General features: G+C 56.2%; 46 protein-coding genes and 1 tRNA gene. 31 read left to right on the top strand and 16 right to left on the bottom strand.

Annotated features, from left to right (window positions below):
• Window positions 1-373: 373 nt before the first annotated feature.
• From AMR42_RS01040 to AMR42_RS01030, 3 genes are all read right to left on the bottom strand, one after another.
• Entirely contained in the window at window positions 374-712 is a 339-nt protein-coding gene (locus tag AMR42_RS01040) for a cation:proton antiporter subunit C (RefSeq protein WP_099531613.1), read from the bottom strand.
• Window positions 713-1,261: 549 nt separating this feature from the next.
• On the bottom strand, window positions 1,262-2,611 hold the full coding sequence (locus AMR42_RS01035) for an ABC transporter substrate-binding protein (protein WP_234406438.1): 1,350 nt from the start codon (window positions 2,609-2,611) through the stop codon (window positions 1,262-1,264).
• A gap of 644 nt (window positions 2,612-3,255) precedes the next feature.
• Window positions 3,256-3,345 (bottom strand) — tRNA-Ser (locus tag AMR42_RS01030).
• Between the two features lie 102 nt (window positions 3,346-3,447).
• Between AMR42_RS01030 and AMR42_RS20120 the strand changes: the two genes are divergently transcribed.
• From AMR42_RS20120 to AMR42_RS01020, 3 genes are all read left to right on the top strand, one after another.
• Complete coding sequence (locus AMR42_RS20120) at window positions 3,448-3,618, top strand: hypothetical protein (protein ID WP_158234308.1); 171 nt, start codon at window positions 3,448-3,450, stop codon at window positions 3,616-3,618.
• Between the two features lie 162 nt (window positions 3,619-3,780).
• On the top strand, window positions 3,781-4,299 hold the full coding sequence (locus AMR42_RS01025) for an NYN domain-containing protein (protein WP_099531612.1): 519 nt from the start codon (window positions 3,781-3,783) through the stop codon (window positions 4,297-4,299).
• Between the two features lie 281 nt (window positions 4,300-4,580).
• On the top strand, window positions 4,581-6,212 hold the full coding sequence (locus AMR42_RS01020) for a 2-isopropylmalate synthase (RefSeq protein ID WP_099531611.1): 1,632 nt from the start codon (window positions 4,581-4,583) through the stop codon (window positions 6,210-6,212).
• A 278-nt stretch (window positions 6,213-6,490) separates the two neighbouring features.
• Here AMR42_RS01020 and AMR42_RS01015 read toward each other — a convergent pair whose 3' ends face one another.
• Window positions 6,491-6,766 (bottom strand): MoaD/ThiS family protein, encoded by a 276-nt coding sequence (locus tag AMR42_RS01015; RefSeq protein ID WP_099531610.1) that lies wholly within the window; start codon window positions 6,764-6,766, stop codon window positions 6,491-6,493.
• A gap of 360 nt (window positions 6,767-7,126) precedes the next feature.
• Window positions 7,127-8,479, bottom strand: a complete 1,353-nt coding sequence (gene thrC / locus AMR42_RS01005) for a threonine synthase (protein ID WP_099531608.1) — start codon at window positions 8,477-8,479, stop codon at window positions 7,127-7,129.
• 241 nt (window positions 8,480-8,720) lie between these two features.
• Here thrC and AMR42_RS01000 point away from each other — a divergent pair, with 241 nt between their 5' ends.
• Window positions 8,721-10,796, top strand: coding sequence for an alpha/beta hydrolase (locus tag AMR42_RS01000; RefSeq protein WP_099531607.1), 2,076 nt, complete (start codon window positions 8,721-8,723; stop codon window positions 10,794-10,796).
• 95 nt (window positions 10,797-10,891) lie between these two features.
• Here the strand turns inward: AMR42_RS01000 and btpA are convergent, their stop codons facing one another.
• Window positions 10,892-11,734 carry a photosystem I biogenesis protein BtpA gene (gene btpA, locus AMR42_RS00995; RefSeq protein ID WP_099531668.1) on the bottom strand — a complete coding sequence of 281 codons (843 nt, stop codon included), beginning with the start codon at window positions 11,732-11,734 and terminating at the stop codon, window positions 10,892-10,894.
• A 548-nt stretch (window positions 11,735-12,282) separates the two neighbouring features.
• Here btpA and AMR42_RS00990 point away from each other — a divergent pair.
• A complete protein-coding gene (locus AMR42_RS00990; protein ID WP_099531606.1) occupies window positions 12,283-13,896 on the top strand; it encodes an NB-ARC domain-containing protein in 1,614 nt (537 codons plus the stop codon).
• A 196-nt stretch (window positions 13,897-14,092) separates the two neighbouring features.
• Here the strand turns inward: AMR42_RS00990 and AMR42_RS00985 are convergent, their stop codons facing one another.
• Complete coding sequence (locus AMR42_RS00985; protein WP_199858044.1) at window positions 14,093-14,566, bottom strand: ferredoxin; 474 nt, start codon at window positions 14,564-14,566, stop codon at window positions 14,093-14,095.
• A 114-nt stretch (window positions 14,567-14,680) separates the two neighbouring features.
• Here AMR42_RS00985 and AMR42_RS00980 point away from each other — a divergent pair, with 114 nt between their 5' ends.
• The 5 genes from AMR42_RS00980 (at window position 14,681) to gmd (ending at window position 19,470) form a co-directional block, all read left to right on the top strand.
• The gene (locus tag AMR42_RS00980) at window positions 14,681-15,616 is read left to right on the top strand and encodes an ABC transporter permease (RefSeq protein ID WP_099531605.1); all 936 of its coding nucleotides are present in this window, start codon (window positions 14,681-14,683) and stop codon (window positions 15,614-15,616) included.
• Window positions 15,617-15,697: 81 nt separating this feature from the next.
• Window positions 15,698-16,300, top strand: coding sequence for a peroxiredoxin (locus AMR42_RS00975; protein ID WP_099531604.1), 603 nt, complete (start codon window positions 15,698-15,700; stop codon window positions 16,298-16,300).
• Between the two features lie 100 nt (window positions 16,301-16,400).
• Complete coding sequence (locus AMR42_RS00970; protein ID WP_099531603.1) at window positions 16,401-17,351, top strand: hypothetical protein; 951 nt, start codon at window positions 16,401-16,403, stop codon at window positions 17,349-17,351.
• 123 nt (window positions 17,352-17,474) lie between these two features.
• Window positions 17,475-18,179: a sugar transferase gene (locus tag AMR42_RS00965; RefSeq protein WP_099531602.1), complete on the top strand. Its 705-nt coding sequence runs from the start codon at window positions 17,475-17,477 to the stop codon at window positions 18,177-18,179.
• Window positions 18,180-18,381: 202 nt separating this feature from the next.
• Window positions 18,382-19,470, top strand: coding sequence for a GDP-mannose 4,6-dehydratase (gene gmd, locus AMR42_RS00960; protein WP_099531601.1), 1,089 nt, complete (start codon window positions 18,382-18,384; stop codon window positions 19,468-19,470).
• A 152-nt stretch (window positions 19,471-19,622) separates the two neighbouring features.
• Here gmd and AMR42_RS00955 read toward each other — a convergent pair whose 3' ends face one another.
• Both AMR42_RS00955 and AMR42_RS00950 read right to left on the bottom strand, forming a co-directional pair.
• Entirely contained in the window at window positions 19,623-21,404 is a 1,782-nt protein-coding gene (locus tag AMR42_RS00955; RefSeq protein ID WP_099531600.1) for an ABC transporter substrate-binding protein, read from the bottom strand.
• A gap of 81 nt (window positions 21,405-21,485) precedes the next feature.
• A complete protein-coding gene (locus AMR42_RS00950) occupies window positions 21,486-22,562 on the bottom strand; it encodes a PIN/TRAM domain-containing protein (RefSeq protein WP_099531666.1) in 1,077 nt (358 codons plus the stop codon).
• On the opposite strand from AMR42_RS00950, the gene AMR42_RS20115 reads away from it, so the two are divergent.
• The 3 genes from AMR42_RS20115 (at window position 22,552) to AMR42_RS00940 (ending at window position 24,858) form a co-directional block, all read left to right on the top strand.
• On the top strand, window positions 22,552-22,719 hold the full coding sequence (locus AMR42_RS20115; protein ID WP_158234307.1) for a hypothetical protein: 168 nt from the start codon (window positions 22,552-22,554) through the stop codon (window positions 22,717-22,719). The two genes, AMR42_RS00950 and AMR42_RS20115, sit on opposite strands and share 11 nt — an antisense overlap.
• 268 nt (window positions 22,720-22,987) lie before the next feature.
• A complete protein-coding gene (gene hemW, locus AMR42_RS00945) occupies window positions 22,988-24,235 on the top strand; it encodes a radical SAM family heme chaperone HemW (protein WP_099531599.1) in 1,248 nt (415 codons plus the stop codon).
• Window positions 24,236-24,303: 68 nt separating this feature from the next.
• Complete coding sequence (locus AMR42_RS00940) at window positions 24,304-24,858, top strand: Uma2 family endonuclease (RefSeq protein WP_099531598.1); 555 nt, start codon at window positions 24,304-24,306, stop codon at window positions 24,856-24,858.
• Between the two features lie 90 nt (window positions 24,859-24,948).
• Here the strand turns inward: AMR42_RS00940 and AMR42_RS00935 are convergent, their stop codons facing one another.
• Window positions 24,949-26,310 carry a 1-acyl-sn-glycerol-3-phosphate acyltransferase gene (locus AMR42_RS00935; protein WP_099531597.1) on the bottom strand — a complete coding sequence of 454 codons (1,362 nt, stop codon included), beginning with the start codon at window positions 26,308-26,310 and terminating at the stop codon, window positions 24,949-24,951.
• A 215-nt stretch (window positions 26,311-26,525) separates the two neighbouring features.
• Here AMR42_RS00935 and AMR42_RS21465 point away from each other — a divergent pair, with 215 nt between their 5' ends.
• The 8 genes from AMR42_RS21465 to AMR42_RS00890 all read left to right on the top strand — a co-directional run bounded on the left by AMR42_RS21465 (window position 26,526) and on the right by AMR42_RS00890 (window position 39,978).
• On the top strand, window positions 26,526-28,349 hold the full coding sequence (locus tag AMR42_RS21465) for a DUF512 domain-containing protein (RefSeq protein ID WP_304441449.1): 1,824 nt from the start codon (window positions 26,526-26,528) through the stop codon (window positions 28,347-28,349).
• A gap of 346 nt (window positions 28,350-28,695) precedes the next feature.
• Window positions 28,696-30,726: a TolC family protein gene (locus AMR42_RS00920; RefSeq protein ID WP_099531596.1), complete on the top strand. Its 2,031-nt coding sequence runs from the start codon at window positions 28,696-28,698 to the stop codon at window positions 30,724-30,726.
• A 429-nt stretch (window positions 30,727-31,155) separates the two neighbouring features.
• Window positions 31,156-31,452 carry a 2Fe-2S iron-sulfur cluster-binding protein gene (locus AMR42_RS00915; protein ID WP_099531595.1) on the top strand — a complete coding sequence of 99 codons (297 nt, stop codon included), beginning with the start codon at window positions 31,156-31,158 and terminating at the stop codon, window positions 31,450-31,452.
• A gap of 442 nt (window positions 31,453-31,894) precedes the next feature.
• Window positions 31,895-34,096: a PhoX family phosphatase gene (locus AMR42_RS00910; RefSeq protein ID WP_099531594.1), complete on the top strand. Its 2,202-nt coding sequence runs from the start codon at window positions 31,895-31,897 to the stop codon at window positions 34,094-34,096.
• A 302-nt stretch (window positions 34,097-34,398) separates the two neighbouring features.
• Window positions 34,399-36,009: an iron uptake porin gene (locus AMR42_RS00905; protein ID WP_099531593.1), complete on the top strand. Its 1,611-nt coding sequence runs from the start codon at window positions 34,399-34,401 to the stop codon at window positions 36,007-36,009.
• Between the two features lie 620 nt (window positions 36,010-36,629).
• Entirely contained in the window at window positions 36,630-38,000 is a 1,371-nt protein-coding gene (gene clpX / locus AMR42_RS00900; protein WP_099531592.1) for an ATP-dependent protease ATP-binding subunit ClpX, read from the top strand.
• Window positions 38,001-38,143: 143 nt separating this feature from the next.
• Window positions 38,144-38,998, top strand: coding sequence for an alpha/beta fold hydrolase (locus AMR42_RS00895; RefSeq protein ID WP_099531591.1), 855 nt, complete (start codon window positions 38,144-38,146; stop codon window positions 38,996-38,998).
• 191 nt (window positions 38,999-39,189) lie between these two features.
• Window positions 39,190-39,978, top strand: coding sequence for a glycoside hydrolase family protein (locus tag AMR42_RS00890; RefSeq protein ID WP_099531664.1), 789 nt, complete (start codon window positions 39,190-39,192; stop codon window positions 39,976-39,978).
• Window positions 39,979-40,032: 54 nt separating this feature from the next.
• On the opposite strand, the gene AMR42_RS00885 is transcribed toward AMR42_RS00890, so the two are convergent.
• Complete coding sequence (locus AMR42_RS00885) at window positions 40,033-41,001, bottom strand: DUF3598 family protein (RefSeq protein WP_234406436.1); 969 nt, start codon at window positions 40,999-41,001, stop codon at window positions 40,033-40,035.
• On the opposite strand from AMR42_RS00885, the gene pyk reads away from it, so the two are divergent.
• Together pyk and clpP are read left to right on the top strand one after the other, a co-directional pair.
• On the top strand, window positions 40,958-42,721 hold the full coding sequence (gene pyk, locus AMR42_RS00880; RefSeq protein ID WP_099531590.1) for a pyruvate kinase: 1,764 nt from the start codon (window positions 40,958-40,960) through the stop codon (window positions 42,719-42,721). The genes AMR42_RS00885 and pyk overlap by 44 nt on opposite strands.
• Window positions 42,722-43,774: 1,053 nt before the next feature.
• Window positions 43,775-44,383, top strand: coding sequence for an ATP-dependent Clp endopeptidase proteolytic subunit ClpP (clpP, locus tag AMR42_RS00875; RefSeq protein ID WP_099531589.1), 609 nt, complete (start codon window positions 43,775-43,777; stop codon window positions 44,381-44,383).
• A 245-nt stretch (window positions 44,384-44,628) separates the two neighbouring features.
• On the opposite strand, the gene AMR42_RS00870 is transcribed toward clpP, so the two are convergent.
• Window positions 44,629-45,759 carry a metallophosphoesterase gene (locus AMR42_RS00870; RefSeq protein ID WP_099531588.1) on the bottom strand — a complete coding sequence of 377 codons (1,131 nt, stop codon included), beginning with the start codon at window positions 45,757-45,759 and terminating at the stop codon, window positions 44,629-44,631.
• 325 nt (window positions 45,760-46,084) lie between these two features.
• Between AMR42_RS00870 and AMR42_RS00865 the strand changes: the two genes are divergently transcribed.
• Window positions 46,085-46,264: a photosystem II assembly protein Psb34 gene (locus tag AMR42_RS00865; protein WP_099531587.1), complete on the top strand. Its 180-nt coding sequence runs from the start codon at window positions 46,085-46,087 to the stop codon at window positions 46,262-46,264.
• A gap of 579 nt (window positions 46,265-46,843) precedes the next feature.
• Here the strand turns inward: AMR42_RS00865 and AMR42_RS00860 are convergent.
• Window positions 46,844-47,359, bottom strand: a complete 516-nt coding sequence (locus AMR42_RS00860; protein ID WP_099531586.1) for a hypothetical protein — start codon at window positions 47,357-47,359, stop codon at window positions 46,844-46,846.
• A 306-nt stretch (window positions 47,360-47,665) separates the two neighbouring features.
• Here AMR42_RS00860 and hetZ point away from each other — a divergent pair, with 306 nt between their 5' ends.
• The 5 genes from hetZ to AMR42_RS00835 all read left to right on the top strand — a co-directional run bounded on the left by hetZ (window position 47,666) and on the right by AMR42_RS00835 (window position 51,583).
• The gene (gene hetZ, locus AMR42_RS00855; protein ID WP_099531585.1) at window positions 47,666-48,844 is read left to right on the top strand and encodes a heterocyst differentiation protein HetZ; all 1,179 of its coding nucleotides are present in this window, start codon (window positions 47,666-47,668) and stop codon (window positions 48,842-48,844) included.
• Window positions 48,837-49,955 carry a hypothetical protein gene (locus tag AMR42_RS00850; RefSeq protein ID WP_099531584.1) on the top strand — a complete coding sequence of 373 codons (1,119 nt, stop codon included), beginning with the start codon at window positions 48,837-48,839 and terminating at the stop codon, window positions 49,953-49,955. The genes hetZ and AMR42_RS00850 overlap by 8 nt, the downstream gene beginning before the upstream one ends.
• 319 nt (window positions 49,956-50,274) lie before the next feature.
• Window positions 50,275-50,511, top strand: a complete 237-nt coding sequence (locus tag AMR42_RS00845; protein WP_099531583.1) for a NifU family protein — start codon at window positions 50,275-50,277, stop codon at window positions 50,509-50,511.
• A gap of 209 nt (window positions 50,512-50,720) precedes the next feature.
• A complete protein-coding gene (locus AMR42_RS00840; RefSeq protein ID WP_099531582.1) occupies window positions 50,721-51,086 on the top strand; it encodes an IS630 transposase-related protein in 366 nt (121 codons plus the stop codon).
• Between the two features lie 62 nt (window positions 51,087-51,148).
• Window positions 51,149-51,583 carry a transposase gene (locus tag AMR42_RS00835; RefSeq protein ID WP_234406431.1) on the top strand — a complete coding sequence of 145 codons (435 nt, stop codon included), beginning with the start codon at window positions 51,149-51,151 and terminating at the stop codon, window positions 51,581-51,583.
• A gap of 628 nt (window positions 51,584-52,211) precedes the next feature.
• Here AMR42_RS00835 and AMR42_RS00830 read toward each other — a convergent pair.
• The 3 genes from AMR42_RS00830 to hemF all read right to left on the bottom strand — a co-directional run bounded on the left by AMR42_RS00830 (window position 52,212) and on the right by hemF (window position 54,703).
• A complete protein-coding gene (locus AMR42_RS00830; RefSeq protein WP_099531580.1) occupies window positions 52,212-52,436 on the bottom strand; it encodes a DUF4327 family protein in 225 nt (74 codons plus the stop codon).
• Between the two features lie 584 nt (window positions 52,437-53,020).
• Window positions 53,021-53,380, bottom strand: coding sequence for an STAS domain-containing protein (locus AMR42_RS00825; RefSeq protein WP_099531579.1), 360 nt, complete (start codon window positions 53,378-53,380; stop codon window positions 53,021-53,023).
• 306 nt (window positions 53,381-53,686) lie between these two features.
• On the bottom strand, window positions 53,687-54,703 hold the full coding sequence (hemF, locus tag AMR42_RS00820; protein ID WP_234406460.1) for an oxygen-dependent coproporphyrinogen oxidase: 1,017 nt from the start codon (window positions 54,701-54,703) through the stop codon (window positions 53,687-53,689).
• A 921-nt stretch (window positions 54,704-55,624) separates the two neighbouring features.
• Between hemF and AMR42_RS00810 the strand changes: the two genes are divergently transcribed.
• Both AMR42_RS00810 and AMR42_RS00805 read left to right on the top strand, forming a co-directional pair.
• The gene (locus AMR42_RS00810) at window positions 55,625-56,704 is read left to right on the top strand and encodes an Mrp/NBP35 family ATP-binding protein (protein ID WP_099531576.1); all 1,080 of its coding nucleotides are present in this window, start codon (window positions 55,625-55,627) and stop codon (window positions 56,702-56,704) included.
• A 101-nt stretch (window positions 56,705-56,805) separates the two neighbouring features.
• Window positions 56,806-57,671: FtsW/RodA/SpoVE family cell cycle protein (locus AMR42_RS00805; protein WP_199858043.1), on the top strand; the 866-nt coding region annotated here is incomplete at its 3' end.

The raw sequence follows: 57,671 nt of genomic DNA, 5'->3' as shown, positions 1-57,671 counted from the left end.
AAGGGGCTATTAGCGACTCAATCTAGGGGAGGATTAGCTCAGTGCGCGATCGCGCCACCTGAACCATCGTTGAGCCATTGAAGATGCTGAGAATTGACGGAGTTTGGGCGAGCAACGCCGCTCAACTCAGCAAGCATTTGTGGGGTGATGGATGGCCAACGGGATAGTTGACCAAGGGGTGAATTCAGACTTAACCCAAAGTTAATTGGAACTTAAACCTGAACCCGTAGGCGACCCAATTAAGAACCACGAAACCAGGATCAATTCAGATGAGTTACTTGAAACTAATTTCAACGCAATTAACTGAAAATTAGTTGCTAGTTGATCTGGATAAATCCCTGATTGAGGATCGATTTAAAAACCAGTAAGCGGCCTATTGCTGATTGTTTTTTTCAATTTCAGCTGTTTCCAAGGTTGGGTTATCCCGCGCTAGCTTCATCACGCCCACCAGCATCAGTGCTTGGATGGAAAAGCCAATTACGATCGCCGTCAAAATCACCGCTTGGGGCACTGGATCTGCATAGGTCACATCACGGGGAGGTGATTGCAAAATGGGTGTAAATAGACCCGATCGCGCCGCTATAAGCACATAGTAGGCAATGACACCTGTGCTCATGACATCCATTGAGACAATTTTCATGACTAGATTTTTCTTTAAAACCATCCCGAAAAATCCTAATAAAATAGTGGCAAAAATAAATCCTTCTAACATGGCTCATTACTCTATGGTGAAGGTCATTTGAATCAGCAATTCTGAAAGCAAACCAATGCAATGAAAGATGACTTAGGACAGATTGAACAGATTGATTAGAGCAAGTTGCATAGATTGCTAAGACAGAACAATCCGATCATATTCTGACGGAATGCCTGGGCAAAGAAGTTGGAAATGTCCAGGGCGATGAAAAACGGCTTGGGCCTACTTAGCCCATTCAAATTAAATAGGGTGTTGTTGTAACCAGATGATCTGATTACTCTTTTTTAGTACTGACTTAACGACTATACTATGGAGCGCTTGAGGATTGATCGCCTTGGTCAATTAGAGACTGACATAAAAACTTAATTGTTTGATTGAATTTTCCTATTTGAATCTGGATCAATGGGTGCTGTTTGGAAAGGGGCCGGGACAGGAAGCACGCCACCGCAATCAATAGGGCGATCGAGTGGCCCATTGCAGCCTGCTCGATCGCCCCAGTGGCACTGAGTGCCGAATATTATGAAGTTTGTTGAAGCTTAATTGGGTTCGACGAGATTTGATCGCCCCCTATTGCAGCTTCACCTTGCCCTTAATCGAAATCTTGCCGTCACTCTCCACATTCCAAACGTCGTAGTTCCCCACCACGTCGCCGTTTTCGTCAATGTCCACGTTGCCGCTTGTGCCCTGGTAGTTAATCTTCTTGCCCGCCTTCAGCAACTCCAGCCCCTTGCAGACATCGGTAACCGCTTCCCCGTCGCCGCTAGACACTTCCCGAATCTTGCTTTGGATCCCTGTGCCTGTGTTTTCGCCGGCCGCCTGGGCTGCCAAGGCCATCAACATCACCGCATCCCAGGTTTGGGGCACAAAAGCGGCGGGGGCCTTGTTCAGCTTTCGTTGCACCAACTCCGTCAGGGCCGTGAGGCTTTCACCGTCGGCTCCGGGCACTGTCCCGATCGCCCCGGCCACAATCGGTTTCCCATCGGATCCCATCCCCACCTGTTTCGCCAGGTCGTCCGTTTTCATGCCGTCCGTCAGCATGATTTGCACCCCCTTGCTCAGGCCCTGCTCATAGGCCGCCTTCAACAACAGGGCCCCGCTTTCCACATAAAGAATTGCCGCCACCGCGTCGGGTTTTTGGCTGAAGGCCGCGTTCACTTCCGATTCAAAGGTGGCCGCCTTGGGGTCATAGCGGGTGGGTTTGGCTTCGTTCACCACCGTGCCGCCCAGTTTTTTGAACGCAGCGATGAATTTTTGCTCAAAGCCCACGCCGTAATCGTTATTAATCACGATCGTGGCAACCCGCTTGTGGCCCCGCTCAAAGGCCAGCTTGGCCAGTGCTTCGGCCTGGTAGGTGTCCGGCGGGGCTGTTCGGGCCCAAAATCCTTGAAATTCGCCTTTTTTCGCCCGTTCCGTGAAGACGGGGCTGGTGCTGCCGGGCGAAATCATCATCACCTTGTTGCGCACGGCCACATCCACCGCCGCGCCGGAAACACTGCTGGCAAAGGAGCCAACCACCCCGGCCACCTTGTCCACTTCCACCAGCTTGGTCATCCCTTCCACGCCCACGGTCGGATCCGTTTGGTCATCGGCCAGCACCAGGCTCACGGGTTTGCCGTTCACGCCCCCGCAGGCGTTAATGGTTTCCACGGCCAGGGGCAAAACCTCTGACATGGGTTGCCCGATCGACTGTAAATCGCCTGTGGTGGGCAACAGGGCCCCCAACTTCAGCCCATCGGCAGGCGCAGCGGCTTCCGGGCTGCCTCCGGCGGGGGATGCGTTGGGCTGTCCGGCACAGGCTCCGAGCAAACTGGTCAAGGCTGCCACGGCCATCAGGGCGGGCCAGGCGCGACGCGGCTGTCTGGCTCGCGAGGTCAATTGTGGTTTCATGGGGTCGTGATGCTCGGGCATCGCAGTCATGGTCATTCACTCCTCAAGAATTGGAAAACCCAATGCGGCCTAGTCTTAGCCCGTTCTGGCTCGATCGAGCAAATCGATCGCCCAGGAGTCTCGGCCCTGAGTTTGCTCCTGGGTTGATCAAGTTAATTGATCAGATTAGTTGATCGAATGAGTTGATCAAATCAGGGGCCGGTCTGAAGCCCAGGCGGATTTAATCTCTCAATCTAATATTCCGGCTCGATCTCTGAAACTGATCCCTAGAATTCATCTCTAGAACTCATCTCCGCAATCCATGAGTGTTCCATGCGCTCATGCATCTCAATGATTGCCCCTGAGGGATGTCTGAAAAGTATCTTTGGAGACTGGCAAAGCACCCATAGTCGTGGATGCCAGGCATTTCAGCCCTTTAGCTCCGTCGATCGACCACGGATTAATTTTGGCTGTTTAGATTTGGCTGTTCAGATTTGGCTGTTTGGAGATCCGCTCAGGCTGATGGATCTTTAAGAATATTTTTTTAAGAATATTTTTTTAAAAATATCTGCGAGTGATGACTATCCCGATCGCGCTTGAACAGTCATTGGCAGCTATTTGCCATTCTATTGATAATGGCTCGGCCTTGATGGTTCGGCCTTGAACCCAGACCCTAGCTCAAAGCCTGTTCAGAACGGAGAGAGAGGGATTCGAACCCTCGGAGAGTCTAAACGACCCTCAACAGATTAGCAATCTGCCGCTTTCGACCACTCAGCCATCTCTCCAGAAGGCGCTGTGTTGACAACGCGAGCTACATAGTAGCAGAGTTTTTTTGATTCTGTGAAGGGTTTTGGGAACAGTTTCGATTTTTTTGTTTTCAGGGAGCCATGACCAGCCGCGATCGTGGTGAGTCAGTTTCGGGGGGCGGTGTTCTCAGCGGTGGCCGCAAAGGATTGCTTGTGGGGGCGATCGGGCGATTCGGCCCCTCGGCGGTTTGTGTAAAAGTTAAGGAATATGTAAAAGTTAAGGAATATTATGAAGTGCTAGGCTCAAATTAGGCAGCTCACGGCGCGATCGCTCCCGCTGTATCGGGGTCTCAAGCATCAGCCAACCCTAACCCTCAGCCAGCCCCTTCGTTAGACCAAGCTGCCATACGCTAGCGTCTAAATCCCTAAACACTTCTCAAAACATCTGAATCAACCAGCTAGGCTTCCTTCTCTATGACAATTAATACCGCCCGTCTATCCATTTTTGTGGATGGCAACAATATGTTTTATGCCCAGCAAAAGAATGGCTGGTTTTTCGATCCTCGGCGGGTTCTTGAATATTTCACCGAACCAGCTAATGTGCAATTGATTAATGCCTTTTGGTATACGGGGCTGAAGGATCCTCAGGATCAACGGGGATTTCGGGATGCATTGATTAATCTGGGCTATACGGTTCGCACCAAATTGCTGAAGGAATATTACGACGACAAGTCTGAGCGCTATTCCCAAAAGGCGAACCTGGACATTGAAATCGTAATTGATATGTTCAACACCGTGGATCAATATGATGCAGTGGTGTTGTTCAGTGGGGATGGGGACTTTGAGCGGGCGATCGAGCTGTTGCGCTCCAAAAACACCCATATCACCGTGGTTTCCACCGAAGGGATGATTGCCCGGGAACTGCGCAATGCGACCGATCGCTACATTGACCTCAACGACATCCGCCGCAAAATCGAAAAGTCGGATTATTAACCAATGACTATTCATCGGGACTTCAGCGATCGCTGACTGTGGGCGCACAGCGGTGCACCCCTACCCGATTGAATTGTCCAAATATTTGATGGGCATACTCGGGATGCCCATCCCATCAACCGATCACAATCCCGATCGCCCCTTGCGCGATCGGCAACCAAAATCGTTAGAATAAGCCCCATGGGCGCAACCTAAATTTAGCGTTGCGCTTTTGCATTTTTGGTTGTCCCTTATGAATAGTTGTCCGCATTGGTCGCGGCCGATTCCTCGGAGGTAATTTCATGACCGCTCAGTCTGCTGGCCCGGTAATTAATCCCGATCGCGTTTTGATTTTTGACACCACCCTGCGTGATGGCGAACAGTCGCCCGGCGCATCGCTGAACGTCGAAGAAAAGCTAACGATCGCCCGCCAGCTAGCTCGACTGCAAGTGGACATCATCGAAGCCGGTTTTCCCTTCTCCAGCCCCGGGGACTTCGATGCCGTGCAACGGATTGCCGCCGAAGTGGGAACCCCCAACGGCCCGACCATTTGCGGCTTGGCCCGCGCCCGCAAGGAAGACATTCAAACAGCGGCCGCAGCTCTGAAGGAAGCATCGAAGTGGCGGATCCACACCTTCATTGCCACGTCCGATATCCACATGAAGTACAAGCTCAAAAAAGAGCGGCCGGAAGTGGTGGCGATCGCTGAAGAAATGGTGGCCTACGCCAAGAGCTTCACTAACGATGTGGAATTTTCGCCGGAGGATGCGGGTCGCAGCGATCCGGAATTCCTTTATGAAGTGCTGGAACGGGCGATCGCCGCTGGGGCCACCACGGTGAACATTCCCGACACCGTGGGCTACACCACCCCTGACGAGTTCGGCGCGCTGATTCGCGGCATCAAGGAAAATGTGCCGAACATTGATCAGGCAGTGATTTCCGTCCATGGTCACAACGACTTGGGCTTGGCGGTGGCCAACTTCCTGGCGGCAGTCCAAAACGGCGCACGCCAATTGGAATGCACCCTGAACGGCATCGGTGAACGGGCGGGCAATGCCTCCCTGGAAGAATTGGTGATGGCGCTGCACGTGCGGCGATCATTCTATAACCCATTCTTTGGTCGCGCTCCGGAGTCGGAAGAACCCTTGACCGGCGTGAACCTGAAGGAGATCTACCGCACCTCGCGCATGGTCTCGCAACTGACGGGCATGATCGTTCAGCCGAACAAGGCGATCGTCGGGGCCAACGCCTTCTCGCACCAGTCGGGTATTCACCAAGACGGGATGCTCAAAAACAAGCTGACCTACGAAATCATTGATGCCCAAACGATCGGGCGGACGGAAAATCAAATTGTCCTCGGCAAGCTGTCGGGTCGCAATGCCTTCGCCACGCGCCTGAAGGAGTTGGGCTTTGAGCTGACCGAAACGGAATTGAACAAGGCCTTTGTGCGGTTCAAGGACGTGGCGGACAAGAAAAAGGAAGTGAGCGATCGGGATTTGGAGGCGATCGTCAACGACGAAATCCGCCAAGTGCCGGAACTCTACCGCCTGGAGCATGTGCAAGTGTCCTGCGGGGATAAGTCCTGCCCCACGGCCACGGTCACGGTGCGGATGCCCGACGGGAGCGATCGCACCGATGCGGCTACCGGCACGGGCCCCGTGGATGCGGTTTACCGCGCCATCAGCCGGATCGCCCAAATCGACAACGACTTGATCGAATTCTCGGTGCAGTCGGTGACGGAAGGGATCGATGCGATGGGCGAAGTCACGATCCGGATTCGCCACGCGGACACGGTGTTTTCGGGCCATTCGGCCAACACCGACATCGTGGTGGCTTCCGCCCAAGCCTACGTCAGCGCCCTCAACCGGTTGGCGGCGGCCCTGCAAACGGAAGGGAAGCGCAATCCCCAAACGGAAACGGTCTCGATCGGGTAAGTCTTGCCCCATGAGTCCCTAATTTCCTAAATGGGGGCGATATTGGGGCGATCGATTGGGGGGCAGGTTCAGCGCCTGACCCCCAACCAAACCAAAAGAAAAAACGAGGATACCGCTAGGGTTCCCTCGTGTTGCCGCAAATTTAGTGAAGTCTATCGGATCCCGATCGCCCCAATTGATGCGCTAGGGCGATCGCCCGACTTTCTCCAAAGACTGAAAAAACTGAAAAGCTGGGAAGCTGCCAACGGGGATTCCGAGGAATCAACCGCAGCCTTGGTTCAACCGCCCGCGACGGCCGGCACGATGCTCACCTCATCGCCGTCGGCCAGGCTGGTGGCTTGGCCATCCAGGAATCGGATGTCTTCGCTGTTCACGTAGACATTCAAGAAGCGGCGGAGTTTGCCTTGCTCATCGCAAATGCGCTCCTTAATTCCCGGACAGCTTTCTTCCAGGGAATTGATCATCGCGTCGATCGTGTCGCCGCTGCATTCGATTTCGGCCCGATCCTCGGTGAATTTTTGCAGCGGGGTAGGAATCAAAACTTTAATGGCCATGGTCGTGCAGATTCAGAAACTCAGAACAACGCAAAAAAAGGGCAGGCGATCGAATCAATCCTCGAATCGTGACAACGAATCGTGATTGCGAGTCGTGACGACGAATCATGATTGCGAACAATCAACAACAGTCAAAAGCAAACCCGCAAACAGCAGGCATGAATCGCCCGAGATTGGCCCTAGCCTCCTAACCTCACCCCAGTGGGATTCGGTGGTGGGGTTCGGTCGGCCGCCGCTTGGGCTGGCCAGGTCAGTGGACAGGCTCCCCATGGGCAAGAGCCATGAGCGCGTGACCAACTCCCGCGCGGTGGGGGTGATTCACAACCCAAGCCGCGAATCACCCGGTTTTTGGGAAAATCCCTAGACCAAAACCTGTTGCCACTCCAGGCGATCGAGCGTGCGGGCCCGATCCCAAGCACGCTCAAAGCTATCCAGCTTCGGATCAATTTCCAACGGTTGACCCGCATGGCTTTGAACCGCCTCTTGGGTTTTCAGACCATTGCCGGTGATGTAAACCACCGTGGTTTCGTCGGGGTTAATCTTGCCCGCTTCCACCAATTTCTTCAAGACGGCGATCGTCGTACCGCCAGCGGTTTCCGTGAAGATGCCTTCGGTTTCCGCCAGCAGCTTGATCCCTTCCACGATTTCTTCGTCGGTGGCGGTTTCAATGTGGCCGCCGGTTTTGCGGGCTTGCTCCACCGCATAGATCCCATCAGCGGGGTTCCCGATCGCGATCGACTTGGCGATCGTGTTGGGCTTCACCGGGGCAATAAAGTCCCGCTCTTCCTTGAAGGCTGTGGCGATCGGGTTGCAACCCTCCGCCTGGGCCCCGCTACACTTCACGGGCTTCGATTCCACCAAGCCCGTGGCGATCAGCTCTTGGAAGCCCTTGTGGATTTTCGTGAACAGGGAGCCAGAAGCCAACGGAGCCACAATGTGATCCGGCAGTTGCCAACCCAACTGTTCCGCCACCTCAAAGCCCAAGGTCTTGGAGCCTTCAGAGTAGTAAGGACGCAAGTTGATGTTCACGAAGCCCCAGCCGTAGCTGTTGGCCACTTCCGAGCAAAGACGGTTCACTTGGTCATAGTTACCACGCACCGCCATCACGGTGGGGTTATAGATCAACGTGCCCAACACCTTGCCCGATTCCAGGTCAGCGGGAATGAACACGCAGCATTCCAAACCCGCGTGGGCTGCGATCGCCGCTGTGGAGTTAGCCAAGTTGCCGGTGCTGGCGCAGGAAACCGTAGTGAAGCCCAGCTCGCGAGCACGGGTCAGGGCCACGGACACCACCCGATCCTTGAAACTCAAGGTGGGCATGTTCACCGCGTCGTTCTTGATATAGAGGTTCTTGAGACCCAAACGACGAGCCAGGCGGTTAGCCTTCAGGAGGGGAGTCATGCCCGTGCCCACGTCGATCGGGTCGCTGCCTACGGGCAGAAAATCTTTGTAGCGCCAGATGGAGTTCGGGCCGGCCGCGATTTTTTCGCGCGATACGTTGCGGGCGATCGCCTCGTAGTCATACTTCACTTCCAGCGGGCCAAAGCACAACTCGCACACATGCATGGCGGTGGCTTCGTATTCAGCACCACATTCTTTGCACTTCAGGTGCGTAAAGTGGCCGCTGTGGCTATGGTGGCCATCGGCTGGGTGGCTGTGCTGATGATCGGGCGATTCGGTGGCGGTGCGGCGGGTATCGAGAACTCCAGTCATGGGGCGGTTTCGCTCCTGTTTTGCGGCAACGGGATTAGGGAGTATCCCATCGAATGCAAAAAGCGTATCACGGGTTACAAGGGGCCTGCAAACAATCCCGATTAAAAAAGTCGGGATTTGTTTTACACCCGTTTCAACGCCCAAAACCCGGATCTGTAAAGGGATATGTCGATCGCCCGCCATCGGTTAAGCTATCGATCGCACCTTGCTACAAAATTTTTATTTTTCTTAAGAAACTGTGATGGTCATCGGGCGGAGGGGGCGTTGGTGGCAACGGTGGGTGATGGTGACAGGCTGTGCCATGGCGGTAACCCTTTGGGGGGATGGTTTTTCCACGGGGTTGCCCCTGGGTGTTGTGGCCGGAAACCGCCTCCTTTCCCCATCGGTTGCCCTTGCCCTTACGTCACCCCCCTTGCCCATCGGTCAATTTGAAGCGGCCCCTTGCCCATCGCTGCTGCGCACCGAGGCCTTGGCTCGGTTGGGCGATCGGTTGCGCTGTGGTTTTGTGACCGTGCCGGAGCGCCATGCCAACCCCACGGGGCCCACGATTCGCCTGGCCGTGGCCCAAATTCGCAGCGATCGCCCCCAGGCCCAACCGGATCCACTGGTGATGGCCCAGGGAGGGCCCGGTGGTTCCACCCTGATGCTGCTGGAACCTTGGTGGGAAGCCATCGCCGCCACGCCGGGCCTGAGCGATCGGGACTTGGTGTTGATTGAGCAACGGGGCACGCAATTTTCCCAGCCCTATTTGTTTTGCCAAGAAATCTACGAGGTCGATCGACAGATTGCGCCCCAACTGCCCCAGCTCAGCGAGGAAACCATCAACCAAAAAACCCTGGCGGCCTATGGGGCCTGTCGCGATCGGCTCTTGGGCCAGGGGATAGACCTGGGAGCCTATAACAGTTGGGAAAATGCTGACGATATCCCGCTGGTGATGTCTGCCCTGGGCTATGGCCGCTTCAATTTCTATGGGGTGTCCTACGGGACAATGTTGGGTCAACACCTGATGAAGCGCCATCCCGATCGACTGCGGAGCGTGATCCTAGATGCGGTGGTTCCCCTAAACACCAACTACATCACCGAATCCTTGCGCAGTCACGATCGGGCCCTGCGGCAACTGTTTGAACAATGCCGACGATCGCCCGTTTGCCAGCGAGAATATCCCCGTCTGCAAGAAACCTTCCAAGCCGTGGTGGCCCAACTGGAGCGCCAGCCCATTACCACTGAAGGCTTTGACGCGATCGCCTATGTGGATGCGCAATTGCAAGCGGGGCGATCGGGCCGAGTCCTGGCCGCCAATGGTGAGCAATTTTGGCGCACCGTGGCGATCGACGGCGATGGGCTGGTTAACCTGGTCATTTCAGCGCTCTACGACAGCAGCTTAATTCCGCAACTCCCGGAATGGCTGCGCGAAATGCGATCGGGCGACTGGTCTTCCCTCACGGAGCTAGCGTCCGATTGGTTCAGCCCCCTAGCCGACGGAATGCAACAATCGGTGCTTTGTGCTGAAGAAGCCGGATTCACCACCCCCGGAACCACCGACTTGGGCAGCATTCTGCCGGAATTGCGCTCCCTCAGCACCGATCCACAAGAATTTCTAGACAGTTGCCGCCTCTGGCCAGTCCCCACCTTGGGCCCCGAAGCCAACCGCCCCGTGAGCACCAACATTCCAACCCTGCTGCTGTCGGGCAACTTAGATCCGGTCACGCCGCCACCCTTTGGCAATCAGGTGGCAGCCAGCCTGTCCCGCGCCTATCACTACACCTTTCCCGGGTTGGGCCATGGGGCCTTTGCCAGCAGTGATTGCGCCAACCGCCTGGTTCGCGATTTTTTGCGCGATCCAAACCAAGCTCCCGATGGGCGTTGTGCGGCTCAAGTGCAATTTATGCCCCAAGTGCCGATGATTCCCGCCCTACACGCGATCGCGGTGTGGGGCACTCGAGTTCGATCGCTCGTCCCCTTGGGCTGGCAGCGAGATTCGATCTTGACCAACCTGTGGCGATCGCCCGAAACAGAACCGAATGAAGGCCGCATCAGCTTCATGTGGGTGGTGGGCGAAACCGGCCCCCAAGCCTTGCGACGGCTGGGGCTGACCGTGCCCTTGACCGCCCAAGGATCCCGGCAGGTGGGCGGGCGCACTTGGCAGCTTTATGCCAGTCCCCAAAACCCGGTGCAGGTGGCCGCCACCACCGACGGCCAGGATACGTATCTCATTGCAGTGGAAAGCTTGCGCCAGCGATCGCGCCAAGCCATTTTGCAAGGGGCGATCGCCGGGTTTCAACTGGCCCCCGCCATTGCATTGCCGTCCAAGCCATAACCCTGGACTGATTAGTGCCGATTAATTAGGCCTGAGCCTCTGAGTGCCAGCTCCTGAGTGCCAGCCCATGGGTGCTAACTCATGGGTGCAACTCATCAGCTCATGGGTGTAGGCGTAGGGACAACGATCGCCGGAGCCGGCCGGCCCCGCCGCGCCACCTCCACAAACTGGCTAACCCGGTTCGGGTCGATCGGCAAATCCCGCCGGCCTCGCCGCTTCAGGGAGCTGGCCACAATTACCCCATCCGCCACTTCCAGCAGTTGCGCCACATTGTCATAATTAGCCCCGCTGCCCACAAAGATCGGCGTATCTCCCGCCGCAGCCTTGGCTAATTCCAAATCTTCAATGTTTGGCGGGCTACCAGTGGCCCAGCCTGACAAAATGGCCCCATCGGCCAAGCCACGTTCGATCGTGTCCTGCACCGCCACTGTCAAGTTGGGCGACCCGATCGGGCGAGCATGTTTCACCAACACATCCGCCAAAATCTTGACATCACTGCCCAGTTCCCGCCGGTAACGCAGGAGCTGGTGGGCCTGGCCTTCAATCAATCCCTGATCGGTGGCCATCACCCCCGACAGCACATTGACCCGAATAAAGTGCGCCCCGGTGCAAGAGGCGATCGCAATGGCCGAATGGGCATCATTGCGCAACACATTCACCCCGATCGGTAAAGTCACCAAATTTTGTAAATGGTGAACCACCAGCGTCATGGCACTCACCACCGCCGGATCAACCGCATCTTTCGGAAAAGGGGCATCAAAAAAATTTTCCACCAAAATCGCATTCACCCCACCGGCAGCCAGCGCCACTGCTTCCTGTTCAGCGCGCTCAATAACTGCCTTAAGGCTCAGTCCCCACCGCGCAGAACTCGGCAGCGGCAACAAATGGACGACTCCAATGATTGGCTTAGGATGTTTAAAGACTCGATCTAGATCCACGCAAAGACCTGAAAACTCGGCGAAACACAGCGGCGTTGCTAGCACCCCCCATTCTATCGAGCTTAGGGATCCCAGTCGGGTCAAATTTTCGGGCAAATTTTGAGGCAAGTTCTCGGGCGAGTTCCCGGGCAAGTTTTCGGGCAAGTTCTCGGGCGAGTTCCCGGGCAAGTTTTTGGGCGCAGGGTGCGCCGTCGATCTTCGTTCATTTCTGAGTCGGGTCTGGGGTGGTGTTTGGGGTGGTGTTTGGGTTGCCTCCCTGTCCGCTATTTGCAGAGTGATTGCGACCCCATCCACCCCTGTAGTGAATGCCCATAAACTCATGTTCAGAAAACCCTGAATTCCAAGACTCCTTGGCCAGAGCAGGGCAAAACCTGTCTGGGAGGCACAAGTATCTTGAAAACGCAATATTCCACCGTGCGAGATGCGAGAGCTTATCCCACTCTCCCCTGATAGCTACGAACTCATGTCTAGAAAATATTCATATAAGAAATACATTTTCGAGGCTAAGATGAAGGCCGAAGATTGTTTAGTACAGAGAGATTGGTGAATTGATTCCTCAAGACTTTTTGAGACAAATTGCGAAGGAGCATAGTGTCTCGAATACCGAGCTGGATGTGCTGGCCGCAGCCATCAATGGTGAGCCGATGAATGCCATTGCCCAACGCCTAGGAATCCGCCCAGAAGCGGCCCGTAAGCGCTTGGGTGAAGTGTATAAAAAGTTTCATATCGCTGGTGCTGGGCCAGGAAAATTGGCCAAGCTTCAGCAGATTTTGGTGTCTCAGTATCAAACCCGCCAAACACAAGGGCCGATCGTGGCAATTCCGGTCACCCCCGAAGTGGAAGTGGGCGAGTTGCCGCCTCAGTATGACTGGGGAGAAGCGCCGGATATTTCGGCTTTCTATGGCCGTGCGCAGGAGCTGACTGCCCTGCAAACCTGGATTTCTCAAGATCACTGCCGCGTGGTGGCCTTGCTGGGGATCGCGGGGATCGGTAAGACGGCGCTGGCAGTTCGCTTGGCTCGATCGCTTGAAGAGCAAGACGAGTTTGAGTTCATCATTTGGCGATCGCTCCGCCATGGGGTTTCGCCCCGCGAGGTGATTGGCCGGTTGGTGCAAACCTTGTCTCGCAAGCGCCAAACCTATTTGCCAGACAGTGCCCACAACCGCATTACGTTGTTGATTGACTATCTGCGTCAACACCGCTGCTTGTTGGTGCTGGATGGGGTGGAGTCGGTATTGCGCCAAGGGGATATCTCCGGACAATACCGCGACGGGTTTGAGGACTATGGTGAATTGCTGCGCCGGGTGGGCGAAGAGTCGCACCAAAGCTGCTTGCTGCTCACCAGTTCCGAAAAGCCCCGTGAGGTGGCTCGCCTAGAGGGCAATACGCTGCCGGTGCGGGTGTCGCAGTTGGGCGCGTTGGGCCCCGATGAAGCGGGTGAAATTTTCCGCGACAAGGGCTTGCAAGAGGAAAAACTCTGGAAGGAGTTGATTGATTTGTATCGGGGAAACCCGCTCACCTTGAAGATTGCTTCGACCACGATTCAAGAACTGTTTGGCGGTCGGGTGTCGGAGTTTTTGAAGCAATCGACCCTGGTGTTTGGGGATATTCGCGATTTGTTGCAACGCCAGTTTGATCGTCTGTCGGATATTGAACGGGCGATTGTTTATTGGTTGGCGATCGAACAGCAACCTCTGTCTTTGAGCCAACTGCGCGACAAGATTTCGATTCCGTTCTCGCAACCGGAATTAATCGAAGCGTTGGAATCCCTGGGCCGGCGATCGCTGATTGAGCGTGGCGCGGCCGGTGGGGCCATGTTTGGCTTGCAACCGGTGGTCTTGGAATATGTGACCCAAGAATTTACCGATCGGGCTTGCTATGAATTGCAAGACCTGTTGCGCACGCAAAAGATCGATCGCCTGGATCTGTTCCGTACCCATGCCCTCGAAGCCTCTGAGGGTAAAGACACGGGGCCGATTCTGCCGGCTGTTAAAGATCGGCTGCGGAAGCTGATTCGCAACGATCGCCAGCTTGAAGGTCAGCTCGATCGGGTGTTGGCCGTTTTGCAAGCCAAGTTCCCCCTCGAAGTGGGCTATGCCACCAGCAATGTCCAAAGCGTTTTGGATTCGTTGCGGTTGGATCTGCCTCCGGTTGAAGCCTAGGGGCCGTCGTCATCGGCTGGCGCGAGGCTGAAACGATTGAGTTTTGGTGCGCCAGTCGCTGTAATGTCGCTGTAATAAGGGACTGAAGTCCCTTCAGACCGTTGATTAACCCTCACCTCCCTTCTCCTCCGTTTGCTTGGAGCGTTGGGGGGTGAATTTTTTGATCGTGACTTGGAATGGGCCCTTTGACCAACGCTCAGGAGGCGGCCCCGGTTTGACCGTAGCTTGCTTGGCCGTAATAGGCGCTGTAATCCATATGTAAGCGAGGATTCAGCAAATCTGAGACCGGGTGATTTTGCCGCAGATGTTCCTCCACAATCCTGGACACATCCGCTGGCTCGACCCGGGCATACCAAGTTTCATCGGGCACAATTCGCACACTGGGGCCTAAATGGCACTGGCCATGGCAATCGCTGGCGGTGACGGTGACCCCCGCTGGCAAGGCGGCGCTCTGGAAAGCGGCTAGCACGGCTCCCGATCGATTGCGGTAGCAGTGAACGTTCTGGCAAATCAGGATCGATCGCCCATTTTCCCCTGTACCCAACTCGGCCGCAGGCTGGTTTTGGGACTGGAGTTCAGAATCAGCGGCGTTGGTCATAGCGGTAGCCGGGGTGTGCTTGGGCGTGTTTGGTGTGGAGTTGGGTGTGGATTGGGGCACAGAGTGTGTCACGAGCGGCTTTCGAGGGTGTGGAATGAATGGGGCCAGGAGTCTGGCCAGGAGCCGAGACCGCCATTTCTCTGATTATGATGGTTCAGAGGCGAGTCGGAGGCGAAGGCAACCCCCATGGGCGATCGGACGGCCATCCCTTGGCTGTATCTGTGGCAAGAAACCCGGCAAGGCCTGCGACGGGGCGGCTGGATGAACTGGGCCGCCGTGGGTACGGTGGCGGTGTCCTTGTTTTTGTTTGGCATTAGCTTGCAGGGCACTTGGTATCTCGATCGGGCCCTGGCCAAACTGGGGAGCCAGCTCGAAATTTGCGTGTATTTGCAACCCGGGGCCCAAACCGCCGCCGTTGCCCGATCAATCGCCCAGCTCGAAGGCGTGGTGGCCGTGCAAGTGATTCCGAAAGATCAGGCCTGGCAAGACCTGGTTCGGGATTTGGGCATTTCGGATATTGCCCGCGCCACCCAACAGTTGGAAGGCAACCCCCTCACCGACGAGCTAAAAGCCCAGGCAGCCCAGGCCGAGCTGACTCCCCAACTGGCGGCCACCATTGCCCAATTGCCCGGCGTAGATGCGGCCCGGTATGCGGCGGAAGTGGTGGTGCGGCTGCGGGAACTGGATTGGGGGCTGAAGGTGGTGGCCACGGGCACGATCGTCCTGTTGGTTTCCGCCGCGATCGCCACGATCATCACCGCCATTCGGTTGGTGGTGGCCGCCCGTCGTCAGGAAATTGAAATTGCTCAACTGGTGGGGGCAACCCCTGTGTGGATCTATCTGCCCTTTATTCTCCAAGGGGCCGTTTTTGGAGTCCAGGGAGCCTCGATCGCCAGTTTGGCCGTCATGGCCTTGCAACAGGCCCTCGGTTCCTTGCTGAACAGCCGCTTGGGATTGGTGCAACTGCTGGCCCGAGACTTGCCCCTCACGGGTTCTGACTTGCTATTGTTGCTTTCGATTTTGGTGGGGTTTGGCTGTTCCGTGGGCCTCTTGGGCAGCTACGTGGCCGTGCGTCGCACCACCAGCGACTTGGCCATCAGGGGCGCGGAGTTTGAGGTTTAGTCCGAAATTTCGATCGGCCCCAAGCGTCAAAACCGTTGATTAACCCCAATTCCGAAACTCAGGTCTGAGGAGGCTTGTTTGATGTTGCTTTCACACCGTTTGGCTCCCTCGGGGTCTTTGGCTCGGGTGCGCCATTGGCTCGATCGCGCGTTGGTGGGTTGTTTGGCTGGGGCGATCGCCCTGGTGCTGTGGTTTGTTGGCCCCAATGCCGCCTGGGCCTTGGGTGGCCCTCAGCCGGCCTTGAATGCCCCGGCTCCCGATTTCACCCTGCCCAGCAACAGCGGCGATGGCATGATTTCGCTGCAAAATTACCGAGGCCAGTGGGTGGTGTTGTATTTCTACCCCAAGGATTTCACCTCCGGCTGCACGATCGAGGCCCAGCGGTTCCAGCGCGACTTGCCCCAATATCAAGCCCGTAACACCCAAATTTTGGGAGTCAGCGCCGATGATGTGGACAGCCACGCGGAATTCTGTGATGCGGAGGGGTTGCGTTTTCCCCTGTTGGCAGACACCGACGGGGCCGTCAGCCGGGCCTATGGTTCCTGGATGAATCCCATGTCCATGCGCCATACCTATCTGATCGACCCGGAAGGGATGCTGCGCGATCGATTCTTGAAGGTGCGGCCGGTGGTTCACAGCGCGGAAGTGTTGGAACGGCTGGATCAGTTGCAGAAAGTCGGCTGATTGACGGCCGGGGCGATCGAAGTAGGGTGGAATTGGCCGAATTCATCGATTGAATTCATCAATTGAATTCATAACCTTGAGCTGAGGAGTTGCGATCGCGGTGGCTGTTCCCTCTTGTTCCCTGTCGATCATGGTGGCCCGCACGGACTTGCCATTCATGATGCACACCATTCCGCACCTGGTTCGGAGTTGCAACTTTCCCTTTGTGGAGCGGGTGCTGTTTGTGGATACGGCTCCCCTGTCTGGCGATAAGGTGCAGCGGCCGGGCCTGGGGACGATCGAGCAATTGCGGGCCGCCTGCCAAGAACTGCTTGATCGCGGCATTGTCGATCGGCTCGCAGACATGGACTATGGCCAACGGCCCCAGGTTTACCGCAAGCACTTCGGTTGGCCCCTGCCCCACACCCACAACTGGAAGGGCTACCCCATTTTTGGCAGCCTCTACGCCCTCGAAGCGATCGCGGGTGACTACCTGCTGCACTTCGACAGCGACATGATGCTTTATCAAAAGCCCGGCCATGATTGGATTTCCGAAGGGGTGGAACTGCTCAAGGCTCGGCCCGATGTGATGTCTGTGCGGCCACTGACGGGGCCGCCGGCCGATGCCATGCATCAGGTCAAACCCTTCACCCAAGACCCCGATGGGTTTTATCGCTTCAAATTCTTCAGCAGCCGCGCCTTTTTGATCGATCGCCGCCGGTTTGACCAACTCTTGCCCTGGCCCATTTTGTGGCATCGATCGCCCCGGCCCTGGTTCGATCAGCTCCCCACCGCCCTGCGCACCGCCTTGTATGGAACCACCGGGCGCGGTCGCCTGGATTCCTGGGAATTAATGGTTTCCAAACGGCTGGAACTGGGCCCCTGGTGGCGGGCAGTGCTGCCGTCCACCGATGCTTGGACGGTGCACCCCAACCTCCGATCGCCCGAATTTTTAGCCGCCCTGCCGCAAATTCTGGCCAAAATCGAACAGGGTTGGTATCCCCCGGAACAGGCAGGCCAATATGACTTGCAAATTCAGCCCTGGTTGGCGGCCCTGGCTACCGAGAATTAGCCATCGGAATTGGCTCGATCGCCCCGGTAGTCAGTTCTTGAAGCGTATTGTCCGGGCCGGACTTTCGGAACCAAGCCTTATCATTAGGCTCAGGTGTGGTGTGAACAAACTTGAAGGAGTGTCATGCTGGCTAAGAGTCCTTCCGTTGCCAGCCGGGCCGGGCGATCGACCTCCCGTCGAAGCCTCGGGCCTGCCGTTATCAGCAACCTGAATGCGGACTTTGTTAAACGACTGTTTGACATCGTTTTTTCCCTGTTTGTACTGACTGTTTTTTCGCCGCTGTATCTGCTGCTGATTGCCCTTGTGGCCTTCAGTTCGCCCGGCCCCGTTTTTTATACCCAAAGTCGCGTCGGCAAAAACTTTCGCCGTTTTCGGTGCATCAAATTTCGCACCATGGTGGTGAACGCCGATGAAATGCTAGCCGCCATGATTGCCAAAGATCCCGCCTTGCAGGCCGAATATGCCGCCACCTGCAAGCTCAAGCGCGACCCCCGCATCACCTGGATTGGTCGCTTTTTGCGGGTGACCAGCTTGGACGAATTCCCCCAGTTTTTAAATGTATTGCTGGGGGATATGAGTGTGGTGGGGCCACGCCCGTTGGTTCCCGAAGAATTGCCCATGTATGGTCGTCACATCCATAAGGTGCTGACCGTGAAGCCGGGAATTACTGGACTATGGCAAGTGTCGGGACGCAACGATATTCCCTACGATCGCCGCATTTCGATCGATGTGTACTATGCCAGCGCTCGGAACCTTTGGCTTGATATTTGGATCGTGTTAAAGACCCTCTGGGTGGTGGTGGCCACCAAGGAGAACGGCGCTTACTAGGCCCTAGCGTCCTCGATCCATCAGCAATGACCCGCAACGATCGCCCGCAACGATGCCCTGCGGTTGGTGGCGGCCTTGCTCGATCGTCATGGATAATGGCGACGGTTCGATCGCGCTTGGGTTGCGGTGCTGTTCTCCCTTCAGGTTCGATCGCCCAGCCCAGACGATCCCAACCTCCCTTCAGTCGTAAACCCTGTCCCTAATGACGCAACCCAAGCGCGCCCTAATCACCGGCATTACCGGCCAAGACGGCTCCTATCTGTCGGAACTGCTGCTCCAAAAGGGCTATGAAGTTCACGGCATCATCCGCCGCACCTCCACCTTCAACACCGATCGGATCGATCACCTCTACGAAGATCCCCACAACGAAGGTGTGCGGCTGTTTCTGCACTACGGCGATCTGTGCGACGGCTCCACCCTCCGCCGGATCCTCGACAAAATTCAGCCCCACGAAGTCTATAACCTGGGGGCCCAGTCCCATGTGCGGGTGAGCTTTGACGAGCCGGAATATACCGTGGATGCCGTAGGGCTGGGAACCTTGCGAATTTTGGAGGCCTTGCGCGAAACCCAACAACGCACCGGCCAAGAAATTCGCTATTACCAAGCTGGCTCTTCCGAAATGTTCGGCAAGGTGCTGGAGGTTCCCCAAAAGGAAACAACCCCGTTTTATCCCCGCAGTCCCTACGCCTGCGCCAAGGTCTATGCCCATTGGCAAACGGTGAACTACCGCGAGTCCTACGGGCTGTTTGCCTGCAATGGCATTTTGTTTAACCACGAGTCGCCCCGTCGGGGTGAAACCTTCGTGACCCGCAAGATTACGCGGGCCCTGTCGCGAATTTTGGCCGGAACCCAAAAGAAAATCTTTATGGGCAATCTCGATTCCAAGCGCGATTGGGGCTATGCCAAGGACTACGTGCGGGCCATGTGGCTGATGTTGCAGCAGGAACAACCCGATGACTATGTGGTGGCCACCAATGAAACCCACTCGATCCGGGAGTTTTTGGATGTGGCCTTTGGCTATGTGAATTTGGACTGGCAGCAGTTTGTGGAGTTTGACCCGCGCTACTTGCGGCCGGCTGAAGTGGATCTGTTGATTGGGGATGCGGGCCGAGCGAAGGAAAAGCTGGGCTGGGAACCGTCGGTGACCTTTGAGGAATTGGTCAAGATCATGGTGGATGCGGATCTGCGGGCGATCGGGCTGGAGCCGCCCGGAGAAGGGGAGGCCCTGATGCATCGAGAAGCGGCCACCGTGCGCCAGGATTCACCGATTACGGTGGACTTGGGTGGTTGATGCGTGAAAACCAGGGGGCTTTGGCCCAAGCACCCCAATCATCAGTCCAATCATCAGTCGTGGGGGCAAGGGGCTTTAGCTCCTTGTCTGCGTTTGTCTGCGTTGATCGCTGGGGCGCACAGGGTGGCAGTTTCGGCTGCTCAGAGACCTGCTCAAGCTTCCCGATCGAGCCGCAACTCGTGAATATTCCAGAATGCGCCGCCGAGGGCATTCACCTTTAGCCCTTGGATCGTGTTTCGCACGGCCACCAGAGAATAGGGCGTGATCAGGTGGATGAAGGGAAGATATTGCTGGGTTAACTGCTGGGTGCGGGCGTAAAGGGCGCGGCGCTTGGTTTCATCTAGCTCCTGGGAGGCTTGGGCATAGAGGCGATCGATCTCCAATTCCCAGGGGGCAAATTCCTGGCCCACCAGTTGCTTGCCGGGATCCGGCGTTTGGTTAAAGGCATGGAGCCGGCCCGTGACCCGCCACACATTGGAACCGCCGTGGGGTTCAACACCGCCGGTAAATCCCAGCAAATGGCATTCCCAATCCAAACTATCGGAGAGTTTGGAAACCAAGCTGCCAAAGGCGATCGGCTGAAGATCAACCTTCATTCCCAGTTTGGCCAGGTCTTGGGCGATTTGTGCGCCCATGGCTTCGCGAATCTTGTTGCCTGCGTTGGTGATCAGGGTGAAGCGCACTCGGTTGCCGGCCACGTCGAATAATTCACCGTTGCGATTTTGGAAGCCGGCCTCGGTCAGCAGTTGGCGCGATCGCTCCGGGTTGAAACCATAGGTCAGCAGCCCCTGTTCCGGCGAGAGGTAATAGGGGCTTTGGCTGGCGATCGGGGAATGTTGCAGTTGCCCCAGCCCCCGAAAGATGCTGTCAATCATGGTTTGGCGATCGATCCCGTGGGCCACCGCCTGCCGAAATCGCAAATCATTAAACCAAGCAGACTTGACCGGATCAACGAGAGGTTTGCCGTCCCGTTGGCCTTTGTTCAAGTTGAAGCAGATGAACGAAGTGGTCAAGGTGGGGCCAGCGTTGTAAATCGTGAAGTTACCGCGTTTTTCCTCCCGTTTCAGCAGGGAAAAATAGTCGGCGGTGACGCTGATCGAGTCCAAACCGCCCGATCGAAACTGTAAGAGGGAGGTGTCTTGGGATTCCACAATTTGCCAAACCCACTCTTCGATGTAGGGCTGGGGCGCATTGTTTGGCCCCTTGCGCCAATAGTGGGGATTGCGCTCAAAGACCAGCCGTTGACTGGTGACATATTCCTTGAGTCGGTAGGGGCCATTGCCAACAATTTGGCTGGGCGGAGTGTCCACGCCCCAAGTGGTCAAAAATTGCGGCCGGCCGTCGGTTCCCTTGGTTTTGAGGGTGGGGCGCAGGCGATGGGCGGGCAAAATGCCCACGCCCAAACTCCGCAAAAAGGGAGCAAAGGGTTCCGGGACGCTGAATTCCACCTGGAGCGGGCCCAGCATTTTCACTTGGGGCAGCGCGTTGCTTTGGCCCACCCGCAACACGTCTCGAATACCCGTGGGAATTGCTTCATTGAAGAAGACTTCATTGAAGGTGAAGGACACATCATCGGCAGTGAGGGGCGCACCGTCTGACCAACGCAACCCCGATCGCAGGGTGACAACGATCCGCTGACCGTTGTTGCTCATTTCCCAGCCTGCGGCCAGGGCCGGTTCCACCTTGCCGGTTTCTGGATCTTCTTCCACCAGGCCTTCGTAGGTGATGCCGAAAATGTTGGGCGATTCTTCGTTAATGGCGTAGTTGAAGGTTTTGGGTTCGCTGAGGATGCTGGTGACCAGTTGCGATCGCCCGCCACCGCCCGTGCTGCCCGATCGCCCACAACCCCCGATCGCCGCGATCGACAGTCCCCCCAAGGCCCACAGCAACCGCCGCCGAGTTAGCCCCACCGTCCAATCCGTTAACGTTGCCATGTTCCTTGTTGCTTTGTTCTGGATCCGAACCGCTGCCTAACCTTGATGCAATGGCCTAGATGCAATGGCCTATGAAATGGCCTATGAAACGGCGGCTTCGGGTTTGGCAAAAATCATCCGCCCGGCGGAAGTTTGCAGGGCACTGGTGACCACCACCCGCAATTCACCGCCCAAATAGGAGTTGCCATCTTCAACCACCACCATCGTCCCATCGCTGAGATAGCCCACCCCTTGGGCCGGTTCCTTGCCTTCCCGAACAATTTTTAGCTCAATGCTGTCGCCGGGCAGGTAGGCGGGGCGCAGGGCATCGGCCAGGTCATTGACATTCAAGACCGGGACGTTTTGCACCGTGGCCACCTTATTCAGGTTGTAGTCCGTGGTCAGCAATGCGCCGTTGATTTCTTGGGCCAGTCGCACCAGTTTGGCATCGACGGTGGTGATGTCTTCGTAGTCGGCGGAGTGGATCGTTAGCTGATCGGGATAGGCCTCACGCATTTGCTGCAAAATATCCAGACCCCGCCGCCCGCGCGATCGCTTTTGGTCGCTGGCGGAATCGGCAATGCGCTGCAATTCCTGCAACACAAACTGGGGCACAATCAAGCGCCCTTCAATGAATTTGGTTTCCAGCAGGGCCGTCAGCCGGCCGTCAATGATGCAACTGGTGTCCACCACCTTGGCGGCCGCCGGAGCCAGGGTTCCTTCACTGACCAGGATGGATTCAACGCTGTTGGGGTTAATTAACCGCAGGAACGATCGCCCGTGGGTGTCGGCCAGCGATACGCCCGTGACCGCAAACAGCACACTGCCCAACACCGCCACGAGGGGTTTGATGAAGGCCAGCTCCCAAGGAAACGGCAGCAGATATAAAGGAGCCAACATCAAGTTGGCCATCAACAGCCCCAACACCACCCCACCCGATCGGGTCAGCAGCCGATCGGGGGGCATTTGGCGCACCTGGTTTTCAATGCGTCGGTAGGTGGTTTGGCAAGCCAGTCCCAGCACCAAGCCAATCAGGGCCCCAAAACCACCCGTGGCAAAGCTGAGACCTTCGCGGTTGGTGACTTGGGCCAGGGTTTGGGCGGGCAAAAAGTCAATGCCGAAAAAGCCAATGCCCGCACCGGCGATCAGAAATGAAAGGATAATTACGGTGTCAATCATGGTCATCGATCGAGTGGACGATCGCCCGAGTCATCGCGACCATTGCTCAGAGCATTGCTTGCAGGCGGTGGATGCAGGAACGATCGCGGTGGCTAATTGCAGGCTCTTCGGTGGGTGGGGGCTGAGTCGAATTGGGATGGGTCGCGGTGGTTGCTAGTCCTTGATCGGCCGCCCATGGGCGGCGATTCAGAACGATTGCGCCCAATTCTTGACAGAATTTGATGAGTATTATAGCCCCGTGACTTGGTGGCTTTGGCTGAAACCCAGGGCGGTTAACCGATCGAGCCAGCAAATCGGGCCAGCAAATCTGGTCAGCGAATCGAACGAGCTAAGGCACGCGATCGCGCCAGCCGATTTCCACAAGCCGATCGAGCTAACCGGCAACAGCGACCCAAAACACCGACCCGAAACGCCGACAGAATCCCATGAGTCATCCCGTCGCCCTGGCCCTGTCCCCGCCCCGGGCCGCCTATTTGCACATTCCCTTTTGTCGGCGGCGTTGCTTTTATTGCGATTTCCCCATTTCCGTGGTGGGGGAGTTCAAAACCTTCCGCGATCGCCCCGACCAACCACCGGAACCCGCCACAGGTCGCAACAGCCCCCAAATCATTGAATACTTGGCAGCCTTGGAGCGGGAAATCACCCTTGGGGCCGATCGCGCCGCCGCAGACCAACCGCCCTTGGAAACCGTCTTTTTTGGGGGCGGCACGCCGTCCCTGCTGGCCCCCGAACAGGTCGATCGGCTCTTGCAACTGCTCGATCGCCGCTTTGGGTTGGCTTCCCAAGTGGAAATTTCCATGGAACTCGATCCGGGCACGTTCGATCGCGCTTGGTTGGCGGGCTTTTTGGCGGCCGGGGTCAACCGCATTAGCCTGGGGGTGCAAGCCTTTCAGTCGGAATTGTTAGCCGCTTGCGGCCGATCGCATGGAGTCCAAGATATTGAACAGGCCGTGGCCCTTTTGCAGTCAGCGGGGGTCAAAAATTGGAGCCTAGATCTGATCTCGGGATTACCCAATCAGTCGATCGACCAGTGGCAAGCGTCCCTCGATCGGGCTGTGGCCTGTGGCCCGGCGCACCTGTCGGTTTATGACCTGATCATTGAGCCGCAAACCGTGTTCGATCGGCGCTACCAACCGGGCGATCGGCCCCTACCCTCCGATGAACAAACGGCTCAAATGTATCGAATGGCTTCCCAAACCCTCCAGGCAGCGGGTTTTCAGCACTACGAAGTTTCCAACTATGCCCAGTCGGGCTTTCAGTGTCGCCACAACCGCACCTACTGGGAAAATCGCCCCTACTACGGTTTTGGGATGGGAGCCACCAGCTACGTGGCCGGGCAGCGCTTTGGCCGGCCCCGCACCCGAGCTGCTTACTACGATTGGCTGAACAACGGCGCAATTGAACCACCCGCTTCACCTCAATCTGCGCCCGATCGATTGGCAGAAACGTTGATGTTGGGGTTGCGGTTGGCGGAGGGTTTGGCCTTGGAACCCCTGCGCCGAGAATTTGGCACGGTTTGGGTCGATCGGGTGTTGCAATGCCTCGATCGATTTGTGGCGGAGGGTTGGGTGGTGCGATCGGGCGATCGGCTTGCTCTTTCAGAACCGGATGGTCTGCTATTTTCTAACAGCATTCTGGCGGAAATTTTCAGCACCTTGGAACAAGAACCATAGAGCTATCTAATGATCTTGATACTGCTTACTATGATCGGTGCGATCATTCTTTTGGTTTAACTGATCCAATGCCAATTTTCTTCAGCCCCGAGGAATATCTCAACCTAGAAGCCAATAGCCCCATGCGCCATGAATATCGATCGGGCTTGGTATATGCCATGGCCGGTGGAAGTGATGTTCATGACTTGATCAGCCTAGCGCTGGTGAGCCTGCTGCGATCGCGCCTGAAGGGGCAAGGCTGCTTCGTCCACTCAGGCAACGTGAAAGTGGGGCGAAATCATGATTTTTTCTACTACCCTGATGTGTTCGTTACTTGCGATCCACGAGATCGGGACAATCGATATATTAAGTGCTATCCCTCATTGATTGCTGAAGTGCTATCCCCTTCCACGGAGCGGTTCGATCGGGGAGCTAAATTTGAAGACTATCAGCAACTAGAAACCCTAAAAACTTATCTTTTAATTGCCCAAGATCAAATGCAAGTGGAAGTGCGCCAGAAAAATTCATTCGGTATCTGGGAAACGGAGCAATTTGGCCCAGTCGATCGATTCCAAATAGTGGGCTGGAATTTGGAAATTGCGGTGCTGGACTTATACGAAGATGTGCAATTTCTTGGCATCTGAGTCCATTTTCGCCGTGATCGTCATTTCCGAACGCTTCCTGGCTCGTCGGACAGCGGCGAACCAGGAAAAGTCCGGTTGAGGGTGACCCGGCTAGGCGATTAGGTTTTTGAGGGATTGGTGAATTTCCTGGGTGACGGATTGCAGGGTGGCGCGGCGATTGGCTTTGTAGTCCGCTGCGCGATCGCTCACCCAAATCGGGTCAGCAACCCGTAACCAAACCGCTTGTTTGCCCAGTTGCGGGGGTTTGCTGGTGTCGTCTCCCTGAATCCAGGTGGTGACGCGCCACAAAATCAGTAGGGTTTCCGCAAACCGTTCGGCGGTGGGTTTTTCGCGCACATAGCGGCCCGTGACGGCGGTGAACCGTTCCACTAGGCGCATGTGTTGCATTCGGATGGTGGCTTCGGCGGCCACCCAGTTGGCCAAACCGCGCTCCACTGGGCAGCGCGATCGCCCGTCATCGCAGTAGATCCGATCCCAGCCGGCCTGTTCCAACCGCCGGCAACGCTCTTCAACCGTGCCGGTGTTAGTTACGCCAAAATAGGCTTCCCCCACCCGCAATGCCGTATCCAAGAGATTTTTCAGCCGTTGGCCCATGCGCTCGTTGGGGTCGGGCAAGTCCACGATCGGGAGGGTTTGTTGATAGAAGGTTTGATAAAACTGCTCCACCAAGTCCAGGAGCCGATCGCCCAACAGGTATAACCGCAAGTAGCGACCTTCTTCGGGGCTGGTGGGGGCGGTGGTTTTCAGGGGATTCGTGAGGCCAAGGCTGGTTTCGATCGTGTCGATGAGCCGATCGATCTCGGCCCAAGGGGGCGAAAGGTAGGTGTATTGAATCCCGATCGGGACAATGGCCACCCGTTCCGATCGCCCGGCTGATCGCAAATCCTCCACCGTCCAAAAGGCCATTTGGGCCACGCCCGGCTCCAGGGGGCTAACCACTTCGCTGTGGCTGTTGGTTGCGCCTTCCGGGGCCGCCGCCAGCGGAAACCGCCCGTTCAGCAACAGATCGCGAGCCGTTTTTAGCCCGGGGCGATCGAGCTTGCCCCGCTGCATTGATGTGCCGCCCAAGTGGGAAAACATCCAGGCCACCGCATCCCCCGCCCAAAGGGGAATGCCCCGATCGTAAATAAAGTGCGTGTGCGGCCAATCCGGCAGCCGAATGCCCCGATCGCGCGCCGCCTGGGGCACTGCCTCCCACAGCAAGTGGGACATCACGAACGGGTCATTGGTGCTGGGATGCCGAAAAGCCAAAATAAAGCGGAGTTTGCCCGCCTGGAAGTCGCGAAACAGTTCCGCCAACGTTTCAGCATTTTCCGTATGGAGTTTTGCGATGCCCTGTTGGCGAATCAACCAAGGAAAGATCCAACGCGCCAACCGATGCACCCAAGGGGTGTAGTTGGGCGGAATGAATTCCAGAGTGGGCTGAATGCCGGAAGCGGATGCGGCGGGCATAGGGTTAATCAACAGTTGGTAGAGTGGTTACGAGCAATCAACGGCCACCAAAGCCGCCCTGGCCTTGCCCAGTGGGGTTCAAGGCTTGAAAATCAACAGCATAGGCCCGATCGCCCCAGCACAATCGCCATCGGGTGTCTGTATTTTGGCCGGTTGTGCCCAAGGAAAACACGATTGGTGACCGCCTGGCCAGTTGTCTATTCAGGAGCGTGGGGATGAGCGAAGCAGCGGTGCGACCGGCCAAAATTACGCGAGTGTTGCCCGGATCAATTGCCCAAGAGGTGGGGTTTGAAGTGGGCGATCGGTTGGTGGCCATCAATGGCCAAAAACCCCGAGATTTGATTGATTACAACTTCCTCTGTGCCGATGAGGTGTTGGAGTTGGAAGTGCTGGATCAGCACGATCGCACCCACCTGGTTGAAATTGAAAAGGACTATGACGACGAGTTGGGCTTGGAATTTGAAGCGGCCCTGTTTGATGGTCTGATTCAGTGCAATAACCGCTGTCCCTTTTGTTTTATTGATCAGCAGCCGCCCGGTAAACGCGCATCGCTTTATTACAAAGATGATGATTATCGGTTGAGTTTTCTCTATGGCTCCTATCTCACCCTCACCAATTTGACGCAGCGGGAATGGGATCGCATTGAGCGGCTGCGGTTGTCGCCTTTGTTTGTTTCGGTGCATTCCACGGAGCCAGAGGTGCGATCGCGCCTGCTGAAAAATCCTCGGGCGGGCGAGATCATGAACCAGTTAGCTTGGTTTCGCGATCGGCGTTTGCAAATCCATGCTCAAGTGGTGCTCTGTCCTGGCATTAATGACGGGGTGCATTTGGAGCGAACCATTCATGATTTAGCCGGCTTTTATGGATCGCCTGCGGGCCAAGCCGGGCCCAGTCGGCGGGCTATGCCGGCCCTGGCTGACCAAGCCGCGATCGGGGGTGGTTGGGCCATTTCCGAAAATGTGACGTTGTTGGCGGGGCGATCGCCTGGGGCCGATTTGGGGGCGATCGAATCTGAGCGCGATCGGGTGGCGGTGATCGATCGCCTCGACGGTTCAGAAGCGGCAGAGTCGGATCTGTCTGACCCGAATGTTTTTGACCCAAATGCGTTCGATCCAGATGTTTTCGATCCAAATGTGTTCGATCCGCGATCGCAGCCCATGGGCCTAACAGATTGGGATTCAGAGGAGGATCAGGCCGATGAGGATGATCAGTGGGATGAGGCCGATGAGTTCGATCGGTCCGCTTGGGATGATCAAGACCCCAATGAGCTAGATGATGATCTAGATGGCGACCAAGACGAAGTGGAACCCCATCGCCCAACGGTCACCTCCGTGGCGATCGTGCCAGCGGGGCTAACGCAATTCCGCCCGGCCGATGATGAGCTACAGCCCGTCACCCCCGCCAAAGCCTGCGAAGTGATTGCCCAGGTGCGATCGCTCCAACAAACTTTTCGCCAAACCCTCGGTTCCACCTTTGTTTGGTTAGCCGATGAGTGGTTTCTGATTGCGGGTCAGGATTTGCCGGAAATGGTCGAGTACGAAGATTTTCCGCAAATTGACAACGGCGTGGGTTCCATTCGGCTGTTTGTGGATCAGTTTGAGCGGGCCCTGGCGGCGAACCCGGCGCGTGCAACCCCCTTTCCCCGTCGCCTCACCTGGGTGGTGGGGAACACGGTGGAGCGGCCCTTCAGTGGTTTGGTGCGCCAGCTCAATCAAATTTCGGGGCTAACGGTGCAGTTGGCGGCCCTGAATTCAGATTATTGGGGCCAAACCATGACCGTTACCGGCTTGCTGACGGGCCAGGATTTGGTGCAAAAGTTGGCGGGCCAAGATTTGGGGGATGCGTTGCTGCTGCCGTCGCTGATGTTGCGCCATGGTGAACAGCGCTTTTTGGACGATATGACGGTGCAGGAGGTGAGCGATCGGCTGCAAGTCCCGATCGTGATTGTCACCAGTGCTGAAGCGGTGATTGAACAAGCGGTGGCCGCCGCTTGGCCCCAAGCGATCGCCCCCCAAGCGCCCAGTGATTTGCTGGCGTAGGAGTTTCGGGACTCGGGGGAGCGAGCCGGCCGATTCTGTAGGCCAGCCGCTAGACTAACCAGTATGCTTTTTGAGGCACAACCTCGATTCGATCCTGGTTCAATTCTCAGTTTGATCTCAGTTCGATCGAGTATCCACTGCGCAAGACCATCCAACCGACGCTGGCAACCCCCACAGGGAGTAATTCATCCCTGAACTTTCGGGCCCCGAACTTTCGGGAGTTGGCAGCGTCTGCTGGTGACGATGCGAGCAATAGGCGAGTAATTGAGTAATTTACGAACTTTGCACCAGTGGCAGCCGTCAAAACAGCCGGTTTTAGGCGTGAGGAGCGAAGCAAGTTTTGGTTATGAAGATTGCCCATCGAGCGATCGCCACGGGTTTAGGGGTTACCGTCGCGTTGTGTTGTCTGTGGGCGGATGCCGCCCGCGCCGAGTCGGTGGAAGCGGATGCGGCCGCCACCTTGGCTGAAGCTGATCATGTCATAGCCGACAAGTCCCCTACTTCGCCACCGGATTCAGCCGCCGCGACTGGTTCGGAATCTGCTGAATTCGCTGAATCCGCTGAATCGCCTCATTCGCCTGTTAATTCGCTGAATTTGCCGAAGCCAGCTAAACCGGCCAAACCGGCTGTGGGTGTGGTGGCCACCGCAGTTCCGATTGCTGCCGAGCGTCATCAGGAGTCGATCGCCCAAGAATCAGCCAGCCAAGAGCAAGCCAGTCAAGAGCAAGCCAGTCAAGAGCAAGCCGGTCAAGAGCAAGCCGGTCAAGAGCAAGCGCTTGCAGCAGCCTCCCCCAGGGCCGACGCTTCCGAGTCGATCGGGGGAGACTCAGTTCCCGTGGCCCAGGCGAATGATAGTTCCAGTAATCCCGATCCGTTCGGAAATGTGCCCTCAGCGCCTGGTTCCTTGGGCGATCGGCCTGAAGGCAACACAGAAGCGGATGAGCTGGTGATCCAACGGCTGGAATCTGACCCAAACCCGCTGCAATTTCCCACCCTGCCGGAAGAGGTGCGGATCCTGCTGACCCAGCCGATTACCCTTGAGCAGGCCCTAGAAATTGGCCGTCGCAATAACCGAGACCTGCGCCAGGCCTACCTCAGCATCGAAAGCAGCCGGGCCCAACTGCGCCAGGCGATCGCCGCTAACTATCCCCAATTGCGGTTCTCCTCCTCCCTCACGGATTCGCTCACGGCCGGCAGTCGCTTGAATCTGTTGTTGCAAAACCGAACCGCTCGCCGTCTCGGCAACTTTGGGGGCCAGGTGGATATTGATACCCAAGATCAGTTCACCTGGAGCAGTGCTCTGGAACTGAGCTACAACATCTACACTTCGGGACTGCGGCCCGCGAACATTGCCGCCGCCCAAGCCCAGTTGCGAGCCACTGAGCTGTCCCTCGAAGCAACCTTTGAGGATTTGCGACGCGACATCACCGATAGCTACTACCGGCTGCAACAGGAAAACGAACAGCTCAAAATTGACCAATCGGCGGTCAAGTTTCGGGAGCAAAGTGTGAAGGATGCCCAAGCTTTGGAAAAGGCTGGGTTGGGAACGCGGTTTGAGGTGCTGCAAGCGGAAGTGGAATTGGCCAACGATCGCCAGTTGGTGGTGCAAACGCGCGATCGACAAACCCAGCGCCGCCGGGAACTGGCCCGGCTGTTGAGTTTGCCGGAGGCGATCGATATCCAAACCGCTGACCCGATCGCCAAGGCGGGTGAATGGACGCTGCCCCTCGAAGACAGCATCGTGTTGGCCTATCGCAACCGGGCAGAAATTGAACAGCAACTGGCCCAGCGAGAACTGAACAGCGCCCAACGGCGGGCCCGGTTGTCTCAGTTGGGGCCCCAGCTCAGTGCCTTTGCTCGCTATGAGTTGCTGGATGTGATTCAGCCCGATGACGACTTCAGCTTGGTCAGCGGCTATTCCACGGGCTTGCAGTTGCAATGGACGCTGTTTGATGGCGGAGCGGCGCGGGCCCAGGCGCGTCAGGAGTCGGTGGCGATCGAACAGGCCGAAAACGGTGTGGGTCGGGCGCGCGATCGAATTCGGTTTGAAGTGGAAGTGGCCTACTCCAACCTGCAAGCCAACGCCGAAAACATTCAAACTTCCCTCAAGGCGATCGAGTCAGCCCAAGAGGAAGTGCGCTTGGCGCGGCTCCGGTTCCAGGCTGGCGTGGGCACACAGACCGATCGACTCAACGCAGAAACCCGCCTCACCCGGGCGCGGGGTAACGTGCTGATTGCGATTATTGGCTACAACCGCGCGTTGGCCGCCCTCAACCGTGCCGTCAGCAACCTGCCGCCGGGTACGATTCAACCGGTTCCGGAACCGATTCAACTGCCTGAACTCGTTGATGCACCGACGGGCCCTGCTACTCCGTAGGGGGCTTGGTCGGCCCGCGTCTGCATTCCAACGGATCGGGATCGATCGAACTGGAATGGCCTGCTTTGAGCGGTCTTGCGTTTTGAGGGGCGATCGGGCCGAGGTCGGTTTTTTCGACTCTCTGCCACGATTGCTCCTGAGGCACTCGCATTAAACTGGGGTAGCTCAACAAACTGCAACATCTTGCAATGATCTTGCAATCTTTCACCGATTGCCTTTGCTTTCATTGCGTTTGTTGCATCTGTTGCTGCATCTGTTGTGTCCCTTGCTTGCAGCACTGCACCTGTGTTTGGGCGAAGCAGTGGCATTGGTCGTGGTTTTTATCCCTTCTCGATCGCCCTGCCCACCACACGAGTTCCCAGTTTTCAGCAAAGACCCACAATTCCCCCTGAGTTACGCCCCGTCAGCGAGTCCCTTTCCCAACACCCTATGGGCACTATTCACTTCGTTAACGAAAACAAGGACGTAATCGCCGCCACCGGTTCCAACCTGCGAATCAAGGCGATCGAGAACGGCATTGATATCTATAAGCTGTACGGCAAAATGATGAACTGCGGTGGCTATGGCCAATGTGCCACCTGCGTTGTCGAAATTGTGGAAGGGATAGAAAATTTGTCCGATCGGACGGATTTTGAAAATCGCACCCTTCGCAAGAAGCCCGACAATTACCGTTTGGCTTGCCAGGTGTTGGTGAATGGCCCCGTGAGCGTGCGTACTAAGCCCTAGTATTAATGCCAGTGCTTTTGTAATTTCTAGGCCGAACAGAACTCTAGAACTCGACAATTACCGAAGGTAACAGCGCTTTGTTGTGTTGTTCCTTCGGTTTTTGCGTTGGGAATGGTTGATTGTTCCAACGCAACGGCCCATCTGCCCTGAAACAGTGGCACTTGCAACGGATTCTGTTGTGCAATTGCAATTGAGTAGATTAATCAGGTATGTAGATTGTTTCGGGGGCTAATGATAGGGGGATGAATTGTCATCCTTCTCGCCGTAAGCGGACAAGCATTCCCGAGTCTCCCGATTTGGGTTTTCTGCTTCATAGCACGCGCTTTCTGAGACTTGCTTTTCGGGTCTTACGGTCGCTCCACAGACTGACACCGCTAGCCCAGCGGCCAACTACATTCTAACAAGTCCTAAAGGGCGGGGTTTCAGACTCCGTTTTCAAACGATGAAGCGGCGGAATTTTCTGGGGTTGTTGGGCCTGGGTGCTGGTTCTGCGGTGGCCCTGGACTGGCAAAAAGTTTGGGCAAATCCGGGAACTGCAAGTGCATTGCGCCAGGCGATCGCTGCGAAGTTTCAGCCCATTCCCTTTGCAATTCCTTTGGATTTTGAAGGAGCCTCGATCGCGGAGCAAATTGCCAGCCACCGCACGTTTACGGTGCAGGATAATTTGGTGCTGCCTGAGGGATTTACCTATGACCTGTTGGCGGTTTGGGGCGATCGCCTTGGAAACGGCCATGTGGGCTACAACAACGACTACCTGGGATTCGTGGCCACCGATCCCGATCGGGGAGATTTGGTGGTCAATTTTGAATATGTTTGCGCCAAGCCTTGGTTAGAGGCCTACGAAACGGTGATGGGGCGATCGCTCCCGATCGAGCCGGTGACCCGTGCCCTAGCCCAGACCGGTGGTCAAGGCCTGGATTGGGGGCGACTGGCCCCCGCAGATCCCCTCCGCGAGGCCCTGCGGCAAATTGCCACCGCTGCTCTGGAAGACTTAGGGATCGGTGTCATCAGTATTCAGCGCGATCGTGCCGGGCGCTGGCGGCGGCAACCGTCCCGCCGAGAACGGCGAGTGACAGGCCTTTCGGGACTAACTGACGGGCACTACCTGCAAGCCACGGGCCCCGCCACGGCCATTTTCCGAAAGGCCACCATGCGGGGCTACAACGACCAACTGGGCGATCGAATCATTGGCACCTTTGCCAACTGTGCGGGTGGCACTTCTCCTTGGGGAACGGTTTTCAGCGCCGAAGAAAACTTTCAAGACGTGGTGGTGGAGCCAGTTCACGCGGATGGCAGCTCCTTTGCCCCTGAAACACTCCGATTCAAGATGGACACCGACGACTTCATGGGCTGTGGCAGCCTGTTGGGTCTGGCGGGCAATAAATATGGCTGGATGGTGGAAATTGACCCCAAAAACCCTCAGGACTACGGAACCAAACACACCTGGCTGGGACGGTTTCGCCACGAAGCGGTGGCCCTGCGAGTTGTCCCCGATCGCCCCTTAGCAATCTATTCCGGGTGCGATCGACGGGGTGGCCACATCTACAAATTCGTGAGCCAGGGCCGGGTGCGCAACCCCCAAGACAAACGCAACTCCCAACTGCTTCAGGAAGGAATGCTTTACGCGGCCCAGTTTGATCCCGACGGGACAGGGCGTTGGATCCCCTTAGCTCCGGATACGCCAGTGGATCCGGTTTTGCCCAGCCATTGCGTCGGGGGAATGGTCACCTTGCCCCAGCGGCCGGCGGGTGGCATTACCTGGGTGCGAGATGATGCGGTGGCCCTGGCCTTCAAGGCGAAATTTGCCACCCTCGGAGACCTATATGAAGGCACACCCGCAGAACGCCAAGGCGCAATTTTAATTGATGCCCACTTTGCAGCCAATGCAGCCGGAGCCACTTGCACGGCTCGGCCGGAGGATACGGAATTAGCGGCCGATGGCTCGGTGCTAATTGCCTTCACCTCCGGTTCCACCAACAGCCTGGACGGTGGCCCCGATCGCCGCGTCTTTGTGGGGCCCCAAGGGGAAGGAGCCTATGAGTATGGTTGGGTTGCTCGCCTGGTGGAAGCTGATCAGGATCCGGCGGCCCTCACCTTCCGCTGGCAGTTGATCGCCACAGGTGGGGAACCGGCGGCCGGAGGTTTGGGGTTTGCCAATCCCGATAATTTGGCCTTTGACCCGGGGGGTGATCTCTGGATGGTGACGGACATGAGCGGCGATAAACAAAATCGTCCGGTTCCTGCCGATCGCCGCGACTCCCAAGGCCAGCCCCTGAGCCAATCGAATCTCAGGGCTATCTATGGCAACAATTCCCTTTGGTGGTTGCCAACGCGCGGGCCAGCGGCCGGTTTGGCAATTCCCTTTGCCTATGGGCCCATGGAAACGGAACTAACGGGGCCTTGCTTTTTGCCCGATCGCGCCACCCTACTGATTTCGGTGCAACACCCTGGCGAATTTGGCGGTACTCGTCGCCAGGATGCCACTCAAGTGGTGGAACTGGCGGTGATGGCCACCGATGGCACGCCTTTTATGCAGCGGCGCACTGTTCCGATTGGCTCCAATTGGCCGGAGGGTCATCGCAACCGACCGCCCAGACCGGGAATTGTGGCCATTCGCCGCGAAGATCTACAGCCCTTTTGCTAGTTGCACCCAATTTTGGGGGGTAGCTCTCCGGTTCGCTTGGATCCAAAAGATGCCAAAAGATGCCAAAAACTTGAGATGCCATCAAATTTGACTGGATTTGTCGAATTCGATCGAACTTGATCGAATCCTCCTGACCTTCCCGATTACCGATGAAATCAGGGGTTTCAGACCCTCCTTAACCGTAATTTTCGACAATCTTTTCCAAGACTCGGTTCCGCCTCTTGTCGGTTCGATCTATAATCGCCACAGGAAGTGTACTGACTCAGTAACACTTTCACTGGTATCGGTGTGAGGAAACGCGAATGAAACTGTTCTGGAATGCACTGCGCCTGAGCCCGGCTGCTGCTGGCCTCTCGCTGTTGCTCGCTCAAGGCGCTTTTGCCGGTGAAGCAACGACCCAAACCAATATTGACGCTAGCCCTTCGGCGATCGAGCTTGGCCTGCAAGACGATCTCGCCAGCATGGACCAAGTGACCTCCGTGTCGCAATTGTCCGACGTGCAACCCACTGACTGGGCTTTCCAAGCGCTGCAATCGCTGGTTGAGCGCTATGGTTGCATCGCCGGTTATCCGGACGGCACCTTCAAGGGCAACCGCCCCTTGAGCCGCTACGAGTTTGCCGCCGGTTTGAACGCTTGCCTCGATCGGATCAACGACCTGATCAAGGCTGCTACCGATCCCCTGGCCACCAAGGAAGATCTGCGCAAGCTGCAAAAGCTGCAAGAAGAATTCGCGGCTGAATTGGCTGCCCTGCGCGGTCGCGTGGATGCTCTCGAAGCCCGCACCTCTGAGCTGGAAGCTAACCAATTCTCCACCACCACCAAGCTGACCGGTGAAGTGGTGATGGCCGTGGCTGCTGGCCTGTCGGATATTGTTGGTGATGACGACAACGACGAAGCAGACAACGCCACCTTCTCGCACCGCGTGCGCTTGAACTTCAACACCAGCTTCACTGGTAAGGACTTGCTGCGCACCCGTCTGCAAGTGGGTAACGTGCCTCGTTACTACAGCAGCGAGACCAACATGGCTCGTTTGGCTTGGGAATCGAACACCAGCAACAACTTCATCCTGGATGAGTTGTACTACCGCTTCCCCCTGAACAGCGCCAACACCTGGCGCGCCTTCGTGGGTACGACCGGTCTGGACATCGACGATATCCACTACACCGCCAACCCCCTGTTGGAATCCTCGGCTGATGGCGCTCTGTCGCGCTTCGGTCGCTACAACCCCTTGTTCCGTCAGCCCCAAGGCGCTGGTATCGGTGTGAACTACAAGGGCGAACGTTTCCGCTTTGCCGCCAGCTACCTGGCCAGCGAAGCCAACGATCCCCAAACCGGTGCTGGTTTGTTCGACGGTAGCTACAGCGCTGCTGCGAGCTTGTACTACTCCCCCAGCAAGACTTGGGATATCGGTCTGCTGTATGCCTACGCTTACCACAGCACCGATGCTCGCACCCGTCCGAGCTTGACTGGTGGTACCGGTAGCTTCCTGGGCGACAACCCCTTCCGCGACCCCACCACCGCTCACAACGTGGGCGTGCAAACCACCGCGAAGCTGAGCAAGAACTTCGTGCTGAGCGGCTGGGCCGGCTGGACGTTTGCTAATGCTGAAGACAACGGCGATGGCAACGCTGACCTGTTCAACTGGGCTTTGACCTTCGCGTTCCCCGACCTGTTCAAGGAAGGCAGCGTGGGCGCTCTGATTGTGGGTCAACAGCCTAACCTGTACAACGCCGACAACACTGTTGGTGGCGAAGATGATGACAATTCCTGGCACATCGAAGCTCTGTACAAGTTTGCGGTTAATGACAACATCTCGATCACCCCTGGCGTGATTGTGGTGACCGATCCCAACAACGACAACGACAACGACACTGCTGTGTTGGGCGTGTTGCGGACTGTCTTCAAGTTCTAAGTTGCAACCCCACTGCCGCGTTGAAATGACGGTGTAGTGGCCAATCAAGCTGGGCGGCGATCTCCGATTGACTAGCCCAGCTTATTCAAGGGCAACTTTAGAAACAGTGCTTGGCTGAACCCGTTTGTGGGAGCCGGCACAATCCAAATGAAGCCATTTTCAAAAGAGTAAGTGTTACCCATGCACTTGCTCTTTTGTTTTGGTTGCTTTTCTGGGTGGGGGCGCTTGTGTGGCGCTTCCGTTGACGATCGGGATCCTGAAAACTTCAGGGCAGCGCGATCGTTCGGCGTGCCTTTGCCAGGTTTTCAACGGCTTGCGGAGTGCTTGAGGCATAATGGAAAAAGGTATCCTCTGGTTAGATGTTTGCTCTCGCATTGTGACCATTAGGGTGACCACGCGCCCAAAGCCAGCGTTTGGCCAGCGGAAATGTTCGTGCGATCGCCCCTGAGACGGAACTCAGGTTCTGTCAAGGGTTCCACCGGTTCACGGGTGGAGCCAGGGACTTTGCAAATCTGCCATCAGCCAGATCTTGATTCACTACCAGCGCAGCACCCCTTTGCCATGAGCCAATGCCATGGGCAAATGCGGTAACGAGTGCGCGACTTCGAGGGGCAACCTGTATGTCGAAATTTGACTCCCATCTCAAGTGTTCGTTTTGTGGCAAGTCCCAAGAGCAAGTCCGCAAGCTTATTGCTGGGCCGGGAGTCTATATCTGCGATGAGTGCGTAGATCTGTGCAATGAGATTTTGGACGAAGAACTCTTCAACGGTGGCACGGCAACCCAAGCGCCGCCTCGTCCTGAACCGGCTGAGCGGACGCGCACCCGCACTCCCCGCACCACACCCCATCGGGTACTGAAGCCCCGGGAAATCAAGAAATACCTCGATGACCATGTTATTGGCCAAGACGAAGCCAAAAAAGTCTTGTCAGTGGCGGTTTATAACCACTACAAACGGTTAGCCTGCTTGCAGGAAGCCGAAAATGGTCAGGGATCCGCAACAAGCCCCAGTAATCCTAGTGCGCCCGCTTTGGATGATGGGGTGGAACTCCAAAAGTCCAATATTTTGCTGATGGGCCCCACGGGGTGTGGCAAAACGCTGCTGGCTCAGACCTTAGCCAAAATTTTGGATGTGCCCTTTGCAGTGGCCGATGCCACAACCCTGACGGAGGCGGGCTACGTTGGGGAAGATGTGGAAAATATTCTGCTGCGTCTGTTGCAGGTGGCGGATTTTGACGTGGAGGAAGCCCAGCGCGGCATCATCTACATTGACGAAATTGATAAGGTAGCCCGCAAGAGCGAAAACCCCTCCATTACGCGCGACGTATCTGGGGAGGGGGTGCAACAGGCCCTGCTGAAGATGTTGGAAGGGACGGTGGCGAATGTGCCGCCTCAGGGGGGCCGTAAGCATCCCTACCAGGACTGCATCCAAATCGACACCAGCAATATTTTGTTCATTTGCGGTGGGGCGTTTGTTGGGTTGGAGAAGGTGGTGGAGCAGCGCACGGGCAAGAAGTCGATGGGCTTTGTGCGAGCGGGTGAAACCCAATCCCGGGAGCAACGCACGGCGGATACCTTGCGCCACCTGGAACCGGAAGACCTGGTGAAGTTCGGGATGATTCCGGAGTTTATTGGGCGGGTGCCGGTGCTGGCGGTGGTGGAGCCGTTGGATGAGGAGGCGCTGATTGCGATCCTGACGCAGCCGCGTAATGCGCTGGTGAAGCAATATCAAAAGCTGCTGCGGATGGATAATGTGCAATTGACGTTTGAGCCGGATGCGGTGCGGGCGATCGCCCAGGAGGCCTATCGACGGCGAACGGGGGCGAGGGCCCTGCGCAGCATTGTGGAAGAGCTGATGCTGGATGTGATGTATGAAGTGCCGTCGCGGAAGGATTTGACCCGCTGTCTGATTACGCGGCATATGGTGGAGCATCGATCGACTGCGGAGTTGTTGTTGCACCCGTCGTCGCTGCCGAAGCCGGAGTCTGCCTAGCCGGCCTAGGACTGGAACTAGCTCAGCTCATTGGGCTAATGGCTCGATCGAGCCTGATGTTTGGGGCTTGGCACCCGATCTCGAAGTTTGATCTTGTGATCTACTAACCTTTTTGCATTAACCTTCTTTGCTGCTCTGCAACCATGGCCTATGTGGAGGTGCGCGGAACAGCGCATTATTACGAGTGGATTCGACAGGGGGGCGCAACGACCCCAACCGGTCGGCCCATTATGGTGTTTTTGCATGGCTGGGGCGGTTCCGGGCGCTATTGGCGATCGACTGCGGCGGCCCTGAGCGATCGCTTCGATGCGCTGATTTATGACCTGCGGGGATTTGGTCGATCGCGCTTGCCCCAAGACCACCCCCCGGCCGATTCTCCTGACTACTGGTTGGAAGCCTATGGGGAAGATTTGATCGCGCTGCTCGATCGCCTGGGCATCACGGAGCCGGTGTATCTCAATGCCCACTCAATGGGGGCTTCGGTGGCCGTGTTGCTGATGCGGCAATCGCCCGATCGGATTCGGCAAGCCATCCTGACCTGTAGCGGCATTTTTGAATATGACGCGGCGGCCTTTGCGGCCTTTTACCGGTTTGGGGGCTATGTGGTGCAATTTCGCCCCCCTTGGCTGTCTCGCTTACCCCTAGCGCCACAACTGTTCATGGCGCGATTTTTGCACCGCTCCATTCCGATTTCGGAGCAGCGTGCTTTCCTGGAGGACTTTACTCAGGCCGATCGCGCGGCGGCCCTGGGCACGATCTTCACCTCCGTTAGCCTGCGAGCCGTGGAAGAGATGCCCGCTGCCTTTGCGGCCTTGCCTGTGCCGACCCTGTTGGTGGCGGGACAGTTTGATCAAATCATTCCGCCGCGTTTGGGACAGCAGGCCGCTGCACTCAACCCTCGCATTACCTACCGCGAGCTGACAGCCACGGGGCATTTTCCAATGCTGGAGGATCCGGAAACTTACCTAGCCACAGTGCGCCAATTCCTGCATGGATGAAGCTGAGGTGGACAAGGGTGTTGTGGGGTGATTCCCCTCAGCCTGCTGGAAGATCGGGCTTTAGAATGTGCCTGAGGGGAGCGGTGAACTCAGGTATCGATCAAAACCAGACCGTTCGTCGATTCAGGCTCAGTTTCCCGATCGCCCAATTTTGCCCCCTTGCCTCCGGTGCTCTATCCGGCTTCTGGCCCATGCTTGACCATGCCAACAGTTCGCCTACCGAGTTGCCACCCAAGTTGCCCGCACCCGCACCAGCAGAGGGATCGACGACCTTTTGGGGATCTTTGGTCAACGGGGCGATCGCGGCGGGCAGTGCCATTACCCTGTTGTGGTTGGGCTTGAACCTGTCGGAGTTGTCGCCATCGGGGGCAAATTATTTGGGCCCAGCCTTGAAGCTGAGCGAAGGCGTGGCCATTCCGCCTCTGGCCATGCAAGGCGGAGACCCTTACCTGCGGGCCTTGATGCGGACAATTTCCGTGAGCGAGGCGAATGGTCGCGATCCTTACGCGATGCTTTACGGCGGCCGACGGGTTCGGAACCTGAGCCAGCATCCCCAGGAATGCGTGACGATTTTGCTGGGGCCCAATATGGGCAATTGCTCCACGGCGGCGGGTCGCTATCAAATGCTCGATCGCACCTGGTTTGAAAAGGCGAAGGCCTATCACCCCGATCGCCACAGTTGGGGCGTTTTGGGCCGCTACAGTTTCGAGCCGGTTTATCAGGATTGGGTGGTCTATCGCTGGCTGAATGATCGGGCTGCTTGGGGGATCGATTTGCGTCAGGCCTTGCGCCAGGGCCAGCTCGATCGAGTGTTGCGCCGTTTGTCCGGGACTTGGACTAGTTTGGGCTACGGCATTGAAACCAACCGCATGACCCGTTTGCTGCCCAGTGCCTATCGTCAAATTTTGCGGGAAGAGTTGAAACGAACTCAGGGGCCCGCCCAACGCCCAGCCCAGTCCAGCCCTGCACCAACGCCCTAGCCAGATATGGCGTTCGATCGCGCCTCGCCACTGGGCCAGGGTTGTTGGGGCAACTTAGGCGACGCGCTCTTCAGTCACCAGAGTTAGGCTAGCCCAGGCTCCTTGGGCATCGTAGCTGCGGATCAGCCGTTGGCGCAGATTGGGGTTGATTAGCCAACCGGCCTCCAAAAAGAGCGGCTGTCGATAATTGAGTTGCGTGGGAAAGGTGGCCGAAATCCCGTTGGGCAGCAGGAGCACCGTGCTGTTGCCTGCGCGGAACTCCAGCCGATTCCCCACGATCGCCGCGTCAGAGCCGATCGCCTGATTCCCGAACTTGAGCGTTTGCACCAGTCGATCGCCCGATCGCCGAACTTCCAAGTGCGACATGCCTGTTTGGGCCGGCTGAAAATCGGGATAGACCGTCACCCACTGTCCTTGCCAAACCCCTGGCAGCGCGGTTAACAGCGCTTCAGGCGTGAGCGGCTCCCCCGGCGGCAAGGTTGGCATAGGATTCAGGGTTTCCCGAATCAGGGAAAGGGGCATTAACTGCGCCGCCTTGTCGTAGCGAATCACGACCCGCACCCGCAAGGGCCGAGCCACCAATCCCAACTCAGCCCCAAATTCGGAAAAGGGCCCTAATTGCATGGAACCTTGGGAAAATGCGCCGGTTTCGAGGGCTAAGAAGCCTCGCCCCAGGTTGCTGTAGGTGAGTTCCAAATCTTGAACGGGGGCAGCGGTTTCGATTTCGGGAAACTGTCCATCGGCCGTGGGGGCAAATTGGCGCACTCGCTGATAGACAGTTTTGCCACCTTCGAGGGGGGTAATGCTGGTGATGCTGGGGCGATCGCTGAGGAGTTGTCCTTGGTCATCCACCGTGGCAAAGGAGCCGTACCACTCACCCACGTTCTCTAGCAAGCAGTCCCAGGTCGATCGCATGGCCCATAGCAGAGAGAGGACTCCATCGATGGTATCGTAGTACCCGCAACGTTTCGAGACATTCATGGACTCGCCACAGCCCTTGCGCCGCACCAAAATCGTCGCCACCATTGGCCCCGCCACTAACACGCCCGATGTGTTGCGATCGCTCATTGAAGCCGGTGCCACGACGCTTCGCCTCAACTTCTCCCATGGCAGCCATGCCGATCACCAGTCCAACATTAAGCTGATTCGGCAAATCTCCTTTGAGCTGAATCAGCCGGTGGCGATTCTGCAAGACCTTCAGGGCCCGAAAATTCGGCTCGGCAAATTTGCTGAAGGGTCGATCGTGTTGCAAAAGGGCGATCCCTTCGTGCTCACCAGCCGGGAAGTGGTGGGCACTCAGGACGCAAGCTCCGTCACTTACGATTTGCTGGCGGAAGAAGTGCCTGAAAATGCCACGATTTTGCTCGATGATGGGCGCGTGGAAATGGTCGTGGAACGGGTTGATCGAGCCAAGGGCGATCTCCACTGTCGCACCATTGTTGGCGGCCGCCTCTCGAACAACAAGGGCGTGAACTTCCCCGGGGTTTACCTGTCGATCAAAGCTTTGACCGACAAGGATAAAGAAGATTTGATGTTCGGCCTCGATCAAGGGGTCGATTGGGTGGCGTTGAGCTTTGTGCGCAATCCCCAAGACGTGCTGGAAATCCGCGAAATGATTGCCAGCCGGGGCAAAAACGTGCCCGTGATCGCCAAAATCGAAAAGCACGAGGCGATCGAGCAGATGGAGGCCATCCTCTCCCTTTGTAACGGGGTGATGGTGGCGCGGGGCGATCTGGGGGTGGAACTGCCTGCCGAAGACGTGCCCGTTCTGCAAAAACGCTTGATTCGCACGGCTAATCGTCTGGGCATCCCGATCATTACGGCCACCCAGATGCTCGACAGCATGGTCAGCAACCCGCGGCCCACCCGTGCGGAAATTTCCGACGTGGCGAATGCCATTTTGGACGGTACTGATGCGGTGATGCTGTCCAACGAAACCGCTGTGGGTCAATATCCCGTGGAAGCTGTGGCCACCATGGCTCGGATTGCCGTGCGGATTGAACAGGAGAAATTCCAGTTCGATTTGGAAAGTGCTGGGCGATCGATCCCGAACGCGATTTCCAAGGCCGTTGGGGACATTGCGGCCCAGTTGGATGCAGCGGCGATCGTAACCCTTACCAAGTCCGGAGCCACCGCCCGCAACGTTTCCAAATTCCGCCCCAGTACGCCAATTTTGGCCGTCACGCCCCATGTCAACATTGCCCGCCAATTGCAATTGGTGTGGGGAGTGCGGCCGCTGATGGTGTTGGATTTGCCATCTCCCACCCAAACCCTGCAAGCGGCGATCGGGCTGGCCCAAGAACAGTACGTTCTGCGCGAAGGGGATTTGGTGGTGATGACCGCCGGTACGTTGCAAGGCATCTCCGGTTCCACAGACTTGATCAAAGTAGAAGTGGTGACCTCCGTGTTGGGCCGTGGCCGTGGCATTGGCCAAAGCTCCGTTAGCGGTCGGGCCCGGGTGGTGAAAAATCTGATGGATGCCAACTCCCTGGAAGCGGGCGAAATCCTTGTGGCTCCTGCTACCAGTGTTGATTGCATTGAAGCGATTCGCCGTGCCGGTGGCGTGATTACCGAAGATGGCAGCCTGACGGGGCACGCCGCCACGATCGCCCAGCGGTTGGGCATTCCCGTAATTGTGGGTGTGGATGCGGCCACCGATGCCATTCGTGACGGGGCGATCGTGACCTTGGATGCACCGCGCGGAGCCATCTACTCGGGAGCGGTGGGAGCCATCAGCGAATAGTTCGCGAATCGTTTGCGAGCGACTCATTGAATTAATTAGTTAGTTCAACGAGAGGAGCGGGCTGGGGGTGACCCGGGCGATCGCCCTGTGGCGATCAAAAAACTGACCCCCGCCCTTTCCAAATCAGAGTTCAACCGGCAAAATACTGGCATCCCCCCGCCTGGTCAGCCCCGATCGCCAAAAGTTGGATCATCTCCACGGGCGAACCAAGTGGCGGGAAATGATCGATCCTGCTTTGGCGTGTGAAGCTGGCCGAAAATAAGCCAGTCACGAAAAAAGCAGACCGCGAATAGCAGATAGCCAGACGGTTAGATAGTCAGACAGTCAGACACGGATAAAAAACAGATGGGGTAAACGCTGGGCGAGAAGTCGTTTAACCAGTTGCAATGCTGGGTCAACCTCTCAGCCCCATTCAACTCAACCCAATTCAATTCAGCCCTTGTCCTTGGAGCCTGGTAATTCTTTACCAAAGGTTCATACGGAATGGGCGAAAGTTCATCCTAGCTTTACAGACAGCTAGGGGTTTTCGCATACCCTTAAAGTTATGAAAGTGCTGAAAACGCAATAAGGGCTAAAAACTCCATTGCATTCACGCGCTTGCGGACAAAACAAAAAAGTCACCCCTTTGGGGTCTCCGCAGCGTGCCATCTCTGTCTGACATCTCTGACAATCTCCACAGACCCTGCTCTAACTCTCTTTTCCTGCTCTAACTCTCTTTTTACGACAACGGTTCATTGGGTGAGTGTGATTGACACACCACCCCTTTTTTTGTCTCTGGATTTTTTTGTCTCTGGGTTTTTGGTGTAGCGTTGCTGATCTTGTGCTCTGGCTGGCTGAAAAATCGCCGGGGAATGGTGGATCAGCCTATTGAGCGTCGATCGACCTTGCTCAGAATCGAGAGCGTGAAATGGGCAACTAGCCTGTTCAGCCTAGGCTCCATCGCGATCGAGCAGACCTGAGGGCGGAGACCCGTATCGAGACCCCTAGAAGGTATTTGGCGCAACTCGCTAGAATCAAGGTTGTTTCAGGTCATTCACAAGCCATAGGACGCGCATGATCCCGACTGTTATCGAACAATCTGGCCGCGGCGAACGCGCTTTTGATATTTATTCCCGGTTGCTGCGGGAGCGCATTGTGTTTTTGGGAACGGCGATCGATGCGGATGTGGCCAACTCGATCGTGGCGCAGCTCCTGTTCCTTGACGCGGAAGATCCCGAACAGGATATCTACCTGTACATCAACTCCCCTGGGGGTTCGGTGACGGCTGGCATGGGCATCTATGACACGATGAATCACATCCGCCCGAGCGTTTGCACCATCTGCGTCGGGCTGGCGGCCAGCATGGGAGCGTTTTTGCTCAGTGCCGGTGAAAAGGGCAAACGGATGAGCTTGCCGAACTCCCGAATTATGATTCACCAACCCTTGGGCGGCGCACAGGGCCAAGCAACGGATATCGAAATCCAAGCTAAGGAAATTCTGTATCACAAGGCCAATCTCAACCGTTGCCTGGCGGATCACACGGGTCAACCCCTGAGCCGCATTGAAGAGGACACGGAACGTGATTTCTTCATGTCGGCTGGAGAAGCCCAGGACTATGGCCTGATTGACCAGGTGATTAATCGTCGGCCGTCGGCTTCGGAGCCGTTGGTGGCTGCGGTTTAGGATGCGGCGGCGCTGCGGCGTGGCTGAGACTGTGTAACCGGCGCTGCATGATTTGCACCGTGGGGCGATTGGCTTGCAGTGATGAAAAGGCTGAGGGCGCGGAATTTGGCATTGAATAGCCAACGATCGCGCGGGGGCAAGGGGCTTAAGCCCCTTGTCTGTTTTTGTGGGCCCCTGGTCTGCTTTTGGGGGATGAGGATAGGGCGAGCCGTTGCCTTGAAGATGGCTGGCTGGGTTTGATGTTTCTAGAGGCGCAGGGCGATGTGGTTGTCGATGCGTGCGATCGAGCCGTCGGGGCCGATCGCCCCAAATTGTTGGCAATAGTCCCGCACGATCGGGGGCAATTGCTGAAACTCAAAGAGCGTATCCCCATTGGCCACATCGGCCCAGAAATTCCGTAACTGGGGAGCCAGCAAGAGCGCTTCGTCTTGCGACAGCCCCAAACCGCCATACATCAACATTTTCAACATAAACGGCGGACTCCGATCGCCCATCCACTGCCGAGAAAGGGCGGGCAAATCTTCCCAACCGGGAACAGACTTCACGCGGCCCGATTCCACCTCCAACCAAGGATGACCCGCGCGATCGCGCCGTAAGGTGACCAAGCGGAATGGATGGGGGTAACTGACTAAGGAGCCGGTGGTGATGTCATAGAGTCCGTCAGCTTCGGCAATGTCCTGCACATGGAGATGGCCTGTAAAAACTAACTGGATCCCGGCCGATCGCAGCTTTTGGCGCAGTTCGATCGCGTTTTGGAGCATGTAGCGACTGCCCAGGGGGTGAGTCGCCTGTTCCGGCAAATGTTCCACCACATTGTGATGCACCATCACCAGGGTCAGATCCTGCGGGTTGAGCTGGGCGAGGGTGCGATCGAGCCAGGCCATTTGCTCCGCATCGATCGCCCCAACAATTTCCTTGCCATCCTCTGAAAGTTGATTGGAATTCAGACCAATCAGTTTCAGGCCGGGCAACAACTCTTGAATGTAATAGGGCTGCGGAGAATCCCCATAGCCAAAGTCCCGATACAGCGTCACAAACTCCGGCAGGGTCGTGATGCGTGGGTAACTCGATTGGGCAGGAAAATCATGGTTGCCCGGAACCACATAAACCGGGTAGGGCAACTGTTTCAGCCGTTGCACCAACCACTGATGATTTTCTGGCTCGCCATGTTGAGTCAGGTCACCAGGCAACAACAGGAAATCTAAATTTAGTAGCTCCAGTCGCTCCAGGATTTGCTCCAGGGCCGGAATCGCCACCTCCACCAAGTGAAATCGACTCGGATGATCCCAAACCGTGTGGGGCAAAGCGACATGTAAATCGCTGATGACGGCAAAGCGGCAAGGGCGATCGGGCCACGGGGCGATCGGGGAGGACATAGGAAGCGATGAACGGGGGCTGAAGAACTGGACAAGGACGATCCCCGCTCAAAAACGAGTATAGCCTTGCGTTTCCGCCCCCGGGTGCGATCGGGCCTAAAGCAAGCAATCTGTAGTGATTTTTAAATCGTTATTAACGCATGTGCTTATTAAACGATGAAACATGGATTGATTCGAGGGCTGGACTGATGACTACCAAGGCTTTTGGTTCTAAATGAGGAAAATAAAATAATTTTCGTCAAGTATGTTGCAAGAAAAGTTTACATAGTGTTACACTGTGAAACACAGGGCAACAAACAGCCCCCACATCCTTTGGAGCAGTGCCATGTACACCACCGTTAACGAAACCGGCCAACTGAACAACTACGCCAAAGAGCCGAAGATGTACTACGCGCATTACCCCACCTTCTGGGAACAGCGCCGCTACGCACAACTGGGTGGGGCCGCTGTCTTATTCCTGGGGCTAACTTTGGCAGTTGCCTTCGCTGCATCCTCAGTGGTCTAAGGTGTTGTAATCTTCAGGCTTGGTGTTAGTAAAGTCAGCAGTTTTCTGCGCCCCTCGCAGTCATGATTGACTTCTGAGCCTGTTGATAACCCACAACAATAATTCATGGTGATTTCTTAAAGTGACAGTCTGCGATCGTCGTTCGCAGTAATGACTTGCCACTACAACTGTTAGTCATTGCGAGTCACAGTCGCTGGCAATGAGTCAATCGCCACAAATAATACGAAAGTCACCTCAATGGTTAACACTGAGGTGACTTTTGTTGTTTTTAAGACTTGAATGGGAATTGCCAGCCTGCTTTTGCCGTAACTCCTGCTCTTTCCTGAAGTGGAGGAGAGACAGAAATAATGTTGATCACTCAATTACTTCGTCAAGACTCATCCTTCTTCTGTTTTGAGGATGCCTGTGAAAGGGGCAACAAGGGGCTAGATGAGTGCAAAAGATCGCATGATTGACTAGAGACTGATCGGGTGATCGTTGGGGATTGATTGGACTGAATCCCAATCAATGGTCATCAATTACTACTGTGAACTGATGAGTCTGGATCGTAGAACTGGCTCAACGCTTTCTATGTAAATTCTATGCAAAATCTGAAGGGATCGTTGTGGCGCTATTGGGCAGCGGATTGGGAATCATGTCGCCTTCTTGCCACTGTTGAACTTGGGAAAAGAGGTTGCGAACGGTTTCTTGAAAGGCTTCTCGGGTCACTTCAATGCCCTGCATCACATCACCGGGGATGTCGAAAAACACGAGGCTATCGATCGTTTCCATTGCCATCAGTTGAAACAGGATATGCGTGACGGGAAACGGGGCGGCCATCAAGTTGGGATCTTTGGTGGGCATGGGGCCGCGGGCTGCGTCTTGCAAGGTGGGAAAGGCGTAGACCACATTTTTCTCGATTCCCTGTTCGCGGCGGTTCCCGAGGGTGATGCGCACCCAATCGCCATTCAGGGTTTGTAGGATGTAGTAGTCTTCGCGACTCAGTTGGTTGGCGAAGTAGATCAATGCTGGGGCGATCGCGGCAACGATTTCGGGAGTTTGACCGTCTTGGGGGGCATTGTCGATCAGAATTTGAATTTGGCTTTCAATATCCATAGGTTCAATGAAAAAGACGAAAAATGACGGTCAAGCTAGGCAGGGCGGGCGGCGGCTTTGGCAATCGCCCTAGTAACAGTCCTAGCAACGATCGCTCGTGCCACAACCATCGTTGCGCTCGGCCGCAAGCATTGTACTTGCGAATTTTGTGGCAAGTTGTTGGGGGCTAATTGGGGTTACCGATCGCACAGGCAGCGTAATCGCTCGTGGTGGTCATCGCTGAGTCGATTATGCTTGTCATGGTAAACCGTTCCGTAGGACATCTCCGGAGTCTTGGGGTGGCATCAGTCGCAATGGTCGGTTGTAATGTTGGCATCAGACGAGAGTTGTAGGGGCGTGGAATCGACGATCGATTTATTGCAGCGGGAGTTGCGGTCAGGAACGACGGCTCCAGAGGCGGTTTGTACAGCGGTGGCCGATCGAATTGCGGCGGAAGTCGATCGCATCTGTACTGAAAGTCGTCGGATCCAGTCTTCCGGGGATGTGTTGGGTTGGGCCCACAGCCTGGCTCGTCACCGATTGCAACAGAATTTGCGCTATTACCAGTTGGGATCCCAACGCGGCCGAGCCGAGTTGCACAGTACCCTCAGCGCCATCATTTACCGATACATTTCCCCAGCCCGATCGCGCACGAGCTATCAAGCGCGGCTGTTGGCGATCGAGGATTTCCTCCAGGGATTTTACGTGGAGGCGCTGGGGGCCTTTCGGCGCGAAAACCAGTTGCCCCCGGACTACACCCCTCGGGTACGGCTGGAGTTGGCGGAATATATGGCGTTTGTGGAGCGCTACGCCAAGCGCCGGATTCCGTTGCCCGGTGGGCGATCGCAGCAGTTAATTGTGTTGCGGGCCCAAACCTTTGCCCGTCAACAGCCCCCGGAAACTTCGATCGACATGGATCAGGCCGCCGAAAGCGCCAGTGATAGCGGTGAGGGCTACTCCTGGGATGATGCATCGGTGCAGCAAGTGCGCGATCGAATCAGCGCCAAGGAATCCACCGATGTGATGGATGGGGCCCTGCGCCAGGCGGTTGTGGATGAATTAATTGCTTATCTGCGCGATCGCAACCAAGAGGAATGCGTTAACTATTTGGTGCTGCGATTAAAAGACTTATCCGCCAGCGAAATTGAAAAGGTGTTGGGGCTGGATGCTCGTCAGCGCGATTACTTACAACAACGTTTCAAATATCACCTCATTCGCTTTGCCTTGCTCCACCGTTGGGAATTGGTTCACCAGTGGCTTGATGTGGATTTGGAGCGCGATTTAGGCTTAACCCCTCGTCAATGGGAAAGTTTGCTCAATCAACTGGGCCCGGAAATTACCAAATTGGTGGAGCTAAAACGCGCGGGATCAGACGATCGAACCGTAGCCCAAGCGATGGGGATCAGCGCTTCTCAAGTGCAAAAGCTATGGTTCAAGTTGCTGGAAACCGCTTGGGAAATTCGTAATCGCACAGAGTCCGGAACGAGGAGGGGGACAGATGAATAGCAACTTAGATAGCGTTCCCGGTGCGTTGCAAGCGCAGCTCTTGGGCCAGTTATTGGATGTGGCCAAGGAACTCGACCCCACAACCACCCCTGATCAGTCCCGATCGCCTGAGCCGATTGAACTTGGGGCAACCCAGCTTGAGCCGATCGAGATTGATCAGGCGATCGAACAGGCCCTCGCTGCCCATGCCTTCGATCCCGCTGACCTCCTAGAGGGCGACTTTTCTGCCCTTGCGGATCCGGCGATCAACCCCGCACCAGCGCGATCGCTATCTCCCAGCGATTTATCGGTTGCGAATCCTATGCTCGAACTTGATGCAATGCCCGTCGTTGACCAGCGCTATCACGCCCTGCTGAAACAGCGGTTGATTCTAGAAGCCTCCCAGCGCCCTCCCCTGTTTCCTTGGGAGTCGTCTGAAGCGGCGCTAGATTATCGCGACACTTACGAGGACGCGCCCTCGATCGCCCAAGCTCCCCAAAATCCCTGGCTACGGCAGTTCCAGCAGCTCAACCTGCCCACAAACCTGCCAGCGGATTTGGCCGAACGACTCTTAGCCGCTTGTCAAACCGTTGCCGCCCAGGCTCTCAAAGAAGGCGTAGCCCTCATGCAAGCCGTGGATGAGCTATTTCCCGACCAAGATCGCCTGCTGAATGCCCAAGCCTCCGTCGTGTTGCGCTGGGCAACGGCCGTGCGTACCGGTGCTGCCAATCGTTTTCCCATGGAATATGTGGAATATGATCGCGCCAACCCCCAGCAGCAAATGACCATTGCCCTGTTGGCCGCGCGGGAACTGCTGAACCGCCTGACCCTCGAACTCAGCGCCAAAACCCCCCAGGTCACCCAAGAATGGCTAGCTGACGGTGGTGCTTTGCGAATTGAGGCCCACTACATCCCCCAAGCCGATCGCCCTGCCTTGAACCTAACCCTCCGGCTTCCCGGCACGGGCACTGCCACCCTCAACGGCCCGCAAGCCTCGGTGCAAGCGGCTGGGGAAGGCCTCCTGCGCCTGTCCATGCGGAACGTCAAACCGGGCGATCGCTACCGGCTGTCCGTGGCCCAAGTGGGCGAAACGGAGCTTCCTCCCTTGACCTTCACGATTTTGGTGCGCTAACAGCCACGGGCAAACAGCCACGAGCAAACAGCCACGAACAAACAGCCACGAACGAACAGCCACGAACGAGCGGCCCGGGCAACTGGCCGTGAGCGATTCGCCGTGAACTGAGATCCCGTCAAATTGCGGGCATGACTCAAGAGCACGACTCGGGAGCATGAACCAGATTTAGCAACTTGCCTGTTGTAAAAGTAATCAAGTCAGGCGATACACTAAAGGACGGGCGATCGCACGATCCAGCGACCTATCCATCGCCCGCCCTGAGGTCATCCCTCCAAGGAAAATCCTCATCCGTTTTGCTAAATCCAGAACGCTCGCCATGACCCTACCCCTCACTGTTGAAAACGTCGAAACCACCCTTGATGAACTGCGCCCCTACCTGATGGCTGACGGCGGCAACGTTCAGCTTGTTGAAATTGACGGGCCCGTTGTCAAGCTGCGTCTCCAAGGTGCTTGTGGTTCTTGTCCCAGCTCGGCCATGACCCTGCGGATGGGCATTGAGCGTCGTCTGAAGGAAGTGATCCCCGAAATTGCCGAAATTGAACAAGTGGTTTAAGGCGTTTGCCTGAGCCTTCGGTTTGAGCCTCAAAACTGAAACCTTCGACGCTCAAAAGCAAGTCAGCACAGCAACTCAATACACAACCAAGTACAACTGATCGATCGCTGATAAAACAAGGGGCTTTTGCTCCTTGTTTTCTTGTTTGATTTTCCTGTTGTGGATTATTTTCTGTGAATTATAGTACATTCAATTAGGAATGAGACAGCATGACCTACAGCAAAGACCTCAGACAACGAGTCTTGGCTGCGGTTGCGCAGGGAATGCCTCCCACAACCGCTAGTCGTACCTTCCAGGTGAGTCGAGCCACTCTGTACCGCTGGTTAGAGAATCCAACCCCCAAGCCCCTACCCAAGATTCGGACTCGCAAACTCGATCCCAAAAAGCTCCTCGACCATGTGCGACGTTACCCTGATGCCCGCCTGCGAGACCGAGCTGCTGAATTTGGGGTTTGTCCCAGTGCGATCAGCTATCGACTCAAGCAACTGAAGGTGACTTGTAAAAAAAACAGCTTCGCTATCGACAACGCTGCCCGCACCAACGCCAGCTCTACCTCCGTCAGTTACGGGCGCTGAAACAGGCCGGCTGGTCGATTGTCTACTGCGACGAAAGCGGATTTGAGCCAGATGCCCCTTGTTTGTACGGCTGGTCACCCCGAGGGGTTCCCGTCTATGGAGAGCGGAGTGGCGAGCGTCGTCCAAGAGAAAACCTGCTGGCCGCTCGAACTCGCCAAGAGTGGTTAGCGCCGTTGTTGTTTCCAGGTTCAGTGACAGCGCAATTGTTTGAGCAGTGGTTAAGCGAACAGTTAATTCCGTCGCTGCTTCAACCCTCGGTTTTAGTCCTGGACAATGCTGCGTTTCATCGACCCCACAGGGTAACGGAGTTAATGGAGCAGGCCGGTCATCGAGTGTTGTTTCTGCCGCCTTATTCTCCAGACTTCAATCCGATTGAAGGGGATTTTGCGGCCCTCAAGAAGAAGCGAGCCTATGAGTCAGACGAGACATCCCTGGATGAGCTGGTGGCATCGTACCAGCCCCAAGCAGGTAGACTGTCTCGTTCTTATTTGAAATGACTATATTTTCTGCAAATTTTCTTGCTTAAGCTCTCTTCAAAATCCAAAAACTTAGCCATCTAAAAACTAAAATTAGATACAGCCTTTACTTAAAATAATTAGCACGTCATATCGCAAATGCCATGAATCAACGGTTCGGTGGGCACTGCCCACCCTACAGACTAAAATTAGATAGTAGAAGTTTTTCTGAAAATATTTTAGTAAAACAGTTTAAACATAAACAGGCAAGGAACGTCAGCTCCTTGCCTGGTCAACAGTTGTGCCGTTTGGCAGTCTAAATTACTTCAGCGTGGTTTCAGATATCCATGGAGATTCATCGATCGATGTTCCGTGCAATCCATTGATTGATAAATTAAGTCAAATTAATCAATGCAATAAATTCAACCGGAGTTAACTAGACCTGATTAGGACTGCTTAGATCTTTGGGTGAGTCTCAATGAAGCTGAATCCGAATAGGTCTGGATGAATCGCAGTGGGAGAATTTATGTGCCTCAGCCGATCGGCAGTTGATTGTTTGATCTGGCGAGCGAAATTTGCAAATTTGATGGGTAACAGCGCCCACGTCATCTCACGCGATCGCTTGAAGTTTGGCAAGCCAATTAATGTGCGCTTGATGGGGCTGCTGGTCTTAATCGTTAGTCCATTCTTCGTGACTGAGCAGGTCTCCCACGCAGTCCCGGAGTAGGTAGTCACACCGCTCTAGCTCAAACTCCACACAAGTCCATTCCCGAGGCGGAATAAATTGGCAGAGGACATAGAGGGGCTGATGACGATCCACGTTTCCCGTTTCCACGAGATGGCGGGCTTCGTCTCGGATCTCGTCGATCGAGTAACGCAGTTTCGTTTGCAGCATATAGAAGGCCCTCTTGGCGATCGATTCGGATGGTTCGGTATGGCTCGATTCAAATGCACCCTACTGTAACGCACCAAATTTATCTATGGCTGTTGCTTAGTAGCGGGCAATACTGAACTTTTACCTATTCTCATCCTTGCCTGAGGGCTTAGCACAGGTCTGGCCGTTAAAAATTCTTAAAGACTGCGACTGTCCTGCAATATTTGATCATCCCCCTTATCATGGCTCTTGGATCGTGACTGGGCGGGTCGATCGAATCCGTCACGTCACTGGGCAGCCTCAGTCAAGCTCTGGAGCCGTGGGCAATGGCAATGGTTGTGAATAGTTGCCAGATAGTGGCGCGAAGAGTGGCGCGAGCAGTGGCCGGAGGCAAAAAGTACCCAATTTGGCCCATAAACCGCAAGCACCGGAAGATCCATGGGACTCATCTTCCAGTGCTTGTGGTGGGTGATGCTATGCGCTAGCTAAAAGGTTGGCTGTTCCCGATCGGGCAGCCCTGGGCTTGCGCTGCCTAGGAGGCGATCGCCCCTCTTGTTTGATAACAACCTAATTGCAACGGGCAGATGGCGCGCTAGGGTGAAGGCCTAGCTAGCGATCGTGCGAGGAGTGCCCTCAAGGGCTTGGTCTTCACTATCAAAAATTTCAAATACGGAATCCATCATGGTGACCTCGAAAACCAGCTTGGCTTCGGGGTGTACCTGACAGAGGCGAAAACTGCCTTTTTCCTTATCGGCATCCCGCATCCCGGCAACGAGCGAGGTGAGGCCAGAACTGTCAATGAAGTTGACCTTGCTGAGATTCACGACGATATGAGGACTCAGCTTAGAAATACATTCTTGCAGTTTGAGGCGAAATTGCCAGGCTGTCGTAATGTCCAGCCGTCCTTCAGGGGTGAGAACAATTACCGTCGTGCCATCTTTGGTCGTGTGGGTCTTCTGCTCCATGATGGATTGTTCGCTCTTGGGGGACTAGGAAGGGGGCTGGCCGACAGATCGTGTTGAGGACAGCGGCGGATCGGCAAGCACTTCATGACCATACCCAAACTCGGGGGCCAGTGGACGTGCAAAGAACGATCCCGGTCAGGACACGGAGATCGAAACAAAGCTGGGGGCTTGATGCTTCGATTTGATCGCACCGGCTACGAGCACCACGCAATCGGAAGCAGCGCTCGACAGGTAAGTCTCCTTCGGATTGTATCACGGCACCCCAGGAGACTTAAGTGGTCTCGGAGTGCCGTTTTCCCCAAGCTGCTAGGCAAGTCCAGGCACTTGAGGGGGTGCATTGAGCCAATCCTGCGGCTTCAGGAAGATCTCATAGAGACTCGCTTCCCGCGTGTTGGGGTCGGGCTGGTAGCCATATTCCCAACGCACGAGTGGCGGCAAAGACATCAAAATTGACTCTGTGCGACCGTTGGTTTGCAGCCCGAAGATCGTGCCGCGATCGTACACCAAGTTAAACTCAACGTATCGTCCCCGACGATAAAGCTGGAAATTTCGCTCCCGATCGCCATATTCCTGGGACTGACGACGCTCAACGATCGGCACATAGGCCGGTAGGAACGCTCGGCCGCAATCTTGCACGAAGCCGAACAACTCTTCCCAATTGCGCTGAGCTGGCACGCCCACTTGCTTGCTGTGTTGGGCGGCGGGGCCTTGGGCATCGGGGCCACGATAGAGTTCGTTGGTGCCGTCTTGGTAATCGAAGAAGATGCCGCCAACCCCACGGGTTTCATTGCGGTGCTTCAGGAAGAAATATTCATCGCACCAGAGCTTGAAGGTGTCGTAGTAGTGCGGATTGTGGCGATCGCACGCATCCTTCAGGGTTTGGTGAAAATGCACCACATCTTCCACAAAGGGGTAGTAGGGGGTGAGGTCAATGCCGCCTCCAAACCACCACACGGGGCCCGCTTCAAAGTAGCGGTAGTTGAGGTGAACCGTGGGGATGTAGGGACTTTTGGGGTGCAGCACCATGGAAGTACCGGTGGCGTAGAAGCCATGGCCGGCCGCTTCCGGGCGCTGGGTCAAAATCGAAGGGGGCAATTGGGTTCCCCACACTTCCGAGAAGTTGACTCCGCCTTGCTCAAATACGCCGCCGTTGGTGATGACGCGCGATCGCCCGCCGCCCCCTTCGGGCCGCTCCCAGGCATCTTCACGGAACTGACCCGCCCCATCGGCGGCCGTCAGTCCCTGGCAAATTTCATCTTGAATTTGGCGCATCCATTGGCCAACCCGTTCACGGGAGTCGGCTGGCGGTGCGCCCGCAACCATGGGTTGGGCCTGGCCGTTGGCCTCGGGATGGGTGATCGATGACTTGGCGGGGGTTGCGAATGCGGTCATAGCTAATGTCTAACGCAGTTTGTTAGGAAGCTTTAGGAAAAGGAAACGCCCGCGATCGACCTAAATTTAGGAACTCCCTCAGCCTGGGACGGGGGACGGCGATCGATCTTGGTAGAAAACAGGTTCTGGCGGTTGGGTCAGTTTCCTCACCCAAACGACAACCAGTGCCACGGTTGCTATTGACCCTCTAGCGTACCGGAGGCCCCTAAAAGTCCGGCCAAGCAGTCGTAGAACTTAACAATTTTGTTGTAATCCTGCTGCTGAGTCGGAATTAATCGTTGGTATGAGCGCTCGATCGCCCCCGATCGCCTAAGCTGCCGCCTGCCAACTTCCCTTAACAAGACTGGGATCAACAGGGGGATCAGCTTGAAATTGATGAGCGCCCAGAGCCATGAGAGCGACTCAAACAGATACTCAAATCAATACCCAAACAGAACTCAAACAATACCCAAACAGAACTCAAACAGATGGAGAAGCAACTTCTAGAATCCAACCCAGACCCCTGAGCACCGAGCCTCCCCAGATTTCCCCAGTCTCGATCTTGCAAGCCCTGAGAACAATCAGAACATTCAGAACATAAGCAGCCTTCTGCTCGATCGGTAGCAGCCCACCGGCAAACGGTAAGATTTCAAAACATACAAACTCTGAGTACAAATCCTTAGAATCACCCAAAAGTTCCTGAATCCCCCCGACTCGCTGCCATGGCCGAACCATCGGCCCCCGTAGTCCGAGCTTTGGAAACTTCAGTGAATTCGGGATCTCTGAGGGATCTGTTCGGGATCTCTTTTAGCCTCAGCTTCCGATTAAGACTCAGCTTTCGACTCAGCTACGCCAACGAATTCCCACTCACCCATGACTGCTACCGCCCTCAGTCCCGAAGCCGTGCTTGAGATTTTGCGCCCCGTGGAAGATCCGGAACTGCGCAAAAGCCTCGTTGAGTTGAACATGATCCGCAACGTCAGCATCGATGGCGGCGCTGTGCGGTTCACCCTGGTGCTGACAACCCCCGCTTGCCCCTTGCGGGAATTTATTGTGGATGACTGCAAGCGGGCGGTGAAAACCCTGCCCGGCGTGGAGTCGGTGGACGTGGAAGTGACGGCCGAAACGCCGCAACAAAAATCCTTGCCCGATCGCGCGGGGATTTCCGGCGTGAAAAATATCCTGGCCGTGTCCAGCGGCAAGGGCGGCGTGGGCAAAAGCACCGTAGCCGTGAATATTGCCGTTTCCCTGGCCCAATCGGGGGCCAAAGTGGGGCTAATTGATGCTGATATTTATGGGCCCAACGTGCCAACCATGCTGGGTTTAACCCAGGCGGAAGTGATGGTGCGGCCAGGGCAGGGGCAAGGACAAGACATCTTGGAACCGGCGGAAAACCACGGCGTGAAGATGGTGTCCATGGGCTTCTTGATTGACCCCGATCAACCGGTAATTTGGCGGGGGCCGATGCTGAACGGCATCATTCGCCAATTCCTGTACCAAGTGGACTGGGGCGAGTTGGACTACTTAATTGTGGATATGCCGCCTGGAACGGGGGATGCCCAGTTGACCATGGCCCAAGCTGTGCCCATGGCGGGGGCGGTGATTGTGACCACGCCCCAAACGGTGTCGCTGATTGATGCGCGGCGCGGGCTGAAGATGTTTCAGCAGCTCAGTGTGCCGGTGTTGGGGATCGTGGAAAATATGAGCTACTTCATTCCGCCGGATCTGCCCGATCGCCAATACGACCTATTTGGTTCGGGTGGAGGCAAAAAGACAGCGGAAGAATTAGCAGTGCCGCTGCTGGGCTGTGTGCCTTTGGAAATGCCTGTGCGGGAAGGGGGCGATCGGGGTGTGCCCATTGTGGTGTCGGCTCCGGATTCGGCCTCAGCCCAGGCCCTGAAGGCGATCGCCCAGGCCGTGGCGGCACGGGTTTCGGTAATGGCCCTGAGCTAGTTTGCCTGAACTAGTTTGGGCGTTACCGGCGACTGGCGGTGAGCCATCGGGCCATCGCTCCGCTACTGTTTGATCCAATCCTCGCCCTTTGCTTGCACTCAATGGCTTCTTCCATGTTGCGCTCCAGTCGCTGGAATCTCAAATCGCTGATTCAACCCTGGGCTGATATTGACTGGGTGTTGCTGCTGGCGGTCACGGTAATGACCGTCATTGGTGGCATCAGCATCCGCAGCGTCGAACTCAGCTCCGGGGGCACGAACTGGATTCAACACCTGGTGATGGGAGCCATTGGTTTAATCATTGCCCTGTGGCTGGCTCGATCCCGCTATGAGGAAGTGGAGCGTTGGCGCTGGTGGATCTATGGCGGCATTAACCTGCTGTTGATTGCGGTGATGCTGTTTGGGACAACGGCCTTGGGGGCAGAACGTTGGCTGACGATCGGGAACTTTAATATTCAGCCTTCGGAGTTTGCCAAGGTGGGGCTAATCATCACCCTGGCCAGCGCCATCAACCAAGAAAGCATTTCCACCCTGCCGCGCTTGTTTCAGGTGCTAGCCGTGACGGCCGTGCCCGCCGCCCTGGTGTTCTTGCAGCCCAGCTTGGGATCAACGTTGGTGCTGGGGTCGATTTGTATGAGCATGTTGTATTGGGGCAATGCCAATCCCGGTTGGCTGGCGCTGCTGGTGTCGCCGGTCATTTCCGCCGTGTTGTTTAACGTTTACTTGCCCGCTTGGTTGGCTTGGGTGGCCCTGATGGGGTTTGCGGCTTGGAAAAGTCTGCCCTGGCGCATCTATGGCAGCTTGGGAGCGATCGTGGTGAACCTGACTTCCGGGGGGTTGGGCAAAATCTTTTGGGACTTTTTGAAGCCATACCAAAAGGCCCGAATCACCATGTTTCTCAACCCAGATCAGGATCCGATGGGTGGGGGCTATCACTTGATCCAGTCGCGGATCGCGATCGGGGCGGG

It is taken from the genome of Limnothrix sp. PR1529 (assembly GCF_002742025.1).
In the GTDB taxonomy this organism is placed as follows: domain Bacteria; phylum Cyanobacteriota; class Cyanobacteriia; order CACIAM-69d; family CACIAM-69d; genus CACIAM-69d.
This window is presented reverse-complemented; position numbering and strand designations above follow the sequence as displayed.

Coding starts and splice junctions, on each gene's coding strand:
- AMR42_RS01040 (WP_099531613.1), bottom strand. CDS start 712: ATGTTAGAAGGATTTATTTTTGCCACTATTTTATTAGGATTTTTCGGG.
- AMR42_RS01035 (WP_234406438.1), bottom strand. CDS start 2,611: ATGACTGCGATGCCCGAGCATCACGACCCCATGAAACCACAATTGACC.
- AMR42_RS20120 (WP_158234308.1), top strand. CDS start 3,448: ATGACCAGCCGCGATCGTGGTGAGTCAGTTTCGGGGGGCGGTGTTCTC.
- AMR42_RS01025 (WP_099531612.1), top strand. CDS start 3,781: ATGACAATTAATACCGCCCGTCTATCCATTTTTGTGGATGGCAACAAT.
- AMR42_RS01020 (WP_099531611.1), top strand. CDS start 4,581: ATGACCGCTCAGTCTGCTGGCCCGGTAATTAATCCCGATCGCGTTTTG.
- AMR42_RS01015 (WP_099531610.1), bottom strand. CDS start 6,766: ATGGCCATTAAAGTTTTGATTCCTACCCCGCTGCAAAAATTCACCGAG.
- thrC (WP_099531608.1), bottom strand. CDS start 8,479: ATGACTGGAGTTCTCGATACCCGCCGCACCGCCACCGAATCGCCCGAT.
- AMR42_RS01000 (WP_099531607.1), top strand. CDS start 8,721: ATGGTCATCGGGCGGAGGGGGCGTTGGTGGCAACGGTGGGTGATGGTG.
- AMR42_RS00980 (WP_099531605.1), top strand. CDS start 14,681: ATGGGCGATCGGACGGCCATCCCTTGGCTGTATCTGTGGCAAGAAACC.
- AMR42_RS00975 (WP_099531604.1), top strand. CDS start 15,698: ATGTTGCTTTCACACCGTTTGGCTCCCTCGGGGTCTTTGGCTCGGGTG.
- AMR42_RS00965 (WP_099531602.1), top strand. CDS start 17,475: ATGCTGGCTAAGAGTCCTTCCGTTGCCAGCCGGGCCGGGCGATCGACC.
- gmd (WP_099531601.1), top strand. CDS start 18,382: ATGACGCAACCCAAGCGCGCCCTAATCACCGGCATTACCGGCCAAGAC.
- AMR42_RS00955 (WP_099531600.1), bottom strand. CDS start 21,404: ATGGCAACGTTAACGGATTGGACGGTGGGGCTAACTCGGCGGCGGTTG.
- AMR42_RS00950 (WP_099531666.1), bottom strand. CDS start 22,562: ATGATTGACACCGTAATTATCCTTTCATTTCTGATCGCCGGTGCGGGC.
- hemW (WP_099531599.1), top strand. CDS start 22,988: ATGAGTCATCCCGTCGCCCTGGCCCTGTCCCCGCCCCGGGCCGCCTAT.
- AMR42_RS00940 (WP_099531598.1), top strand. CDS start 24,304: ATGCCAATTTTCTTCAGCCCCGAGGAATATCTCAACCTAGAAGCCAAT.
- AMR42_RS00935 (WP_099531597.1), bottom strand. CDS start 26,310: ATGCCCGCCGCATCCGCTTCCGGCATTCAGCCCACTCTGGAATTCATT.
- AMR42_RS21465 (WP_304441449.1), top strand. CDS start 26,526: ATGAGCGAAGCAGCGGTGCGACCGGCCAAAATTACGCGAGTGTTGCCC.
- AMR42_RS00920 (WP_099531596.1), top strand. CDS start 28,696: ATGAAGATTGCCCATCGAGCGATCGCCACGGGTTTAGGGGTTACCGTC.
- AMR42_RS00915 (WP_099531595.1), top strand. CDS start 31,156: ATGGGCACTATTCACTTCGTTAACGAAAACAAGGACGTAATCGCCGCC.
- AMR42_RS00910 (WP_099531594.1), top strand. CDS start 31,895: ATGAAGCGGCGGAATTTTCTGGGGTTGTTGGGCCTGGGTGCTGGTTCT.
- AMR42_RS00905 (WP_099531593.1), top strand. CDS start 34,399: ATGAAACTGTTCTGGAATGCACTGCGCCTGAGCCCGGCTGCTGCTGGC.
- clpX (WP_099531592.1), top strand. CDS start 36,630: ATGTCGAAATTTGACTCCCATCTCAAGTGTTCGTTTTGTGGCAAGTCC.
- AMR42_RS00895 (WP_099531591.1), top strand. CDS start 38,144: ATGGCCTATGTGGAGGTGCGCGGAACAGCGCATTATTACGAGTGGATT.
- AMR42_RS00890 (WP_099531664.1), top strand. CDS start 39,190: ATGCTTGACCATGCCAACAGTTCGCCTACCGAGTTGCCACCCAAGTTG.
- pyk (WP_099531590.1), top strand. CDS start 40,958: ATGGACTCGCCACAGCCCTTGCGCCGCACCAAAATCGTCGCCACCATT.
- clpP (WP_099531589.1), top strand. CDS start 43,775: ATGATCCCGACTGTTATCGAACAATCTGGCCGCGGCGAACGCGCTTTT.
- AMR42_RS00870 (WP_099531588.1), bottom strand. CDS start 45,759: ATGTCCTCCCCGATCGCCCCGTGGCCCGATCGCCCTTGCCGCTTTGCC.
- AMR42_RS00865 (WP_099531587.1), top strand. CDS start 46,085: ATGTACACCACCGTTAACGAAACCGGCCAACTGAACAACTACGCCAAA.
- AMR42_RS00860 (WP_099531586.1), bottom strand. CDS start 47,359: ATGGATATTGAAAGCCAAATTCAAATTCTGATCGACAATGCCCCCCAA.
- hetZ (WP_099531585.1), top strand. CDS start 47,666: ATGTTGGCATCAGACGAGAGTTGTAGGGGCGTGGAATCGACGATCGAT.
- AMR42_RS00850 (WP_099531584.1), top strand. CDS start 48,837: ATGAATAGCAACTTAGATAGCGTTCCCGGTGCGTTGCAAGCGCAGCTC.
- AMR42_RS00845 (WP_099531583.1), top strand. CDS start 50,275: ATGACCCTACCCCTCACTGTTGAAAACGTCGAAACCACCCTTGATGAA.
- AMR42_RS00840 (WP_099531582.1), top strand. CDS start 50,721: ATGACCTACAGCAAAGACCTCAGACAACGAGTCTTGGCTGCGGTTGCG.
- AMR42_RS00830 (WP_099531580.1), bottom strand. CDS start 52,436: ATGCTGCAAACGAAACTGCGTTACTCGATCGACGAGATCCGAGACGAA.
- AMR42_RS00825 (WP_099531579.1), bottom strand. CDS start 53,380: ATGGAGCAGAAGACCCACACGACCAAAGATGGCACGACGGTAATTGTT.
- hemF (WP_234406460.1), bottom strand. CDS start 54,703: ATGGTTGCGGGCGCACCGCCAGCCGACTCCCGTGAACGGGTTGGCCAA.
- AMR42_RS00810 (WP_099531576.1), top strand. CDS start 55,625: ATGACTGCTACCGCCCTCAGTCCCGAAGCCGTGCTTGAGATTTTGCGC.